Origin of the sequence: Chryseobacterium daecheongense (assembly GCA_027920525.1) — a bacterium.
Taxonomy (GTDB): domain Bacteria; phylum Bacteroidota; class Bacteroidia; order Flavobacteriales; family Weeksellaceae; genus Chryseobacterium; species Chryseobacterium proteolyticum.
The window spans coordinates 3575632-3633302 of record CP115858.1 but is presented as its reverse complement, the minus strand read 5'-3'; the positions used below and the strand labels follow the sequence as shown (position 1 = coordinate 3633302).

Sequence of the window (57671 nt, the reverse complement as noted above, 5' to 3'; positions counted from 1 at the left end):
CTGCAGATGACAGAAACTTCAATGTAGCCATTGAAATTTTAAATGTGCTGGAAATTAAAGATATCAATCTTCTGACCAATAACCCTGAAAAAGTAAAATATGTTACGGAAAGTAACATCCACCTTAATTCGAGGGTTCCTTTGCAAATACCCGCGAATGATATCAGCAGAGGTTATTTAAAAACAAAGAAAGATTATTTTGGTCATCTTCTGGATGACAATGATAATTAAAAATAAAACAAAGGGCTTCCGGAATAAATTCTGGAGCCCTTTTTAATTATAAAAAAACTGAAAAGATATATCTTAATTCTTAGTCTTTATTTTAGACTCGTCAATATTATAATATTTAATTACACTGTAGTAATCATTGTAATCGACAGGAGCTGCTGCAGTCTTGGAATTTTTCCCACCTGTATTAGCAGGTAAGATTACCACTCTAAATCTTTTGTTCGTATAGTACGTTGGATTAGCCGTTAGATTCAAGCTTGAGTTAACATTAATTCCTATATCAAATTTGCTAAAATCAAATGAATAATCAACAGCAACGTTGTTATTAGTAAAGAACGTATAAGGTAGTAATCTCCAGATTGGAGCATTGTTATTAGTAAGACCCGTTTGTAAGTAAATAAGCACAACATCAGATTGTACTAACTCATTTGTAAATGCATCTGAATACTGATATAAATTATCATTGGTTTTCGTAAAAGTTGGGGTAATGTCAAAAGCAGTCCCTATTGTATCATGATCCACAAAATTATTATCATCGTCTTTATTATCACAGCTGAATATAAATAAGCTGACAAAAGCTAATAGTAGGATTGGAAGAAATTTTTTCATTTTTATAAAAGTTTTAATATTATTTATAAAGCACATCCAAAACATATACCAAAAAACTTAAAAACATCCATTCTGATGATTTTTTTAATTGTATTTTTGTTCTTATTCAAAAGTTATGAACAAAATAGTTTGCACTTCTCTATTCATATTCTTATCTATCAGTTCAAAAATCGCTGCCCAGTATATACCAAAGGGCATTTCACAGTCTGATGTAAGTAAAGCAAACCAGTGGGTTAATCAAACATACAAATCGCTTTCCCAGGATGAAAAATTAGGACAGCTTTTCATTGTTGCTCTTTATACCAACAAAGGCGAGGATTATATCAACCAGGTAAGAAATATTGTCACCCGTGATAAGATCGGTGGATTGATTCTGATGCAGGATGATGCAGCAAGAGAAATATCTCTGGTAAATGAGTTTCAGCAAAAATCTAAAGTTCCGTTGATGATCGGAATGGATGCTGAATGGGGATTATATCAGAGAATCGCAGCGGCTCACAAATTTCCGTGGGCGATGACTTTAGGAGCCATACAGGATAAAAATCTTATTTACCAGATGTCCTCTAAAATTGCCGAAGACTGTAAGAGGATGGGAATCAATTGGGATTTTGCCCCGGTAGTTGATGTGAATACAAATCCTAATAACCCAATCATTGGAAACAGAAGCTTTGGTTCAGAGGTAGATAATGTCATCAGCTCTGCAATAGCATATTCTAATGGATTACAGGACAACAACATACTAGCAGCCATTAAGCATTTCCCTGGCCATGGGGACACCAGTACAGATTCACATCTGGATCTTCCTGTAGTTCCTCACCAACTCGAAAGGCTGAATGCTGTTGAATTGGCACCTTTTAAGGCTCTTATGACTAAAGGTATCGGTGGAGTAATGGTAGCTCACTTATATGTGCCAACGTTAGAATCGGGAAAAGGAATTCCTGCTTCGGTTTCCAAAAATATTATCACCGGACTTTTAAAAGAGAAGTTAGGGTATAAAGGCCTCATTATTACGGACGCACTCAATATGGGTGCAGTAGCCAATAAATATAAGCCCGGGGAATTAGATGCATTAGCCTTTAAAGCAGGTAATGATATTATGCTTTTCTCGCAGGGAGTGTCTGAAGGAAAAAAATTAATTCAGAAGGCTATTGACAATGGAGAAGTTCCACAATCAAGAGTTGAAGAAAGTGTAAAAAAAATATTACTGACCAAATATTATTTAGGGCTGGATAAATACAATCCCAAAAATCCTGAAAACATTAATAACGACCTGAATAATGATTCTCACAAACTTTTGGTTCAGAATCTTTATTCTAATGCACTTACCCTATTAAAAGATGAGCAAAAGCTACTTCCCATTACCGGAAAACAAGTGTATTATGTTCCTTTAGAGGAAGCTCCTTATCAGACGTTTGCCAATCAGCTAGGTTCAAATATCATTCTTAAAAAAGCTGACGAAATCAGTACAATTCCACCTAATTCTATAGTTATTGCAGGACTTCATAAGGATAATGCAACAGCATATAAACCATATAAAATTTCCGGAGAATCTAAAAAGATTCTTGCTGATTTAACTAAAAATCAAAAAGTTATTTTAAATGTATTTGGAAGTGCTTACGCTTTAAAAGATATCGATATTTCAAAAATTTCCACGGTTCTTGTTTCTTATGAAAACAATGATGATTCCATGATTGCAACAGCTAATGCGCTATTGGGAAAGACAAAGGTCCAGGGAAGACTTCCGGTACTTGTTAATGATCAACTAAAAGCAGGAATGGGGCTCGATTTGAATCCTGCAACTGCTTCTGAAACAAAAGTGAATTCAACTATATTTACAACATCAAAACAATAATATTCCAATGAAAATAGGCATACTTTGCTATCCAACATACGGCGGAAGCGGTATCGTAGCAACAGAACTGGGAATGTCTCTTGCTAATAAAGGCTATGAAGTCCATTTCATTAGCTCAGCCCTTCCAGCGAGACTCGATATTACCAATCCTAATATTTTTTTTCATAGGGTAAATGTTCAAACTTATCCCCTGTTTCAATATCAACCTTATGATATTGCACTGAGTTCGATGATTTACAGAGTTGTTAATCTGTATAAACTGGATTTATTGCATGCACACTACGCCATTCCTTATGCTTACGCAGCATTTACGGCTAAACAGATGCTACAGGAAGATAATAACGACATTCCTTTGGTAACAACACTTCACGGGACAGATATTACTTTGGTAGGACAACATCCCAGCTACAAACATGCTGTAGAGTTTTCAATTAACAAATCCGATGCAATTACCTCTGTATCTGAAAGTTTAAAAAAAGACACGCTACAGTTTTTCAATATTAAAAAACCAATCCAGGTGATCACGAATTTCATCGACAATTCTGAATTTGATGAATGTAATGAATGCCAGAGAACGCAGTTCGCTGATCCGGATGAAAAAATATTAATACACGTTTCCAATCTTCGCCCTGTAAAACGTGTGGATGAAGTTCTTCAAATTTTCAAGAATGTTCATAAGAAGGTAAAATCCAAACTGATAATTATCGGAGAAGGTCCGGATATGGAGAAGGTGAACCAGTTTTTAGAAGAAAATCCGGATTTGATTTCTAAAATCAGGCTTCTTGGAAAGGTAAATGACCTGTATAGAATTCTTCAGCTTTCTGACGTTTTCTTATTACCATCAGAACAGGAAAGTTTTGGATTGGCTGCATTGGAAGCCATGGCAGCGTATACTCCGGTGATCAGTTCCAACGCAGGAGGAATTCCTGAAGTAAATGTCCAGGGAGAAACAGGATTCTTAGCTGAAATCGGAAATGTAGAAGCTATGAGCAACTATACGATCAAGTTATTGAGCAATGATGAACTTTTAGCCAAAATGAAGATAAATGCGAAAGAACAGGCGATAAAATTCGATTTGAAAAACGTTCTTCCTATATATGAAGAAATGTACAAAACAACCATAGAAAATTTTAAAAACGAGTTGTCAAAAGTATAATAGATCTATTATATTTGTGACACACTCATGACGGAAAAATTACTTCAATATCTTTGGAACTTTAAAGTTTTCAAAAATTTTGACTTCAAGGATATTGAAGGAAATTCCGTTGAGATCATACATTTCGGGAAATGGAATACCAATGCCGGGCCTGATTTTCTTCTGGCTTCCATTAAAATCAATAACCTCATCCTGAGTGGAAACATAGAGCTTCATGTAAAGTCTTCAGACTGGATCTTCCATAATCATTCCGGGGATCCCAACTATCAAAATATTATTCTTCATGTTGTTTTTCAAAATGATATTGAGATTGAAGAATTTAATAATAAAAAAATTCCTACTCTTGAACTGAAGAATTATATTGATGAAAATATTCTGTGGAAATATGAGAAACTCATCAAAGAAAATCATTTTATTCCCTGCGAAAGTATTTTTGATCAGCGTAATATTCCTCTTCATTTCCACGAAGAAAATGTTTTAAGAAAACTAAATGAAAAATCAGAGGAACTGGAACATGCTTTACAACAGTCAAAAAACAATTTCGAAGCTATCCTCTTTCATAGTCTTGCCTATTCTTTCGGACTAAAAGTAAATGCCTATATATTCAGACAAATTGCTGAAAGTATTGATTACAGTGTCATCAATAAAATCAGGCAAAACCCAACACATCTTGAAGCCTTATTCTTTGGGATTTCGGGGTGGCTTGAGGACACGGAAGACGAACAAATGGAAATCTGGAAACGGGAATTTCAGTTCATAAAGGTAAAATACCGAATCCTGGACATGAGGTTTCCACCTAAATTTTTAAGGTTAAGACCTCCTAATTTTCCTACCATCAGACTTTCACAACTAGCCGATCTTTATCACCGGCATCAAAATTTATTTTCTAAAGTCATACATTCAAAAAATAGTAAGGACTTGTTTGATATTTTTAAGAACGTACAGGCGTCCGGCTACTGGAATACCCATTTTAAATTTGGGAAAATTTCCTCAGTTAATAAGGTTAAAACATTAAGTAATGACTTTATTGAGCTGATTATATTAAATACGATTCTGCCATTAAAATACACTTATCATAAATATCATCATGAAGAAATTACAGACGATATATTGAAATTTTATACGGAAATAGCTCCGGAAAAGAATACTATTATTAAGTCCTGGAAAAATCTGAACATGAAAATTACCAGTTCCTTAGAAACCCAAAGCCTCATTTATCATTTTAAAAATTCCTGTGAAGAAAAAAATTGCTTAAATTGCAGTATTGGATTTAAACTTTTAAAAGATTCTTAGATGCTTGATAATATCCGTCACAAAATGGAAAGAGAATGGTTTGGTGTTCTTACAAGAATGGGCGCTAAACTTGGGATTCCTGTTTCTAAACTTCGGGTATTCTTCATTTACTCAACTTTCGCCACGGCGGGTTTCTTTTTTCTTATCTATCTGGGATTAGCGTTTACGCTTTGGATTAAAGATATTTTCATCACAAGGAGACCAAGTGTTTTTGATTTATAATTATGGAATTTTTACCTATAACTTCACCGGAAGACTACAAAATAAAAGATATTTATCACTCCTACTCCACAACCTTTCCGGAGGATGAAAGAAGAGACTGGGATCAGTTTGTGAAGTTATTCAGCAATCCTCATGTGAAGGTTATTTCTGTATTGCACGAATCTAAAGCGATTGGATATCTTATTCTCTGGGAATTAAGCGATTACATTTTCGTAGAACATTTTGAGGTTTTTGCAGAGTTCAGAAGCCAGAAACTAGGTTCTCATATTACAGGATACTTATTCAAAAATTATCCAAGGATTATTCTTGAAATTGAACCAGCCCATATTGGGGAAGATGCTCAGAGACGATATTCTTTTTACCAGAAAAACGGATTCTCATTAATAGAAGAAATGTATGTACAGCCAAGTTACGGGGAAGGTAAGCAGCCCTTAGACTTATGGTTGCTGGCAAATTATTCTCCTGCAGATCTTAAAAAGATAAAAGAAGAAATTTATGATGTTGTTTATCATTAAAATATAAAAAGCCAGCACAATCTGCCGGCTTTAAATTTATCGTACATTTTGGAACTTTAAATGGTCAATAAGTTTAATACAGTTCCCATTAATTCACTTCATACTCCAGTTTTATCGTGATACTTGCCACTTTCTCTTTAGAGGTTGTGTTAAAAGCCCCACCATAAGAATAATCTTCATTTGAATTAGGTGCAGTGATCTGGATAACTCCCATGGTTGCCTTTTTTAAACTTCCAAGACCACTTCCTGAGTTTTCCGCAATTTTTTCCGCGCGTTCTCTGGCATCTTTTGTAGCGGTAGCGATCATTTCCTGCTTTACAGCAGTTAGCTTTGTATAAAAATAAGATGGCGAAGAGGATGTAAATTCTATTCCCCGATTGATAATCTCTGTAATATTTCTTGAAAGGCTTTCGATCTTAGCCACTTCCTTACTTTCTATAGAAACAGTCTGCGTTAGATTATATCCTGAAAATTCTCCCTGGACACTATTTCCATTGGCATCATTATAATTACGAAATTGTTTCTGAATGTCTACTGAGGAATAAATAATTTCATTTTGCTTTATTCCTTTTGAAATCAGATAATCATTGATCACTTTTTTATCGGCAAGCAACCCGTCGTAAGCAAGTTTTAAGTCAAAATTATTTTTTGAGAAACTTCCGGACCATGTAATAAGGTCTGATGTAAATTGCTTTGTTCCCAATCCAGTTACAGAGATTGTATTTTCAGATTTATTTCTGTTTTTAATAGCATTTCCCAGTAGTCCCAGTCCAAGAACAAAACCAATGGCTGCAATAGCCATTACTATGATATTTCTGTTCATAAAATTTTGTGAATTTGATTGATTGGTCATTTAAATTTAAATTTTCTTATGAACGGATACATCAATTTCTATTCCGTAATTTTAAGATTTCTTTAACAAATCGTTCAATCCTTTTTTAATCGTTCCAAAAATGCCGGCATAGTTTCTTCTAATCTCAGCAACACCCCCGAGAGATTCCTTGCTTTTACATAAGTTCGGGCCTGTGGTTTGATAACAAAAGAAAACTCTATAAATTCCGAGATTCTTTCCGCAGGAATCCCTGCATTAGTAAAATAATCATCATCCACTCTCTTTCTCACCCATAAAATATTGTCCTGCAGATCGTCATATCTGTATTGACGTTTTTGTCTTCTTGCTTTTCCACTAATGAGATCAAAGGCTCCCTGAACATTCAGCTGTCCTAAAAGTATCGGAAGTAGTACCTGTTTTACTTCTGCCGGTTTTTCCCTCATTTTTCCAACAGGTTGTGGAAGGCCCACTGCCTGCTGAACAATTTCCCCTTTGTCAACTTTAGCAACACTTCTTGAATCCTTAGCCAGGTCCCCGGATAATTTCTTTACCTCTACTTCCTCTATTTCTTCAGGAATTTTTATCATTGTTATGAAAAGTTGAGAATCAACACCATCTGCAAAAACTCTTTTAGAAATCCTTTCATATCCAGGTCTTACAAACCTTAATTCATCATTTTTTGAAGCTTCAATAGAAAACTCGCCCGAAGAATTACTATAGACTTTCTTATCTGTTGAAAGGTTGATGACCGTAACAGATCCAAGATTAATGTCATTATCATCTGTTATTTTCCCCGTAACGATCTGTTGCGAATAGGCAATTCCATATATAAACAAAACAATAAATAAAATTATATTTTTCATTTAATTATGATTGTTTTATTGCACTATTAATTTTTAATTACGTGGGTCTTGTCGTATTCTATGAAAGCAATTCTTAGTTCTGATTCGATCACGCTTTTATTAAAAGTTTTCCTGTATTTTTTTGCAAGATACCTTTTATCGTTAGCATATACCAGAAATTCATCTATCTGCTCTTCATTCATTCCCTTTTCTACAAGAAAATCTAAATTGATCTCCAGTTTAAGCCTGTTAATGAAATTTTGGGTTTCATAATAATCAGGTTTGGTAACTTTGGGTTGGCTTGCTTTTTTTACAAGACCTATACCCGTGAGAAACAATTTGACCATATCGACCTGTCCTACATTAAAATCATGTCCACTAAAGGTTTTAGGAATTTTGTTCTCGGGTAATGGCTCTTTCAAAGGGCTTCTCATATAGGCATCCATTTCAGATTTCAATACAAGGGTCTTCCTTGCCTGATCATAATGTTTGCTATCTTTTTCCAGATTACCTGTGGGTTTATAAGGAATTTCAACTTCCGGAATTAGAGTTTCAATCTTGAGGAGTTTAATATCTAATGGTAAATTTATATTCTCCTTATTGATCTTCTTATCAACACGGTAATAATCTTGCTTTAAAAAGCGGATCTCTTCGTTTTCCTTAGCTTCAATTATAAATTGACCGGAAGAATCACTTTGAGTTTTTGTGTTGTTGGAAATATTGTAGATAAGAACAGACGCCAGAGCATTATTATTCTCATCCGCTACTCTGCCTGAAATCTTTTGTTGCGAATAAAAATGGGCAAAAGCAAAGCACGGTACGATATACAAAGTATTTTTAATCATAAAACATTCATAGATTATCTCTGGGTTTGAGGAGCGCGATATGAGGAAATTCTAGCCAGTACAGCTCTTTGAAATCTCATCAGGTCTGCATCACTGCAAAAACCGTATTTAAGGATCTGTCTCCTCTCAAAACCTGATCTTAAGACATAATAAATGAAATGCTCGATTAAAGATTTATCTATTTTTAAATCTATAAAATACTGATCTCCGAGGCTTTCACGCAAGTAACGCATGAGATCCACATCGTCCCACTTATCTTTCACTTTCCCGATTGAAAACCCTTGTCCTTTTGGCTGGACAAACTCTCCTGCTTTTGCCGCCAGGATTCTCGGATCAGATTTTTGGGCAATGTATTTGTCAATATCTTGGGTTAACTTTTCTACTTTTCTGGGTCTGTTCAGGTTTTTAGAATCTACTTTCAGGTCGCCTGTGAGTCCCTTCTTTACTTCGACCTCTTCAATAAGAGTAGTCTGCCGGATTAACGTTATGCTTAAAGGAGCTGAAATATTGTCTTTTGTAATTCTCCTGTTCATCCTTTCGTAACCGCTTTTTATAAATCGAAGTTCATCTCCTTCCCTGCCCGAGATCATAAAATGTCCATCAGCATTAGTGGTTACACGTTCATCAGTTCTTATGTTGATTACAGTAACATCAGGCATTTCTATATGCTCTTCTGAAGTTATTTTTCCGAAAAGATAATCCTGTGCCTTTATTTTTTGAATGAAGAAAATAAGTGATAAAAGAAAAAGTAGTTTTAATTTCACGGAAAGTTTTTTTATAAAACAAATCTAAACTTATTTTTAATGTTTTCCACAAGTTTAACCACAGTTAACGCGTTTTAGCATTTTTTTTGATTTTCCATTCTGATTTTGTTAAAGCACCATTTTCAATTGTTAAAATTTCATTTAAATTTTAGCTAACTTGCATCTTCAATTCATCTCAAAAAATGCAAAATTCTTATACAGTAATCAATGCTTCCGCCGGTTCCGGAAAGACCTATGCGCTGGTTCAGAGGCTCCTGATGATCTGTCTTCGTTATCCTAATCAGCAGCATGCCATCAGAAATATTCTGGCATTAACGTTCACCAACAAAGCGGCCAATGAGATGAAGGAAAGAATTTTATCCTGGTTGGGAGCCTTTTCTGCAAGCAACTTCGCTGACAATAATGATTTAAAAAACATTCAGAAAGTTTTTGAAGAAGAAGGTTTAAAGATAACCATTGATGAATTGCACATCCGGTCTAAAAAATTACTGGATTATATTCTTCATAATTATTCTACCTTAAATATTGGTACAATCGATCGTTTTAATTCCCGCCTGGTAAGAAGTTTTTCTTACGAATTAGGGTTAGCTAAAAATTTTAATCTCGAGATTGAAGCAGAGCCTTTCCTCATTGAAGCTGTAGACAAAATGCTTGATCAGATCGGTGAGAATGATGCAATATCAAATTCTTTCATGGATTATGTGGATTACAGTCTGGAAAATAACGAGCGAATCAATCTTAACAAGAACCTTTATGACTCTGCAAAAGAGTTTGTAAAAGATATTCACTATGAACAGCTGAAAAGCAATACCAATTTTGACGATTCCAATTATGAAAATATAAAGAATACTATCCGGAAAGAGATTGTATTTAATAAGAAAAGAGCTGTTGAAATCGCTACGAAATCTATTGATCTTTTTAAATCAAGAAATATCGATGTTGAGGACTTTGCACAAGGTAAAAACGGTATTGGAGGATTTTTTACTAAAGTTCTGGATTTTTACCATCAGAAGAGACCTGGTTTTCCTTTTCCAACAACTCAGGAAGACTCTGTGGTTAATAATTACAGAAAAGGAGCCGCCTCAAAATCAAAAAGTAAAGAGCCTGAAATTCTAGAAACTCTTGATGAATTATTAGAAAACAGAATGCAGCTTATTCTTCTTTATATTGAAACACAGAAAAAGGAGAAAATATTATCTGCATTACTTCCTTTAAAAGTAAACAAGGACATTCAGGATGAATTAAAAAAAATTGAAGAGGAAAATGATCTTGTTCTCCTTTCTAAATTTAATATCCTCATCAATGAAAACCTGAAAAATGAACCTTCGGCTTTTATTTATGAAAAAGTAGGCTCCCAGTTTCAGCACTATTTTTTTGATGAATTTCAGGATACTTCGGAATTACAATGGCAAAATTTCGTCCCATTAAGAGACCATAGTGTCTCGACAGAGAATACAACATTTACATTGGTAGGTGATCCCAAACAAAGTATTTACAGATTTAGGGGTGGTGAGAGCAAGCTCATGCTGGACATTATCAACAAAAAAGAAATTTCTCCCAAACAAGCCGAACTTCTTGTATTAAAAGATAATTGGCGAAGTGCAAAAAATATTGTTCGATTCAATAATGAACTGTATCAATTTCATGCCTTAAATCTTGAAGAGGAACATAAGAATATATTTGGGACGGATGCCGAACAAAATCCTAAATCAGAAATTGATGGAAGGGTCAAAGTAAATCTTATTGAAAATCTCACCAATGAGGATTTCTACAATGACACTTCCGAAAGAATGCAGAAAGACATTCAGGATTGTCTTGACAACGGATTCAGGTTTGCAGATATTACTATTCTATGTCGTGGCAATTTTGATATTTTCAGCTATTCACAGAAGCTAGGGAACCTGAAAGTGAGGTATAAAGGAGAAGAAACCAATATTAAAACCATATCAGATAAAGGACTGACGCTAGAACTCTCAAATACCATTAAGGCTGTCATTGAGTTCTTAAAATGGGAAACCAATCCTAAAAACAAAACCAATTTAATCATGATGATGTATTATCTGAATAAATTGGGAAAAGTAAATATGCCGGATTTTACCCTGAGTATGAAAGAAATTCTGGATATTGAATCCCACGATGACATCCTCCAGTTTATCCAAAACAAATATGCTTTACGACTAAAACAAGATCACTTCCCCCGATTTAATTTATACAATTTTGTAGAGTACTATATTAATGAGTTTTCTTTTGATAATAAAGAAACCGACTTCCTGTTAAACTTTCTTGAAATGCTCTTTAACTTTACTCAAAATGCAGGAGCGAGCACTAAAGAATTTTTAAAATACTGGGATGAAGAAGCCTCCACATATACCATTCAAGCCTCAGAAAATATTGATGCTATCCAGATCATGACGATTCATAAAGCCAAAGGACTTGAGTTTCCGGTTGTTTTTATTCCTATGATGAATAAAAACCGTGATGCTGAATTTTCCAACTGGTTTGAAACCAACAGCAATGAAGCTTTGAAATCTGTTAATATCAATCAGTTTAGCAAAAGCCTGGAAGTCTATGATGAAGAAATTGAAAAATTCAATAAGAAGAATTCCTATAAAAATCTGATAGACAGGTTGTGTCTTCAGTACGTAGCCACTACACGTCCTGTAGAACAGCTGTTTTTCTATATTCAGAAACAAAATAAAACTTCAAATAATCTCGAAATCCTGGAATTTATTCAAGGTAAAAATACAGAACAGTCCGATGAATTTGATCTTTATGAGGTACATCCTGAAATGCTCAAAAAAAACTCTAAAGCCAAAACCTCATCTTTCAGGACAAAAGATATCAGGAATCTCAAAAATATCAACGAAAAAAATACATCTGTAAAAATTGCGACACCATCCAAGAACTATCAGGTTCGCAATGAGAAAGTGAGGATAGGACTTTTCGTTCACGAACTGTTATCTAAGATCAATACTAAAAAAGATATTCAGAAAGTATTGGAAAGCTACCTTCTTGAAGGGCAAATCACAGTAACTGAAAAGAATGAAATTGAGGAAACGCTTCAGGAAATCGTTACAACTCATGCTGAATTCTTTGACGAAAGATGGGAAGTAATCAACGAGAAAGATATCATGATCTCCGAAAGAGGGGAAAGCAGAATTTACCGCCCGGACAGGATTTTGAAAAATGGTGAAGATTATATCATTGTAGATTTTAAAACCGGAGAAGTCACTGAAAAAAATGACCGTCAAATTGAAACTTATAAAAGTGTACTGGAAAGTCTCGGAAGGAAAGTTATCAAGACCCAGCTCATCTATTTATAACGCAAAATCCCTTTAAAAGAAGGATTGCAGGGATCTTTAAAATTTACAAATCGTAGAATTACGACAAAATATCGTAGAACTACGACATGAAATCGTAGAACCACTACAAAAATCAAATCTTGTCTTTAAAAATTTTTGAGTCCGATTAAAGTACTATACATTTGCTACATAATCACTGAATTATATAATATTTAATAACGATTAAAATTTACCATTATGGCAGCAAATTCAAGAGGAATCTTAAAATTCAACGGAAGTGAAGGTCAGAAATTATTAAAACTTAACTACAGCGTATCAAGATCTACAGACGTTTCAGGACGTGTAGCTTCTGACCCTTCCAATGCAATCATCAAATTAACGATCGAGGCTACAGAAAAATCTGACATCTTAGAAAGCTTACTTAACGGAAAATATAAGCCTACAACAGGTGAAGTTACTTTCAACAAATCTCACGAAGAAGGAACATTAATTACTTTAACATGGGAGAACGGATATGTAATTCAACATGAAGTAGACTTTGATGCTGTGGATGACAACAGTATGCTGATCAGCTTCATCGTAAGTGCAGAAAAAATTCATTATGGTAACGGTATCTATGAAGGTATCTGGCCAGGTGCATAATCAATGCCTACAAACATTTATACATAAAAGATCATCCCTATGGATGATCTTTTTATCTCTCCGGGAGAATATTATACAATTAATCATTCTCTTTGGGCACTTAAAATGTTCAGTTAGTAAATAAAATATTTTATACTTGTTTTTTAATATAACGATTATAAAATAAACATTTACATCTATAAAAGTCGTAATTCTACTACAGTTTTTAAAATTTAACAAAATTAATCAACTTGAATTGGAAAACATTTCTAATTTAGTAAGTGAACACCAAAAACATAAGAATGAAAAATAAGACTACCAACGCAGATAAAATTGCTGAAAATCATATTGCAGGAGTACAGCGTGTGGTGAAGCTGGACGTAGTGATTGAAGGTAAAATTATTAACCATTTCAAACACTTCCGCTTACAGCAAAGTACAAGAAGACATCATAGCTTTGAGTTGACCTTAGCTCACGATTCTTTAGGGTCTTTGCAAAATCATGAGCTTGATCAGGCTCAGCAGTTTCTCGGAAAACGCTTAACGGTCGTTTTTAAATATAAGGATGCTGAAAATGAGAGTCCTGAACAAACTTTCGTTGGACTCATTACCAAAGTGGCCTTTAGTCAGGAAAAAATGAGTTTAGGCAATATTGTTCTGAAAGGATACAGCCCTACTATTTTAATGGATTCCGCTCCACATACACAAAGCTTTGGAGGTGATAAACCGGTGAATACTTCTATCATTGCCGATAGGATTTTAAAGGAGACCCTTAATTCAGGTAAATTTGACTATAAAGTTGATACCCAGAACAAAAGCTATATTAATTACAGCGTCCAGTACAAGGAAACCCATTACAATTACCTTGCGAGGCTTGCCGAAACCTACGGAGAGCAATTCTATTATGATGGCGAAACACTGTATTTCGGTAAACTTCCACCCAAAGATCAACCCATACGCCTTACTTACGGAAGTAATGTAAGTGATGTTTCCGTGGAACTGAGAGCGGTGCATACTAAACCGGAGTTTTTTGGATATAACAGCAGTAATCACACAAAATTATTAAGTACATCTGCAAGCATAAAGCATTTGGGACAGCTTGCTGCCAAAGCTTATGATCTTAATAATGACATCTATAAAACCCGTTCACTGAACCCATCTCCAATTAATGCCAATATGTCGTTAAATGTTGATGATTCCCAAAAAAGTGCTGCAGGAAGTGCTGCAGTAGAAGTCTTTACCGTATCAGGGACAACCTCTGTTCCTTTTTTACATCCTGGTTGTGTTGCAGATATAGAAATGAGAAAACCGGATAGCAACCAGACGACTTATTTCACCAAGCTTATGATCACTGAAGTCTCTCATGAAGTTAATACCAGAGGTATCTATACAGGATCATTTGAAGCAATAGCCGAGGGGACCGGATTTATTCCAAAACCGGAATTTATTACCCCAAGTGCAGAACCACAGATTGCCACAGTAGTTTCCAATACAGATCCGTTAAATCAGGGACGGATACAAGTACAATTTGACTGGCAGCTAAATGACACCACTCATTTTATAAGAATGATGAGCCCTGATGCCGGAGGGACAGATGTAATCACTCAAAACAGAGGGTTTGTAGCGATTCCGGAAGTTGGAGATCAGGTAATGGTTGGCTTTGAATATCATCATCCCGACTTTCCTTTCGCCATGGGTGGAATGTTTCATGGAGCTGTTGGTTTAGGAGGAGGCGTTAACAATCATATAAAATCGATACAAACGCGAAGTGGAAATAAGGTAATTTTTAATGACGCAGAAGGAAGTATCTACATAGAAGATCCGAGTGGGAATACCTACTTTATGGATGGAAAAGGAAGCATTATTGTGAATGCCCCAAAAGATATGACCTTTACTGCAGGAAACAATATAAGAATGTCCGCAGGAAATGATATTACTTCCATAGCGGGCAGCAATATATTTGCTACAGCAAATGTCAATATCGTATCGAATGCGGGAGTAAACATGGTTGATACAGCCGGAAGAGACCTTTTACAAACTGCTACAGGAAATATTCATGAGTCTTCTGATATGAGAACAGAGATTGCTGAAAATGAAAGAAATGTTCAGTCCAAAAAGAGCGACTCTTATGCTGAAAAGGTTACCGTTGTGAGTACTAAAGAAAATATGATCTTACAAAGTGAGAAAACCGTAAAATCTCAAAGCGGAGAGCAAGGAAATTCACATTAAAAACAGTGATATGGCCATTGTAAAAAAAGCTAATAATATCAATATACAGGTCAGTAATAACTATACTAATCTATGCAAAGTTTCCAATGAAGAATCGGAACATGTAATTATTGAGGCTACGAAGCAAAATCTTGAGCTCTCAAGTCAGAAACGTGCCATATTACAAGGTTTCGGAAAAGATGGAAAAGGTGATGAAGGATGCAAAGAAGGGGTAGTCCGAATAAGCCAGAAGCTCATTGGCAAGGCCAAAAGGGATCCTGGATTCAATTTTGACGGAACAAAGGCCGAAGACATGTATTTTGCCGATAAGCCGGCATCTTCCGCCTCCATACAAAATGATCCGGTTTTTAAATTAAATGATGCAACATTAGGAGCATATCTGGATCAGCTGATGAAGTCTTTATCTATTGGTGATATGGAAACTGTAGCCCTGGAAATGTCGGATCGGTTTAAAAAGGGCACAGGTGGAACTTATAAGAGTGATGTTCTGAATAAAAAAATTGCAGGCAATGATGCCTTTATCACTTATCATAATAAATTTCTAACGGATTTTAAAAAGGAGCTGAAAAAAAGTAATTATGATCCAGCTGCAATGGGAGTTATTTCGATGGGACTTTTAAATTTTTCGTCATTCTGGGATAAAGTATCAGGATTAGGGATTACAGTACATCAGGTATGGAGTGCCAAAGCAGAAATCCTGGATTATTCTTATAACAAATGTACCAAAGTATGGAGCGGAAAGCTGAAATATACGTTTTACGATCACTATGGTCTGGATTGGGATGATATCGTAAAACATGGTGGTGACATTATCCCGCAATACCATACCGGAGATTTTTTCAAAGCCTGGTATATTCTACAGCATTACAGAACGGCAAGACCTTTCATTACAGAAATGGAAAAAAGCGTAGATTTAAATGGCAATTCCGATAAGGACTAAATTTATCATGAAAAACTTAATCATTTTATTAACATTATTTGTGGCATGTATCCAAAACAAGTCGGAAGACTTTCAGTTAGTTGCTTTATCTCCCGTTACCTACGAGTTTAAAGCAGGAGAAAATAAAAATAGAATCGACTATTTTTATGTAGAAGGAAATTTTTCATACGACGTTGATGAATATGAAAAATTGAAAAAGAAAATTGATGACAAAACAGCAGGGACAGATATTAAGAACTATCAGTTATACTCTGTTTATATCTATAAAAAAACAGATGTTCTGAATCAACAGTATAAGGCTGGAAGAGAAGGATTAGACGGTCACAACCAGGATCTCATCGCTTATATCAGATATGATAAAGGAAACAGGGATATTTTTTATATAACCGAAAGAGGTAATGTGGTTTATGATGTTCTTTCAAACAAGGAAGAAGATTTTGAGTTTGAACAATAATACAAAAACTAAAAGCAACCATGGGCGCAGGTGTAGTATTTGATGAAAAGACCAACATTCCCAGAAAAGGGATTGAGGCAACGCAAGTCAAAAGTATTAAGCTGATTTCTGACCTGGATGATGGTTCTTTAAACGACGGAAGTAAAACGATCAAGGAAAAGTCAGGGCTTGTATACGGAAAGACCTATACATTCAAAGTAGAAACATATACCAACGATGCACCAAAGGATCCTAGTATGATTCGGTGGGCGGTTAGCTATACAGATACTGAAACAGGTAAATTCTACAAAAATGCTTTGGAAGGTCCCAATACTGGTGAAGAAATCAGTATAACATTTAATGATGCCAACGGATGTGGAAATAATCTGGAGATCAAAGCATATATCAACGATGTAGATAATGAAGGAAAATTAACCCTTTTCAAACACAACAGATTCCGGTTTTTTGACCGCAAAACATTAAAATCGGAAATCCAGCAAAGGATGAATACCGGAAAAGATATAGATCAGGGACAAAGCTCAATGTGTGCTATTGCACTGATCGGGCACTTTCTGGCTATCCAGAAACCCTCTGATTACGAAAAAATAATTTTAGACATGCACCGTACGGGTGAAGCTATAGTTCCGTCTACTCAATATAAAATTAAACTGGATAAGGATGAGCACCTTATCAAAGTGAAAGATTCCGATGCCAGCTATCCGAATAACAGCAATGGTGGAAAAATGTCTTATGCTGACTTTATATTTTTATTCACCATTAAGGACTATTTGAATAGTGTTTTTGATTACGATCCCGACGGTACAAGTGCAGGCGGTTTTGTAGAAGGAGGTACTGGACTCACACTTCCTCACGAAGTGGCAAGCATGATGAAGAACATTCTTTCTTACACTGATGTGAAAAATGAGACCAACCTTGTGACAAGTAAATGGGCAAGTGCAAAAAGTTCGGCAAATGAATTGTCCGGGCTTCTCACCAGTGACTATAGTATTGGCCTCCTTATTACTGCCGGTAATTTTCAGAATAACAGCAAAGGTACATTTACGATTCCTAACCACTGGGTAGGACTTAAGGGAGTTACATTAGATGAAAAAAATGAAAAAGTGATATTGACCCTGTTTACATGGGGGGATATCAGTAAGGTATGGACTGTATCTTTTGATCCTTTTGAAGACGGATATTTCGGGTATGTAGCCGGAAAATAACTCAATGATATAACTAACGAACGGATTATGATAAATAATTTTATAATAAAGAACTGGAAAACAATTTTCAATATTCAGGTAGTCATATTTGTGGCATTTGCTATCCTTACATTTATTTATTACTGGGATAAACCAGCACATACCTATTTCAACAGAAGCTTTGACACTTCAAACCTCCAGGCCGTGTTTTCTTTACTAATGACTTATCTTTTCGTCTTTTTTATAGCTATGGCTTTTATTTATCCTATCCTCTTTTTAATTCAGATATTGAGTTTACGAAAGGAAAAGGACAACAAAAAAACAATGAAGTTATTGATACTGTTTGTATTATATATTTTAAGTATTATTTCAGTTTTTGCGTTATATACCATTAACAATGCTCAGGCCATAAAAGCTCTTAATCACTAACATCAATAGGAATGTTTTTCTAACCACAATTATAAGAACGCAATGATACCTTCTAAAGCTGACATATTCCCTACATCCACTTATTTTTTACAGGATAAATGTACCGTGAAAATAGGAAGAGAGGAACATGAAGCCTTACTGTCTTATACATTATACGTGGAAACCAAAGAGGATGAAGATTATGATGTATCTATCAGCAGGACGAATCTTAAAGTAAATAATAAAAAAATAGATACGAAGTTCCTTGAAATATCAAACAGTTATATGGAAGCATTATTTCCTATTCACTGTAAAATAGAAAACTACAAACTTAGCATCCACAATATAAATCAGATAAAAAAACGCATACAAAAAACGGACTCAGAAATACGATCTGTTTATAATGGAGAAGGCACAGATCATATCCGGAATCATTTTTTCAATGCTACAGAAACTGAAGAAAAACTTATGCAATTTATCCGAGAGCTCCATTTCATGAAAGTTGCTGAAGCCAGTATGCAAAAATTCAACAATAAAAGGCAATATGACACTTCCTGGAAGATACTTCCGATCGGGACATCACAATGGAAGGGAGAAACTTTCTATGAAAAGGAAAAAAACACCCTATTCTTTGAACCTAAAATAGATAATGCCCAGGAAATTATGAATGACGTTATCAGATATATTCATCAACATGAATATGCCGTTGATTTTGAGAAAGAAAACGTCCCTCTCTATGCAGATTTTAAACATAATATCAGCTACACGGGTAAAACAGCAAGGATTGAATCAGCCGAAACCGATGTCTGTATAGAAGTAGAAGATAAATTCTATTACCAACACATTATAACCATACAAACAAAATAACGATATGGCAGCTTCCATCCCATATAAGGTTCAGAGCGGTGAGACGTTACAGGATATAGCCAAAAAATTGGGTATCAAAGACTGGACTAAGCTCAAACAATACCATGATCAAAATGCAGGAGCTGACCCAAAGGTTCCGAATGTTCCCTATCCGGGGTTTAATCTCCTGACTCCGTCAAAAGAGGAAATATATGAGATGAACGGAGAAACTCCTCCACCCGACCCTGCTGAAGAACAAAAAAATGCCGAACAAAAACAAGGGGAGGAAAAAAAGAAGGAAGAAGAGCAGAAAAAAGAAGAGAACGCTGCTAAAAGTGATCACGATGGAAAATACTTTGTCGTACATAATGCAAAATGTGTTTGTGATAAAGCTGAAAATCCAAAACAAACCGCTGACCTTCAAGTAACCACTCATAAAATAATTGTTCTTAATGACGATAGCAGTAAGCTGGCTGCTACGGAAGAGGACAAAACCTTCAATCCACCGGTAGCAACATTCGGAAAATGTACCCTTAAGCCCTCTGCCGGAGGCAACCTGCCTTGCGCTCTGGCTCCAGCACCCAAATGGAGCAAAACCTATGAAAGCACACAGGTAATGGGCAAAAATACTCTTACAGAAATATCCGAATTGCAATGTATGGTTGGGGGCAAAATAACCATAGACAAACATGGACAGACCGATTCTGTAAGTAACGCACATGCAGATAATACCAATCCCTTAGAGCTTGCCATGGTAAATCCTGCAGTAGCACAGCCTAAGAAAAAAGAGGAATATCCTGTAGTTACTTCTATAACGCTTACAAAAATAGAAAACAGAAAAGATTTTAAAGAAATCGATTCAAAAGGTAAAAAAGATATCATTTATCTTCGAAAAAATGAAGAAACTGATTTCAAAGCCAACCTGAAGAGCGGAAACAAGCAGCTTACCTCCTGGATGGTTTACAAGAATCATCAGGGTAAAAAAGAAGACAGGATTCTTCTCAAAGAACAAATCGGAACTGAGTTTTCACAGAGCTTTGCGGAAACAGGCAAATTCAGAGTAGAAGGATATGGGAAGCCTAAAAGTCCTGATTTTGAAAAAGGAAAATATGACAAATGTGACCCTTCATGCTCAATCGATATTGAAGTGGTAGAAAACACTCTGCTCGATATACAGTGTGCATCAGGAGATTTTTCGACAAGGATTGATCCTTCTAAAAACAGAAAATTCAGACGCGGTGTTCCTTCTGTCTTTAAAGCTAAATTTTTTATTCCTGATCTCACTGAAGAAGAAAAATCAAGACTTACATTATCTTTACTTGATGGAAGCGGAAATGTTGTTACGGATGCTGTTCAAGATGGAGATACATTGACGTTTACTCCTCAAAATACCCAGGCAAAATATACTATTATAGCCCGGTATATAAATGATACAGGAAACGTTATAGAAAAACAAATGTCCGGAGAAACTGAGGGTAATGCTGTAATCGGAATAAGCCATGGTGCCGAAGTAGTAAGACCGGGAACCGCAATGTCATTCAGTGTTTCGAAAATGAAATATAACTTCGGAAACAATCCTCTTTATGACCTTACTTCAGATGAGTCTTCAGAGATCAAGTGGAATTTAAACGGAATATTACAGGGCACAGGTAAAAGCATTACAATACCTGGCAATCTGCTTATGGTGCCTGGAAAATATGTTGTGGAAGCCTATAGCAAAGTTGCCAACGCTACGGGAAAACGAGCAAAAGACGAAGATGACGACTGGCGTTTCGAAGTAAAAAATAATGTGGTCACCGAAATAAAATATGATAAAAAACCAAAAGTTGGAGTCAATATTTTATTTGAAATAAGCAAAATGCTTATTAAAGACTACGATGCTTCAAAAGACGGACCTATTATCTGGAAGATCACAGGTCCGGTTACGGCAGGAGGCACAGGTGAAAAATTTTCATATAAGTTTTTAGTTCCCGGAAAATATACTATCAATTGCAGTATGGGAGGTAGAAATTGTGAAAAGCCTTTATCTTTGGATGTTATTCAGCCCAAAGTAATTGCGGATACTGCAAAATGGATGGATAATGACGGAAGCAGCGGGAATATTATAAAAGAGGCCGGCTATGGCCAGGATATATCTGCTTATGTAAGATATGAGGGATTACAAGGTGAGGAAGTAAAACTGGAAGTATACGATAATGACAGCACGGGAAGTAATATTATTTTTGAGAAGACAGGAACTTTAAATGAAACTGCTACAGCGGTTTACTGGCCTTTCACGTTAGATGACTCTATAAAACAGAAAATAGAAAGCAAGGGAGTAACTAAAAAAGGAGAATTGTTCTTTAAAATGAAATCCACAAACCCTTCGCTCATCATTCAGAATGCAGATAAGGCACTCGCCTCTTCTCTTATAGTTTCTGATGTTCCCAAAATCGTGGATGCTTATTTTTGTGATGCATCAGACACTGAGAAAAGATACAACTCCCCCATCACCACTCCGCTCTATTTTAAAATTTACGCCATCAATATGGTAGACAAAAATGTTGAGGTACATTTTATTACAAAATCAGACATATATTTCGGAATAGCATGGAGTCCTAGACAATGGAAAGACTGGAAAGACGTAAAAGAAAAATTTTCTAAAGAGACTTTTTTCAATACACAAACAGGCAAAATCAATAAAAAAGGTGAGCTTATATTAAAAGTTGATCCTGCGAAATTAGGAAAGCCTAAAAATTATTTTAAAATTTCCGCCATTATTAAGGTAACAGAAGGAGAAGGAAAAGAAGCCAAGGAAAGGGCAGTGTATCTTGATCATTCCGATATGGCTATCTTATATGCAACTGCCAGCCTTCCTAATATGGTAGAAAACAAAGCTGCGGTAAAAGTTGGAAGAGAATCCTTATCAACAGGAAAAAATGAAGACGGAGTATGTGAATGTGAAGCAAAAGTAAGAGCATTCATGAGAATGCTAAGGGTGGGTGAAGGTACACAGGATGAAGGAGGTTATTCAAGAATTGTAGGAGGAAGTACATTAAAAGATCATGGAAAAGATTTCAGTGACCACCCTAAAGTAATGGTCTGGATAGATCAAATAAATGACTATTCTTCAGCCGCCGGAGCCTACCAGATTACAAAAAAGAATTGGCAGGATAACGGTTTTGCAACATGGAGAACCAATCATGGTATCACAGATTTTTCACCTGAAAGCCAGGATAAATATTGTGTATACCTGATTAAAGAAAAGAAAAAAGCATTAGATTTAATTAAGAAAGACGATATCAAAGGAGCCATCAGTAAGTGTAGAACTGAGTGGGCAAGTTTACCGGGAGCAGGATATGGTCAAAGAGAAGAAGCACTTGATCATGTTTTGAAAAAATATGAGCAATTCTATCAGGAAGAATTAAAAGGGCCAACAAATCATTTACATCTTAAAAAAGGATTTCTCAAAGAATTTGGTGAAAAGTGTTGTGACGAAGTTAAAGCAGTGGCAGGAGATATTAATAAATACAAAATTGATGTAGATAAATACACTTGCCCTAAGGTTATGAAATGCGATACATCTAAAAAATACCAATATGATATCTATGACAATAACCAATTAGTGAAAACAATTACACTGGAGAAAAATGAGCATAACCTATTACCTTTTCCAGAGACAGGACCTAATTGGGGTAGATTCGGAACGAGAGACAGAGGAGGCGATAACTGGGTTGCGGAAGATGTATGTGCAGCATTATTAGGATTCTTTTATTCATTACCTAAAAATAATTTTTCTGAAACCTTGTATTTCAATGATATATCTGCAAATGATGGACGAAATATAGGACACTCCGGACATAATGAAGCAGGAAATGACATCGACATAAGATATCCGGGTAGTTCAAACGGTGGCCAAACTTTATGGAGTGATGCAAAAGAAGCCTATAAAACAGAAGAGAAATTTATTGAAGTTTTGGAAAATATACTCCTGGTGGGAACCAAATGGGGCTTTAATAAAAACTATGCTTATAAAAAAGATATCAAGCATACTACCGGTAAGGCGACTTCAGTTCACCAGGATCATTTCCATTTAGGATTAAGATAACAAATATGATGAAAACAAATTTTTCCCTTTATACACTCATAGCGTTTGTTTTATTATTTTTTAATAATTTTAAAAGCCAGGAGAAAAGAGCGCTAAATTATCAGAATGATGATTTAATACAAACTATTGGGATAGGTCTGGTACAATTAGTAAAAACGGATAAGGATATTGCTCTGTATACTGATAAATCCTTATCTCATATTAAAATAAAAAAAGCACAACCAGGAAAAGATATTATTCCTCTTCTTAATAAGGCAGATTATGGTATTCTTTTCTTCAGCTGTGTAGAAAAAAATGATAAGTTTTACAAGGTGGTAACATCCAAAAATAATTATGCCTATATAAAACCTTCAGAAAACTATTTATTTTATAGCTGGAAGGATTTTTTGGAGGATCAGATAACTAGTATTGAAACGAAAGATCCTAAAAAAAATCCTCCGCGTGAAGCAATTAATGGCAAAATACTAGATATAAAAAACTGGAAACCTGATGATGAAATCGAAGTACTGAAAATCCAGGGCACCTGGTTACAGGTTAAAAACATAACCAGAAATAACCAGATATTTTGGATCGAATGGCGCAGTAATGATCAATTAAAAATATACTTAAACCTTTTAATGTAAGAATGAAAACAACCCTATTAAGTATTATATTAACTTCCATTTTCTTTATAAATTGCAGTAAGCCTACCCCTGAAAAAGGACAAGGCTCAGAAAACCCTACAACAGAAAAAAAAGAAGTCAAAACATCTAAAAATGAAAATTTTGATTTTAAGGTTAGTGTTGCTGCTAAAGATGACGAAAACAGACCTGTTCAATTAAAAATTAACATCTTTAAAAATAATAAGGGTTTCCAGGAAATCATGTATACACCAGGGACGTGGCCTGTCGTTGAAGATTCTTTGAGTTTAAACAGAATTAATTATTTCTTATCCGGAGAAAAAATAAAAGAAGGAATCGAAAATTATCATGATTTTATCATTGCTGATTTTAACTTTGATCAGCTTGAAGATTTTGCCATTCTGTATGATTCCGGAGGCAATGGTGGACCTGTATACTCTTACTATTTCCAGGATAAAAATGATGGCACATTTAAAATGAATAAAGAATTTCCTTTAAACGAAGGAGCCTTTCCAAAAATTATAGATAGTAACAATAAAACTTTGACAACCATTGCGCCATTAGGTTGCTGTAAAATAAATACTACCATTTTTCAGCTAAAAGAAAACAAGTGGAATATTCTGTCTTCAAAAGAGCAGGATATGAAACGTTAATAAAATATATCCCTACTTGTGGTTTTTTTTCATAAATTTAGTTTCTAAAACAAATTTAAGATGAAACAATTTATAACCTTAATGAGTCTGGGCGCCCTATTGCTGGTAAGTTGCAATGCTCCCAAAAAAGAAGCAATAGCAACAGATAAAGCTTCTCAGGGAAAAAATGTAAAAATCGAGTTTACAGGTACAGACAATGTAATTCCCAAAAATGCAAAGCTTAAAGTTAATTTGTATGGGGTACCTGCTAATATGGCTGATGTACCGGCAACCTTGATCGCAGAGAAAGAATATTCACAGGAAAAAATTCCTTTTACCATTGAACTTCCTGTACCTAACAACCCCGAAAGTCTAATTAAACCGGAAGTAAAGAAAGGAGATCCGGTAAAGTATTACGTTACGATTAATTGGGATTCCGATGGAAACGGAGTTGAAGATAAAGGAGATATCGTTATTGATTATGATAAAAAATTTCCAACCATCGATATTAATCAAGACCATCAACAAATCTTTTTAAAAGTATCAAAATAGAAACATCATATTGTAAAAATAAAAAAGAGTGAACTTGGATAAGGTTCACTCTTTTATATTTAAAGCTATTAAGTCTTATGCATCTGCAGCAGGAACAAAAACTCTTTGAGCTAATTCCTGATCAAAAAGATATAATGCCGAAGGATTATCACAAACCATTTTGATTTTAGTAACCAATTGAGATGCGCTTGCCTCTTCCTCTACCTGCTCATTAATAAACCACTGTAAAAAAGAAGTTGTTGCAAAATCCCCCTCATCATTTGCATTCTTTACAATATTGAAAATACTTTTAGTTACTATTTTTTCGTGTTCAAGTGCTTTTTCAAAAATATCTGTTGCATTATCAAACTCATGAGGTGGTTTTGGAATTTCTCCGATAATGATTTCTCCTCCTACATCATTTAAATAATCAAACATCTTATCTGCATGCATTAATTCTTCCTTACTCTGAACCCTGAAATAATTGGCAATCCCGTCAAGATCCTTACTTGAAAACCAAGCAGACATTGAAAGGTAATATTGTGCGGCATATTGTTCGTGGGCTATTTGTTCGTTGATTAATTTTGCAATTTTTTCGCTTACCATAATAAAAGATTATATTCAAAATTACGGAATTAAAGCCCGATTTCAAAAAAATTAATGAAAATTAATGTAAAAAGGACGGAATTACTTCCGTCCTCAACACATTAAAAAAACACAATTATAAACTATCAATTTGCATTCGCAGTACCTGCAGGCATCGGCTTAACCATCATTTTTCTGTCTTTCATTTCTGCCTTTCTTTTTTCCATTTTAGCTTTTCTATCAGCCTGCCATTTATCATACTGCTCTGGAGTTAATATCTTTTTCATATCCGCATCCATTTGTGCTCTTTTGGCTTTCATTTCCTCCATCTTCGCTTGTCTCTCTCCTTTATTCTTTTCGAAATCAGCCATCATTTCCGCTTTTCTCTTAGCCTGAAGGTCTTTAATCTGAGCAACCTGATTCTGGTTTAGATTAAGATCTTTCTGCATCTGATTCAGGCGCTCCTGTTCTCTTTGTTGCATTTTTTGCTGCATTTCAGCCTTTCTTGCCTGCTGATCCTGAGGAGTTGTTTGTTGAGCCATTGCAAAGCTTCCCATTCCGATAAAAGCTATTGCTAAAATTAATTTTTTCATTTTTTATATCTTTAATTAATTGTTATACACCTTTTGGATACTCAAACAAAACAGAAGTTAAATGAAAATATTCATAAAAAATGTTAATTTAAAGTATAAAAATCATAAAATAAAAACATAACATTAAAAAAGGACAGATTATAAAAACCTGCCCTTCACACCACTTAAATATAATATATGAAAATTAATTATTTGCCAGTTTTTGTCTGAATCCGGAACCTCTGTTGTCGTTTCCATTATTTTGCTTTCTAAAACCGGAGTTTTCAGTTCTTTGTTGTCTGAATCCTTCTCCTCCTCCGTTCCTGAAACCATTATTGTTTTCTCTTCTCGGTCCATTGTCCCTTACGGCATCCTGATTTCGGTTTGTACGGAATCCACTGTTTCCGGATCTTTCTCTGTTTATATTATTATCACTTCTGAATCCGCTGTTATTTCTAACGTTGTTATCCTGATTCCTGAAACCTCCCTGACTTCTGAATCCATTGTTTCCCTGATTTCTGTTGTCATTATCTCTAAAGCCAGAATAGTTTCTAGTGGAAACAACTTTAAGAGTAGGATTATCCATTCGTCGGAATCTTGCCCTATCTACTCTATAAACATTGATGTTTATATTTCTGTAACGTGGCATCACCGCATATCTTGGAACATAATAGCTTCTTCTGTAGTTTTGAAAGTAAACAATAGGACTTGAGCCGTGATAGTAATTGTTTTGGAAAACAACGAAAACCCTTGGTCCTAAAATTCTTTGCATTGCATAAAATCTATCATAATACCATCTGTCCGGATTGTACCTGTAGAAGTTATTCCAGCTTGCAAAACTGGAGTAAAGATTATTCAGATATAAGATCTGATCAATCTGCCACCGGTTTAATCTGTTTTGAGCAAAGAATACATTCCAGTTTACATTGATGATACTGTTCCTGTAATCATTGTAGTAGCTTTGGTAATAAGCATTAGGATAATAGTCCTGAGGATAGTTGTAATAGTAATCGTCAGGGAAATAATTCTGATCGTCCTGGTTGCTGTAGTATCCGTTATTATTATCATACCCATCATCATCCCATCCGTTATGTGGATACTGCTGGCCGAACGACAAAGTCGCCAAACCCAGTGCAAATCCTAAAAGTATATTTTTCATCTCAATAGCGTTAATTGGTTAATATATAGTAGAATATCTCTATTCTATCTCTTTGATACGAATAAAAAAAAGAAGTTAAATCTTTTCATTCAACTTCTTTTAAAATATCATTAATTAATTGATAATCAATTGTTAAATCTTACTTCCGACCACTATCTTTTACCAAGTGACTGATTTTTTCATTAAATGCAGTTTTGTCCATTAAGCTTTCGAGGTTCAAATGCATGCGGTAACGCCAGTAATGAGGGAAAACAGCTGGATCATTAATTCTTTCATTATCCATTTCAGGGTTTACAAGCTCTTCATCAGTCGCTAAATATTCCTGAAGAGGAAAAACCGCCAGCATAGCATCATTGTACAAATGCTGCTTCATAATGATTTCCGCCAAATAAGGGTTAAGATCTTTTGGAGCCTTTCCATATTGTATCAGCTGATTATTAAAATATTTTTGAGTTAAATCCGGATCCTCCTTCCACCATTGCCGTAAAGTTGAGCTATCATGTGATGATGCCGTAACCACATTCATATAATTTGCAATTTTGGGATTATAGAATGGAATATCATCCGAAGGCATACGCTGGACTTTTAGAGCTATGATACCGAGCTCATCCATCACTACAGGCACACAAGCCGGAACCATTCCTAAATCTTCCCCACAGATCAACATTTTTGTTGCGTTAAGTATCATAGGTAATTTTTCCATGGCCTTTTCGTACCAAAGGTGGTCTTGCCTTCTGAAAAAATAGTCGTGATACAAATTATAGATCGAATTCTTCTCCCAATCAGACAAATAAAAATAAGAATCCGTATTGTATACATTGAATCTTGGATGATACACAGTTTTCCCATTTCTCTCTTCTGTCACAAACAAAACATTTGCGCAAAGAGAAAGAAGCTTTTCTTCCAAAAAAGAATTCTCCTTATTTTTTTTGAAATAGTCCGATAATTTCCTTTGTGTATCAAACTCTTTTTTAAATGAGTAAGTTCCATCGGCATTCTTATTTACAAACTCCAGAACCTTACTACTCTCGTCTGCAAAATACTTCCATAAAATATGGTCATTAATAAAAGGCTTACAATACCGCTCAAAATTAAAAGGAATGTTCAGAGCTTTAAATTCCTCAGCTACTATAGGAACAGCTGGATAAAAATATCCGAGTATACCCTGAGTGGCGGATATGGGCATTCTCCATATTCTGAAAAAGCCTAAAATATGATCTATTCTCATGGCATCGAAATACTGCTCCAAAGCTTTAAACCTGTTCTTCCACCATCGATAATCATCTTTCTTCATGGCTTCCCAGTTATAGGTTGGAAATTCCCAGTTTTGTCCCAGTTCAGTAAACTGGTCAGGTGGTGCCCCAGCCTGGAAATCCATTCCAAACAGTTCTGGTTCAGCCCAGGCTTCTACAGAATACCTGTAAATACCAATAGGCAGATCTCCTTTTACCGAAACACCCAAACTATGAATATGATCTATAGTTTCCTTCAGTTGCTTATGAAGTTGATACTGAACCCAGGCATGAAGCATCGAATCATCATAATCTTTACTTTTTGCAGAAAAAAATGGGGCAATTTTTCCGGCAATATATTTTTTGTGTGTTTTCCAGTTATTAAAGTTGGGCGTTTTATATTTATCCCTCAATACACAAAACGCACAATAAGGAATCAGCCAGCCTTCATTATCTTTTATAAACTTTTTGAAATTTCTGTCTTTATAAATCTTGGTCTTCTGCAAGCTAAAAACAGCTTTCAGAAATTTCCATTTGCCGGCAATTACTTTTTCATAATCAATCAATTCTAAAGCATTCAATTCTTTTTTTTCTGACTGATATTCTTCAACTAAATCATCAGGTAAAGCATAATCAAGATTTTCCAGTGAAATATATTGTGGGTGTAAAGCATAAACAGAAACAGCGGCATAAGGATAGGAATCCGTCCAGGAATAATTAGCTGTAGTGTCATTAATAGGAAGGATCTGAATAATACCAAGATCAGTCTTTTGTGCCCATTCGGCTAACTTTTTCATATCAGCAAATTCTCCTACACCAAACCCATCTTCACTCCTCAAAGAGAATACAGGAACTGCAACTCCTGCATCATGGTACATCTGATAAGCTTTAAATTTAAAATAATGGTTGGCAAGGACCTGTAAAACATCAGGCTGAAGATTAGGAACCGTAAATCTATTCTCACCAGTTTCTACGTCGACAACTTTCTGTAAACTTTTATCGTAAATACAATATTTATACTGTATAAATTCATTTTCAGGAATTTCCACTGTTGCTTCCCAAACTCCAAAGTCAGTTTGGGATAAATGAATTACCCTTTCATAATCCCAGCTACCTAAAGATTCAGTGTTCCCAAAAAGAACGACCTGCCAGTCCGGGTTATAAATAGGAGCTTCAATCCTGAATAAATGAGTATGCTTCTTGAGAACCGTAATTTTCTCCGGAATAAACTGATTAAGTTTATTATAAAGAATTTTATTGTTGAGATAGTTTTCAGGAAAGTTCTTATTATTCCACTCATCAAAGATTAAAAATTCTTTATAATTATGGGGAAAATTCAAATGATGGGATACAAACTCTTCCCTCAGGACATTCCCTCTTTCATTGATATGTTGATATTTATAAGAAATAGATTTTGAGAAATAATCCACCTCACATTTCCATAAACCGTTTTCTGTGTAGAACATTTTATGAACTTTAGATGCAGCTCCTTCTTCTTTGATCACCAACTGTAATCCTTCTCCAATTTGCGCGCTGTATCCTACATTAAAGTATAATTTCATCTCTATTTTTTTATAAAAATACACTATAATCTCGAAAAACAAAACTTATTCAAGATCAAATATTCATTAAAAAAACCTTTTCAGTCACTTTGAAAAGGTTTTAAAATCATAAAAATTCAGGATATTATTTAGTGACAATAATCTTCTTATTTAATAATATTTTACCTGAGTCTTCTGTAAGATTTACAATATATGCTCCGTCCACTAAATTATTCAGAAATACTTTTTGGTTTAAAGTTCCTCCTTTAGCAGATATATTTTGTTTCATCACATTTTTACCAGACATATCAAACACATTAAGTATAATATTTTCTTTGATCTTTTGATCATTCATATCTATTGTAATAAAATGCTCGTTAACCTTTGTGGGATAAATATCTACGTGGGTTAAAATATTTGAGCTTACGGACTTATCGTTTACAAAATACTTACTTGCCAGGTCATAAATATGCAGATTCAGATCTCCGGGAATTTTATCCGCGGTTAATGTCTGCATATCCACCTCATACAATGGGGCTCCCTTTGCACTTGCAATCACTACCTTTCCTTTTGAATTAACGGCAGAACCATTCACTGAATAATTTTCAGGTAGACCGGTGATCTTCCCCACAAACCTTGCCTTAAGTTCTTTTTTCAGAATCTTAAAGACATTTCCTGATGTCGAAAAAACATAGAAATTACCGTCCGCATCAGCAATCATATCTCCACCAAAACCTGTTTCAATAGTTGTAAAAGAATTCTTTCCGTTAGATATATCATCTTTAATAATTCCCAGGTCATGAACCGAATATTGATTACCTGTTCTGGTAATTTGTAAAAATTGAGTTCCTGCATTATTAATAGCATAAACATTTCCATCGTATCCTGTCGCCATTCTCGTTATATGGGAATTAATATCACACGCAGTTACTCTTGTTACGTTGTTTTCTACCAAAGTAATTTCTTTGGTTTTATTATTTAAAACATATACATTAGAAGAAAACATCGGCATGTATATCAGATTATTTCCCGACGGATCATAAGCTAAAGCAGCCATCGTTGCCGACTGGGCATGGTTATAAGAGTTTTTATCCTCAGTAACAGATCCGTTTCTCGACTGTGAAAATACTTTTGCCATAGAATCTGCTGTCAACATTGTTTCACCGGAAGTTCCATTGATAACATCCAGGGCCCGGAAATCATTAAAAATAATGCTCGGAGTATCTTTTCCGGTAAGTGCAAAGAAATCTTGCTGCCCGGAAGCTTTCACTCCTAATAACAGTAAGATGACAGGGAATAAATATTTTTTCATAATTAATAGGATTTATTATCACTAAGTTACATATTTTCTAGATTAAATAATAAAAAATACAATTATTTAAAAATTTAATAATACATCAGTAGCTTTAATTAGCATATTCATTAAATCTAATATTTATTCAAATAAAAAAATCCCACAGATTCTACTGATTTGAACAGACATTCTATTTGAAAGCTGCGTAATCCGTAAAACCTATGGGAGGTAATATGTAAAAAGATCTACTTTTAATTCAAAACATAAGTAGTTCCATCTCTGCCATCTTTTAGCTCTATTCCTTCAGCAAGTAACTTATCCCTGATCTGGTCTGAAAGCTCAAAGTTTTTAGATTTTCTGGCTTGATTTCTTAATTCAATCAAAACCTGTAAGGTCTGATCAAGCTTTTCATTATTATTTTCTTCAATAGGTTGTAGGCCCAGAACATCAAAAATAAAAGCATGTAAAGTAGATTTTAAATCAGCAAGATCCTCAGTAGAAATGGTTTCTTTCCCATCATTCAAAGCAAAAATAAATTTCACCGCTTCAAACAAATGCGCGATCAGTATTGGTGAGTTAAAATCATCTGTCAGCGCGTCATAAGCCTTCTCCTTCCACTCTTTAAGATTGAAACCTGATTCTTTACTATCATCCGGCATAACAGAATTCAGCACTTTTACGGCTTCCATCAGCCTGATAAATCCTTTCTCACTGGCAATCATAGCATCATTAGAAATGTCCAGGACACTTCTGTAATGAGCCTGAAGGAAGCAAAATCGTACGATTGACGGGTGGAAAGGCTTCTCAAAGAAATCATTTTCACCGGAAACCAGCTGCATCGGCAGGATATAGTTTCCTGTTGATTTACTCATCCGCTGGCTGTTCATAGTTAACATATTGGCATGCATCCAGTAATTAACCGGAGCTACATCATTGCAGCCTTTACCTTGTGCAATCTCACATTCATGATGTGGGAACTTAAGATCCATTCCTCCACCGTGAATATCAAATTTCTCACCGAGGTATTTAGTACTCATTGCAGTACATTCCAGGTGCCATCCCGGAAAGCCTTCTCCCCAAGGAGAATTCCATCTCATGATATGAGCAGGCGACGCTTTTTTCCAAAGTGCAAAATCCTGTGGGTTTTTCTTTTCCCCTTGCCCGTCCAGATCACGGGTATTAGCAAACAGTTCTTCTATATTACGTTTTGAAAGTTCCCCGTAATTCAATCCTCTTTTATTATACTCCAGAACATCGAAATAAACAGACCCATTACTTTCATATGCAAAACCTCTTTCAATTAACTTTTGAGTCAGCTCAATCTGCTCTACAATATGCCCGGTCGCCGTAGGCTCAATATTAGGAGGCAAAAGATTGAACATATCTAAAACTTTATGAAAATCCACAGTATATTTCTGTACGATCTCCATAGGCTCTAATTTTTCAAGACGGGTTTGCTTTACAAACCGGTCATTATCTACATTCCCATCATCAGTAAGGTGTCCCGCGTCTGTAATATTTCTAACATATCTTACTTTGTACCCTAAGTGCATTAAAGTACGGTAAATAAAATCGAAGGAAAGGAACGTTCTTACATTTCCTAAGTGTACATTGCTATAAACCGTCGGGCCACAAACATACATCCCAATGTTTCCTTCTAAAATAGGTTTGAAAATTTCTTTTTCAGCAGTTAGCGAATTATATATTTTTAATTGCATTGATTTTAAAATTAAAAGATTTAATGATTTATAATTTAGTTTAAAGTTTTAGTATTAAAAGATTGTGACCTTTTAACAACAGCATTTCTGGCAACAACAAATAATTGTGGTTACAAAAATTTTATCTGAAACTTTTTTAAATTTTATCATTATTAAATTGTTTTTAAATGGTGCTGCAAATGATCCATATAATCCTGAATCAGATACTCCAGCGTATACACTCTCTGCTCTGTCTTTGAAGTATCACAATTTTTATGCAAAACCTCATCCGGCATATTTTCAACAACATTCACGATCTGAAGATTGAGATATTTCCAAAGATTGATCACGTCAGCTATCGGAATATTTTGATAGTTCTGAGCTTTCACCCAAAAATTCTGATCGTACACTATATTTTCATTTTCCTTGTATTGGGTAACCACAAATCTCCTGATATTGGTTAGTGCACTATCACAAAGATGACCTAAAATTTCTTTTTTGGACCACTTCTCAGCAGAAAACTTGTAACTCCATTCTTCTTCAGAAATCATTCCAAATCTTTTCACCTCCGCCTCCACGGTATCTTTTAAAATCTGATAATCCATTCCGATTAATCCAAAGTCGTATGGCTTCCTACATAGTGCAGGAATTCCTGTCTGGTAATAGGATTAGTCCTGAATATCCCACTTAATTCTGCCGTAATCGTAGAACTTGCCGTATCTTTAATTCCTCTGCAGTTCACACAAAGATGTTTCGCATCAATAATACACGCTACATCTTTTGTTCCCAAAGCTTCTTTAAGGGCATTTACAATTTGCATTGTAAGTCTTTCCTGAACCTGAGGTCTCTTTGCATAATAGTCTACAATCCTGTTAATTTTTGAAAGACCAATTACCTCACCATTTGAAATATAGGCAACATGTGCCTTTCCAATGATTGGTAAAAAATGATGCTCACAGAACGAATATACTGTAATATCTTTTTCCACCAACATCTGACGGTACTTATATTTATTGGAAAAAGTAGAAATTCCCGGTTTGTTTTCCGGAAGTAGTCCACCAAAAATTTCATTCACGTACATTTTTGCAACACGTTTGGGAGAATCTTTTAAGGAGTCATCCGTCATATCCATTCCCAAAGTTTCCATAATTTCCCCAAAAAGCTGGGTAATCTTTTCTATCTTTTCCTGTGGCGATTTATCAAAAGCATCTTCCCTTATAGGCGTATGTTCTTTTCCAGTGAAAATATCATCGTCGTTATCAGTAAAATCAACCATTTTTTATAATTTGCAACAAAAATACGGATAAAATCGATTCATTGATTTCAATTGAAACCAAAAACATTATCTTTCACCCTCTATTTTTATAAAATTTATGATTATTGTTGAAGAAGTACAGGATCAAGAACAAAAAAAAGAATTTCTGCAGTTTCCAGCTGTACTTTATCAGCACGATAAAAATTACATCAGACCTTTAGACAAAGATATCGAAGAAGTTTTCGATCCCAGTAAGAATAAATTTTTCAAAACCGGTGAGTGCCAAAGATTTTTGTTTAAAAATAAAAACAATCAGACTGTTGGAAAGGTCGCTGTTTTTATCAATACTTTCTACAAGCAGGATCAGCCAACCGGAGGATTAGGTTTTTTCGACTGCATTAATGATCAGGAAACAGCTAATTTTATTTTTGATTATTGTAAAAACTGGCTGCACGAAAGAGGTATGGAGGCAATGGATGGACCTATTAATTTTGGAGAAAGAGATAAATTCTGGGGTCTCCTTTCAGATGGATTTTCACCTCCCTTATTTGGCATGAACTATAATTTTCCTTATTACAAAGATCTCTTTGAAAATTATGGATTCAGGTTATATTTTGAACAGCTCTGCTTTTCAAGACCTATTTTCGCGGACGTTTCACGGGTATTTAGGGTAATGCATGAAAAGCACCGCCGAAATCCGTCCATCTCTGCACAGCCTATGAAAAAAAATAATCTGGAAAAATTTGCAAAAGATTTCACGGAGGTTTATAATAGTGCCTGGGCAGCGCATGGAGAAGGAAAAAGACTGGAAGAAGGCAAGGTGCTGAAAATGTTCAAAACTATGAAACCTATTATCAACGAACATATTTCATGGTTCGTTTATGAAAATGAAAAGCCGATTGCCATGTGGATGAATATTCCGGACGTGAATCAATGGATCAGATACCTCAACGGAAAGTTCGGATGTATAGAAAAATTGAAGTTCCTTTGGTACAAAACATTCAAAAAAAATGAAAAAATGGTCGGATTGGTTTTCGGCGTTATTCCCGAATGGCAAAGGAAAGGAATTGATGGATATATGATCTGGGAAGGAACCCAGCATCTGAGAAAACATACAGATTTTAAAGTAACCGAGCTTCAATGGATCGGAGACTTTAATCCGAAAATGATAAAAATTGCAGAAACTCTCGATACTACTGTAACCAGAAAGTTAATTACCTATCGGTATCTTTTTGATAGGAACAAACCTTTTGAAAGGCATCCTATCCTTTAGTTCTATTTAAGAACGTTTCCAGAAATGGAAACTGATGGCTTTTTTTAATATATTAAACTCGGCTATAATCTCCTGAACATTTTTTTGGGAGATAAACAACAATCTACTTAGCATTTTTTTGCTAAAAGCCCATTCCATTCTATGAATATTTTTCAAAATTTTAAAAATCCAGATTTATTTTTTTCTTTATTTTTTTAAATAAATTACAAATACAGACCAGAATATCAAATTGTTACGTGTTTTAAATCTACATATAGTGAACATTTCATATGTTTGCAAAAACACAAATAAATTTGATCACTGCATGAAAAATAATTTCCCCTATACATTTTAACAGATAAAATGTATTTCTAATGACTTTCCATTTTTAAAGGTTTATTCCCTTTAATTTTTTATGGACTTAATCCTTTTAATGATTCTGATTCAAAAATCAGGACCATCTAACCATTATACCCAAAAGTATATTTAAATCTACAACTATCGTAATAAAAAATTCAATAATGAAAAAAAGTTTACTCATTGGCATTATTTTATTCACTCAGTTACATTTTGCACAGCAGGCCGCTAATCTTCAGGTTCAGGATACAAGAAATGTAAATCCACTTCCATCTGAATATAATCGTGAATTTAAAGCTGAATTTAAGGACAGAGCTATCATTGAAGCACCCGGCGCCGGAAAATTTTCAGGATTACTAACTATAGCTCCGTGGTCAGGAAATTCAGGAAATAAAAATCATCAGATCAATTTTAATGATGGAGGTGTATTTTATAGAAATGCTCTTCCTAATGATCCCAAATGGAGCAAATGGGGCAAATTTCTTATCGAATCAAGTGAAGGTACAGTAGCCATCGGAGGTCCAACAGACCCTAATATTGCTTTTAAAAACTATGGAAGAGCTCAATTTTACACCAATATCAACAGTGATGGTGTTCAGGTAAGAAGTACAGTACAAAATGTAAGTTCAGGAATGGACCTGATGTGGCTTGTATATGACCACTATCAATCTAATGATGTAGGATTGCTTACACTTTCTTCTCCCCATACACAAGGGGATTGGGCAAAATACGTGTTCACTGTACGAGCAAATGGTAAGGTACTTATCGGAACTTCATGGAATAATACAGCACTCTCCGCCTGTAGTGACTGTAATGAATATCGCTTATTTGTAAAAGACGGAATAAAAACAGAAAAAGTAAAGATTGAAGTTCCTTCTACCAATGGATGGGCTGATTATGTCTTCGGGAAAGATTATCACCTTCGTTCGTTGGAAGAAGTCGAAAAACATATTGAACAAAAAGGGCATTTGCCCAATATTCCTTCCGCTGAAGAAGTTGTAAAAAACGGAATCAATGTTGGTGAGATGGACGCCAAGCTACTGGAAAAAATTGAAGAGCTGACACTATATTCTATTGAACAAAACAAACAATTAAAATTTCAATCTGAAAAAATAAAGCAACTAGAAAAACAATTAAAGTCTCTTTTTTCAGGAAAAATCAAGTAAATGCAACTTATGAAAAGAAAAATATTTTCCTTCTCTGCCTTACTGATGGGATTCTTTGGTTTTTCGCAAACTGAAGTTTATTTCAAATACGATGAGGCTGGAAACCAGCGATATCGCGGTACTAATAACACGAGTAAAAAGGCTTCAGATGAAACAAAGAAAGAAAGTCAGGAAACCAGAACCATAGCTCCCTTGCAGCAAAATCCAGCCATGGATGAAAAAACATTCTGGAAACAAATCAGGCTTTATCCGGTTCCTGTGAACGATATTCTTACTATAGACTGGACCAACGAAGCAGATGGTCTTATTGAATCTGTAGCACTATATCAACACAACACCATCAACTGGAAATTCCGGAAGCAAAACATGCCTGATCTTAATAAAGAGATTAAAATCAATATGTCCGGCTACGATTGGGGAGTATATATCCTTCAGTTTACCTTAAAAGACGGAAGAATCTTCAGCAGGAATGTTACAAAAAGGTAGTTGTTTAGACAAAATTAAGTATTACTTATTATTTTATCATCTATGAAATTTTTATACTCGTTTATTATTTCATTCTGCTCACTATTGGGCTTTTCACAAACAATTCTATATCAGCAGGAAAACGCCTCACGAACAGTACGGGATCCACAGGCCATACTACTGGCACAGGGATTCAAAGCAGCTGCAGATACCTCAAATCCATTTGTGGCAAAGATTGGACCTGCAACAGAAAATCCGGGAGGAGGTCCAACAGATTCTAATGCAGGATCAACCAATCCATATGGCACAACTGCCCCGGAAGGACAAAGCTTCCATGATACGAAAGGAAATATTGAAGTAAATGGAGCCGGACAACTTCAGTTTACTTTACCCATAGCTTTACCGCCAGGAGTAAAATCTGTAGCACCACAAATAAGTCTTATTTATACGAGTGGTTCCGGAAATGGAATTGCCGGATATGGATGGAACCTTTCCGGAATTACCGCAATTTCGAGGATAGGAAAGAACATTGAAAAAGATGGAGAAGTTAAAGGCGTACAACTGGATTACTCCGATTATTATAGTTTTAATGGGCAAAGGCTCATTTTAAAGTCTGGAGAATATGGTAAAGATGGAGCAGAATATGTAACGGAGAAGTATTCTAATGTTAAAATTAAATCAATTGGTAATACCCTAGGTCTTTCGGGGCCTGATTACTTTTTAGTTTTATATGAAGATGGTTCACAGGCTAAATATCAGAAAACATTTACAAACGGGTTCCGAGGTGGTCCTGCTACAGAATATAACATCACTGAATGGGCAGATGCACAGGGAAATCTCATTGTATACAGTTATGAATCTGATCAATTAGGGGGACGAAACGGAGGTGTCTCAAGGTTATCTACAATTTCATGGGGAGGAAATAAATTATTGAATACACTTCATTTTAATGAAATAAAGTTTAACTATATAAATAGAGATCTTAAGGAATCGTCTTATGTAAATGGGGCATTTTTTATACAGGACAAATTATTAAAGGATATCACTGTAAAGATAAGTGGGAATCAATTTAAAAAATATATTATTAAATATACACGAAATGGAACATCATATCAGTTTGTAGAATCTGTGCAAGAGATAAATTCGATGAGCGAAGAAGCTAATCCTATATCATTTACTTACGAAACCGACACCACAACGAATAGCATTATGAAACAGGACTCCCGTTATGATGAAATTCTAGGTAATAATATTATATCCGGAGATTTTGATGGTGACGGAAAGGTAGACTTTATAAATAGTAATAAGTTAATGTTGAGGAGATTGGATGGAACCGGAGATATCTATACTTTTAACAGAGAGCTAATCGGATGGAAAAATGAAAATATTTTTGTAGGTAGTCATCCTAATGTAAGCAATGCTAGTGCCTTATTCAATGTTCACGCACCATTTAGCTATACTACGTGGTATGAAAATGCAATAAAAATAAATATTTGCAAATATGATAAGGGTTTAAATACTATTATTTTACAAGAATCTAAAAGATATGACCTAACAGGATATTACACAAATTCAGACCCAGAGCTTCAGGTACTACTACAAACATCGTCTGGAGATTTCAATGGTGATGGAGTCACTGATTTTATTGTATCTGCTACTTGGGCAGTATCTAAAGATATAGGAGAAGAAGGACCCAATGTTGTATGGACCTATTTTGATAATAAAAGATTTTATGTAAACCCGTTATCTGATACTATTACTCCAATTGATATGGCAGATATAAACGTCGGTGATATAAAGACTGTAAATGACTTTTTAGGAGATGGAACTCAGCAAATACTAATTCTTAAAAACAATCTATACAAGCTGTATAAACTTGATATCAAAACAAATAAGCTACTCCATTTATATGATTTCCCGAATACCGAGGACGCATCTTTACCATTATATTATGGAGACTTCAATGGTGATAGAAAAACAGATATAATAATCCCTGTAGCAGAAGATTCCTCAGATTGGAAAATGTATATTTCTACGGGAAATAGTTTTAGAAAAGAATATTATTCTAATCTTTTTCTATATAAACCAGCCTATACGGGTGCTGCAACAAAATATAGAAATACATTAAGATCATACTATACACCTGACTTAAATAAAGATGGAAAGAGTGACTTTCTCATCTTTGAATCTCAAGTATGGTTTAGGCAGCTTAACATAAACAATAAGGATTCTAGTTATGGATTTAATTACTTAAGAAATGACGGAGTAGATGCAACAGGAAAACCTATATTCAATAATATATATAGCTTATCACCTAAAGAGATTCCGGTTTCCGGAAATCTGGAAGATGAAGATATCAATTACTCTAAATATGGAGAACATTATATTCCTTTAATAGGAAATTTTAGAATCGCAGAAGTTAATACTGAATTTGCTATTATTCATAAAACAAAATTAATCACCTGGGAATTGGGTGGCAAGCTAGATAAAGTATCGAGGATAACATCAATTAATCAAGGGGCAGTAAAAACAGATATAGAATATTCAAATTTGGCTAATAATGGAAATATTTATAAATCATATTCCAATATTTCTCCAATTCAGTATCCCTATGTCAATATTGTAGAAAACATCAACTATAATGTAGTTTCGAGGCTAATTCAAGGAGAGAGAAAACAAGAATTTAGATACAGAGATTTAATTGGTCATCTACAAGGCAGAGGTATGATCGGTTTCAGGCAGACCGCAAGGTCTACCTTCTTTGCAGATGGATTTGAAAACACAAAAATATGGACAGGCTCAGAAATCAATCCTTTAAATGAAGGGTTACCCTATAAAGATTGGTCAATAAGAACAACTAATGAGAACAATATATTTCCTGCTAACATTTCTTTAAACAACACACAATTATTATCATTTAAACAATATGATTATAAGATTGATAAACTTCTTAATGGAAATATAGTTAACAGTATTGTTATTGGTGATGCTGACAAATCAAAAGTAGTACTTTCGATAAATCCATATATAACAACGACAAAAGATTTTCTAAAGAATATCAAGATAGTTCATACCGTAGAACAGTATAATGAACTATACCTTCCAAAAAAGTCTGTGACCAAAATTAATGATGGTTTTGCAATTTCTACGCTCGAACTGGAATATTATCCCTCTAATATGATTCCAGGATCAAATTATAGTATTGGTAAACCTAAAATTAAAACCAATGTAGTACAGGCTTATGGTGACACTAAATCTGGAAAAGAGGAATATACCTATGAAAATAATCTACTCAAAACCCAAATAACCTGGAATCGAAATAATTCAGAATCAATAACCGAAACTTATACTTATGATGGTTTTGGAAATATTACCAGAAAGCTGGCCAGTAATAGTGTAGATTCCCAAATCCAATCCACTGAGACAGAATATGATTCTAAAGGGCGATTTGCCATCAAGAAAAAAGACAATCTGGGACTTGAAACCAACATTATTTATAATGATTGGGGTGAAATTCTGAATCAAACTGATCCATTGGGTAATACCTTAACGAACACTTATGATGGCTGGGGAAAACTCCTTACCTCCAAAACTAATTTAAGTGGTACAACAACCTATCAGTATGAGCGAGACAATAATTCGAATATCATAGTTACAGAATACAACCCAAATGGTGGTATTTCCAAAAAATACACCAATAAGCTTATTCAGGAATATAAGGTTTCAACTAAAGCTTTTGGACAAGGACAATATATTTCTAAAGAGACACAGTATGATATTTTGGGTAGGAAGATCAAAGAAAGTGAATCTTACTTCGAAGGACAATATCCAAGTCAATGGAATGATATCCTTTATAATGACACTGTTTTTCCAGCTACAACAATAACGACTGCCTTTAATGGTAAAAAATTGGAAACTTCTATTTCCGGCCTAACCACTAACTTTAAAGAACTGAACGGATATGGAAGAACAACTACAAAGAGAGAAGATGCTTTGGGTAATACAGTGGCAACTACAGATAAAGGAGGAACGATCAACTTTTCTTACAATGCAGCAGGGGAGCAGATCAAAGCACAATATGCCGAAAATACAGTGACTACCCAATATGATGTCTGGGGAAGAAAATCAGAATTTAACGATCCTTCGAATGGCATATACAAGTACGAATATGATGGATTAGGAAAACCCAAAAAAATTGTCAGTCCAAAAGGAACTAAGGAATACACATACAACAATAATGGACAGCTTATTTCTCAAAAAGAACTTTCAATGTCAGATGGTGGAGAATCCACTAATAAAATGATTTTTTTTAGTTATGACAATAAAGGAAGAGTCATTTCAAAATCGGGAACCTCAAAAGGACAGGCTTATAGTTCCAATATTTCTTATGATGCTCAGGGAAGAATTTTATCCTCTACAGAAAACAACAATGGAAAATACTTTATCCAAAAAGGAATTACCTATGATGATAAAGCTAGAGTTATTTCCTATGAAAAGCAACTTTATTCTTCCGGAGTTTTAACTAAAGTACAGATACAAAATGAGTACAGCAATTGGAGTGGTGAACTCTTTCAGGTAAAAGATAAAAATACTGGAAAGGTATTGTGGCAACTTCAGGAAGCTAATGCCAAGGGACAGGTATTAAAAGCCAAACTTGGAAGCGCAAATATCAACAATACCTATGATGCTAATGGATTCTTGCTGCAAGTTAGTCATTCTTCAGTAGTGAAACCTGGAATTTTACAACTCTCCTACTCTTTTGATGCCATTAAAAACGAATTAAAAAACAGAACGACAGGTGGTGACTTCAATATCATCGAATCATTTGACTACGATGACAACAATAGGCTGGTAAACTGGACAAATCCGGTTACGGGAACCAAACCAACTACCAATAGAAATACTTACGATGTGAAAGGGCGTATCCTGGAAAATGACCAGGTGGGAAGCATTAAATTCCAGAACAGCCAGAAAATCTACCAACCTACGAGTATGGTGTTGAATGCTGCCGGAACCCAAAGTTATAATAATGATCTGATTCAAAGCATTGTTTATAATGAAAATAATGATCCCGTATTTATTGATGGAGAGAAAGGAGATGTAAGCTTCCAATATGGGTTGATCAGCATGAGACAACGAGCTTCTTATGGAGGAAATTTCTCTTCAAATGGAGAAGGAAAATTCACGAAGTTTTATAGTGAGGACGGAAGCTTTGAAGTGATTAAGGATAATACAACAGGTAAGGAAAAGCATATTTTGTTTATTGGAGGAACTCCTTATGAAAGTAATATTGTATATTTAAAAGATTATAGCGAGAGCAGTAGTTCTTTCAGGTTTTTACATAAAGATTATATAGGTAGTGTATTAGCCATTAGTGATGGGTTTGGGAACAAACTGGAACAAAGGCATTACGATGCGTGGGGGAATTTTAGCCACCTTCAAATTGGAAACGGAGCTATCCTCACCGGAAATGCTCTCAACCAGCAACTTTCAACTTTCAACTTAGTAATAGACCGTGGTTATACAAGTCATGAACACTTTGCAGAAGTGGGCATTATCCATATGAACGGAAGATTATATGATCCCCTTTTAAGGAGATTTTTAAATGCGGATGAAAATATACAAGACCCCACCAATACCCAAAATTATAACAAATATGGGTATGTGATGAATAATCCACTCATGTACAACGACCCTAGTGGAGAGTTTATTTGGTGGATACCTCCACTAGTAGCAGCAGTTTCCGAATTATTTAATATGTATTACACGCAAACACCCTTCAATTATGGACGGTTTTATGTAGGATTGGCTACTTCATATTTTAGTGCTGGAATTTCATCAGGAATAGGATCTATTTTCCAAGTAGGAGATGCTGTAGCAAATAAATTAGGAAGTACATGGACCATTGTAGCTAAGGCTGGTGCCCATGCCTTTGCCCAAGGCAGTCTTTCTTACGTACAGGGTGGGAATTTCTGGTCTGGGGCTTTAAGTGGAGCCTTTGCGAGTGTAGCTAATGATTTATTAGATTTGGCAACAACTAATGCAGGTGAGAATAGTATATTAAGAAGTGATGGGTTTGTCCTTTTAAACGGTGCAGTAAGTGGAGGTATTGGATCTGTACTAGGAGGGGGTAATTTCTGGATGGGAGCTGGACAAGGATTAATAGTGTCAGCATTTAATTTCTTAGCTCATAAAGAAACTAACGCTGTTGAAGATAATAATACCGATGTAGATTGCCCTACTTGTCCAAAAAATGCAAAAAATTGGCAAACATATACTGAGGATTTTACAATATTAAATAAGGAGTTCTGGACTTGGGACAATATTATTAATGGGCGAAGGTCCTATTATTATTTGGATGGTACATGGAATGAAATTGTACCTTTCGCTGGCACAGTTCCAGTCGGCCCGGCAGGTGGCTTTAATTTGCTTAAATCGTTTAGATCTGCCTTATCACTAGCAAAAGGTGGTTTAACAAATGTCGGTAGGGCAATACAAAAACATCCTAATATTTTAAGGCTTATTGGAAAAGAAGCTTCATCAGTAACAACTAATGCATCAAGAAATGCTTATGGCGCAAAGTCCTTGAAGTATATAATAAAAAATGGGACAAAGGAAATAAGATCACATAATAACTATGGGAAAGTTGTGGATTATAAACTTCCAAGTGGTTTAGGAGCAAGATTTAACGCTGTTACTAATGAATTTATTGGCTTTTTAGGAAGAGGATTATAATAATTAATACTATGACAAACTATAAACAACTTTGGAATAAAATTATTAAAGATTTAGATAATGATGATATAGTAATAGAAGTGAAGGTCTTAAATACAAGAATTCAGGATTGGAAAAATCTTTTAAAATTTTTACATGACCGATTTTCAAATATAATTTTTGACGATAATATATCTAGTGAAATTAATGCAAATAGTTTTCCTAAGTCTGATAATGATACGATTAAAAGTTTATCGTTAAGTTTCAACTATTTTAACTTAACATTATCGCTATATACCATAGAAGAAATAGAATTTTTTTCTGATTCAGTCATAAAGTTAAATGCAAATAATATTGAGCCACTTTTTTCATTTTGTGAAATGGTTTCTCATACTTTATCCAAAAATATTTATATCTATTGTGAAGCATCAGATCACCGTTCTTTATATTACAACCACTATAATAAATTATGGGAATACTAAAAATTTACATTGGAAGCTGAAAGCAAAAGTCAGATAAAAATAGATTATAACAAGAATGGCTATGTTATAATTGTTTTCATTGTCTTTTTTAGAAATAATGATGAACTAGCGACATATTTTATTGATAATCTCAAGTTTAATACGGATTAATTTTAGTACAAGGATCCTTTTACATGAAATAGAGAAGAATATTTCCTAATAAGGAATGGCTTAAGAAAAAATCAAAGGAGGTAAATGTCCTCGTCAAAATTTAAGTTATGGGAAAAAGTATTTTAAAAAGGCTTATTATAAGTAAATTTTCAGTGTTTTATGTTTTGTTTTTTTTATTTTATTTCTATTTCTATATAAAAATCCCTGCAACAGACTTATTAATAACAATATTAAAAACGGATTTAGGGGTGTTATTTTAGAGAAAATTGCGGTTAGGAATGGGATAATTTCTCATGCTAAAATAAAATTGAACAAAAAAGACACAATAATATTCTTAAATAATTTATCTGACGTTATTACTGGGGATAGTATAATAAAACCCAATAACTCTCCTTTTTATTTTTATAAAAAGAATGGAATCTGGTACAAACAAACCTTTGAAATAATTTCTAAAGATCTTCAAAAAAGCAAATGTTTTCCTGAAGAATGGAAAAAAAAATGTTGTGCTGAATGGAAAGAAGCTTGTCTGTAAGAAAATGATGAATATTAAACCAATTTCTCAAAATATTGTTGATATTCATACAATAACATATACCGGTATTTAATAGATTTATGCTTTATGGAAAATAAAAAAAACAAAACAAAAACTCTATTCCTAATTTTTTACATTATTAATTTTCAAAGCTGTATGGTTCAAAAAGAAGATAAACTTTATTTAGAATATAAAGATATTTTATACCATAATAATGTAATTGACGAAGTTAAATCTTACGATAGTAAAACTTCAATTTATGAAGTAAAACAATTCCATCTTAATGAAGGATATAAAAGTAAAAACGTAACAGTTAATCTGACAAAAAAAAATATTAAGGAAATCTATGATTTATCTTTAAAACTACAACCTAAAAATTTACACAATTGTGTTTTTAATAATAATAAACTCATATCAAGTTCAACAATCATATTTAATAAAAAAAAAGAAAACTTACTATGCAATACCAATTTGGCGGATAAAGAAAAATATGATAAGATCGAAGCGAAATTGTATGAATTTATTTTACCTACTTATAAATTAAAATATCCAAACGAATTTGTTGGAAAGTAATTAAAATAAATTGTTAGCTACAAATTACTATTGGGAACTGTAGTACATTACATAAGTGACATAATGAGGTTGAAAATATAAATACATTTAAAAATCTAAAATTAAGCCCAAATGAAATTCAGATACTTAATGAGAACATTAAGTATCTGAATTTCATTACAAGCTTGTAAATCTAGGAGAGATCAAGAGATATAAATTTTATATATCACAAAATGTACTATAAAAATTCCGTGCTTTCACGAGATTATTTCTATGATAGTAAAACAGGTATATATAAATTTATCTATAATAAAAATAATGTCTCGGTAAATTATGGTGAAAATGAAATTGTTAAAACAATTATAAAGCTTGGTACAGAAGATCTGCAAAGAATTTACAATTTATATCTCAATCTTAATCTAAAAAAAAGACTTTATGTATAAATCCAGAAGATATATTTTATAAATCATTAATAAACTATAATTTTGAGGTAAACAGTAAGACAAATAATTGTATCCAAAATAATGAAGAGGTAGAAAAATACAACAAACTCGAAGCAGAAATTAACCAAGCTTTAAGATCAACAAACGCATATAGAATGCATTCCCATGGGAATTCATAAAAAAATAACTATGACTTACTAAATATTTTGAGAAGTGTAAACCCTTATAAAGATAAAATATCTATTATATAAAAAAATCCCTGTTGACAGAACAACAGGGATTCCTTTCATTAATACTCCTTCATTAAAATAATTCCCCTGCGACTTTCTTTATGTTATCACTTTTACCCATAGAATAAAAATGTAAAACAGGCACTCCAAAATCCAGAAGTTCCCGGCACTGATTGATTGCCCACTCTACCCCAATTTGCTTTACAGCTTCATTGTTTCTGGCATTTTCAACTTCACTGATCAATTCTTCGGGCAAATCGATTTTAAATACTTGTGGTAATAATTTTAAATGCTTTTTGGTTGCAATAGGTTTGATTCCCGGAATAATAGGAACCGTAATTCCCATTTCCCTTGCTTTGTGAACAAACTCAATGTACTTTTTATTATCAAAAAACATTTGCGTGACGATGTAATCTGCACCTGCATCTACCTTTTGTTTTAGCCATTTGAGGTCATAGTTCATTGAAGGGGCTTCAATATGCTTTTCGGGATATCCTGCAACTCCAATACAGAATTTATTCAGTTCGTCACCAACCTCATCTTCATTATGAAGGTATTTTCCACGTCCGAGATCATTAATTTGATATACAAGATCCATCGCACTTTCATGTCCGCCTGGTGTTGCTTCAAAATACTGATGTCCTTTCATCGCATCTCCTCTCAGTGCCATAATATTCTCAATCCCGAGATACATACAATCTACCAAAAGGTACTCTGTTTCTTCTTTTGTAAAGCCTCCACATAATAAATGGGGAACGGTATCTACATTATATTTATGCTGAATAGCAGAACATATCCCCAGGGTTCCGGGGCGCATTCTTGTAATTCTGCGTTCCATCAGACCATTTCCTTTATCAAGATAAATATATTCTTCCCTGGAAGTTGTAACATCAATAAAAGGCGGTTTGAATTCCATCAAAGGATCTATATTCCTGTAAAGGTCCTCAATACCAATTCCCTTTTGTGGCGGAACCACTTCTAAAGAGAATAAAGTCTTTCCATTTGCTTTTTTTATATGTTCAGTAATCTTCATGCTTGTTTTAATCTGCTAAATTAGGTGACAGCCATTTTTTGGCTTCCTGAATGCTACACCCCCTTCGTGCGGCGTAGTCTTTTAATTGATCTTCTGTGATTTTCCCCAACCCGAAATATTTTGCATGAGGGCTGCCAAAATAATATCCGGAAACTGACGCTGTAGGGAACATTGCTAAACTTTCGGTAAGATAAACGCCTATATTTTCTTCTACTTTTAAAAGATCCCAAATGGTTTTCTTTTCCAGATGGTCAGGGCAAGCAGGATATCCGGGAGCAGGACGTATTCCTTTATATTTTTCGGCAATAAGTTCCTCATTGCTTAGCTCTTCCTGTTTTGCATACCCCCAATATTCTGTTCTTATTTTTTTATGTAAAAATTCGGCATATGCTTCAGCGAATCTGTCTGCCAAGGCCTTTACCATAATGGAATTGTAATCATCATTCGCCTTTTCATATTCTGCAGAAAGCTCATCTGTTCCAAAACCTGTTGTTACACAGAAAGCTCCCATATAATCTGTCTTTCCTGAACTTTGGGGAGCGATAAAATCACTTAATGCGAGATACTCTTTGCCTTTGGACTTTTGAACCTGCTGTCTTAAAGTCAAAAACCTTGTCTGTTCCTGATTATTTTCATCAAAGATGATGATATCATCCGTTTCATTAGCATTGGCTTTAAAAACTCCAAATATGGCCTTTGCAGTAAGAAGCTTCTCATCAAGAATTTTTTTCAGGATCACCTGAGCATCTTTAAATAGCTCTTTTGCCTGAGCCCCTACTACCTCATCCTCTAATATGTTCGGGTATTTCCCATGAAGATCCCAGCTCCTGAAGAAAGGTGACCAGTCAATAAACGGAACCAATTCATTCAGATCCTGATCCTGAAAGATTTGTACACCGATATTGTTGGGTGTAAAGATTTGTTCGCTTTCCCAGTCTATTTTAAAATGATTTCTTCTGGCTTCTTCAATAGAGACGTAATCTTTATCGATCTGTCTGTTCAGGAACTTTTCACGGAAATCCGAATATTCACTTTTTAAGTCATCCACATACTCCTTATTCCGGTCTCCCAATAAAGAACTTACCACATTTACCGCCCGGGAAGCGTCGTTTACATGTACAACAGCGTTTTTATACTTCAGATCTATTTTTACGGCTGTGTGCGCTTTTGATGTGGTAGCTCCTCCTATTAGTAATGGAAAATCCAGATTCTGTCTTTCCAGCTCAGCAGCAATATACACCATTTCATCAAGGCTTGGTGTAATTAAGCCGCTCAGTCCTATAACATCCACGTTTTCTTCAATTGCCGTCTGAATAATTTTCTCAGCCGGAACCATTACTCCAAGGTCTACGATTTCATAATTATTACAACCCAAAACAACACTAACAATATTTTTTCCGATATCGTGAACGTCTCCTTTTACGGTAGCCATAAGTATTTTACCATTCGCAGGTCTTGAACCATCTTTTTCCGCTTCGATGAAAGGCTGAAGATAGGCAACTGCCTTTTTCATTACCCGTGCAGATTTTACTACCTGCGGAAGAAACATCTTTCCGCTTCCGAATAAATCTCCTACAACACCCATTCCCGTCATCAGGTTGACCTCAATAACATGCAATGGTTTTTCTGCTTCTTTTCTTGCTTCTTCTACATCTTCTTCTATAAAACGATCTATTCCCTTTACCAAAGCATGGGTAATTCTGTCCTGAAGAGGTTTTGTTCTCCATTCCAGATCTTCCGTTTTCTCTTTTTTTACAGATTTATGCTTTTCAGAATAATCCAGAAGCCGTTCAGTAGCATCTTCCCTTTTATCTAGAATAACATCTTCTACAAGCTCCAGTAATTCTTTATTGATTTCATCATATACCTCAAGCATCGCAGGGTTCACAATCCCCATATTCATTCCTGCCTGAATCGCATGATAAAGAAAAACCGAGTGCATCGCTTCTCTTACCGTATCATTCCCCCGAAAGGAAAATGAAACGTTACTAACTCCACCACTTACAGAGGCATAGGGAAGGTTTTGTCTTACCCATCGCGTTGCATCGATAAAATCCAAAGCATTTCTTCTATGCTCATCCATTCCTGTTGCAACAGGGAAGATATTTAAATCGAAAATAATATCCTCAGCAGGAAAATCAATCTGATTAACTAAAATATCATATGACCGCTTTGAAATTTCTATTCTTCTGTCTAAGGTATCTGCCTGTCCTTCTTCATCAAAAGCCATCACAATAACAGCAGCACCATATCTTTTTATTGCTTTTGCCTGTCTGATGAATTCTTCTTCCCCTCCTTTTAAACTGATAGAATTCACCACACATTTTCCTTGAACAACCTGTAGTCCTGCTTCCAGGATCTCCCATTTGGAAGAATCCACCATAATGGGAATTCTCGCGATATCAGGTTCGGAAGCAATCAGATTCAGGAATTTAACCATTGATGTTTTTCCATCAATCAGTCCGTCGTCAAAATTAACATCGAGGATCTGCGCTCCCCCTTCCACCTGATGTCTTGCAATATCTAATGCTTCAGGAAATTTTTCTTCTTTGATTAATCTTAAAAACTTTTTAGAACCGGCAACATTAGTCCTTTCACCAACGTTGATGAAATTACTTTCCGGTGTTATGATAAGAGGCTCAAGGCCCGATAATCTTAAATATTTCATCAATTTTTTATTCTTCTAAAATGTAATATGCATTATTTGCATTTTGCCTCAGCAACTCCACATGTTTGCCTAAAGCGGTAAAAATTGGAAATCTTTTGTATACTAAACCATGTTCTCTAGCAAACTCTTCTATTTCTTCTGTTATCTCGTTATAGTACATATAGCTATAATTTGGAAAGAGGTGGTGAGCCACATGAAAATTGAAATTCCCCAATACATTTCTGATCATCCAATTATTATTGGTTAAATCATTGGTTACTTCCAACTGATGCCGAATCCAGCTGTATGGAAGCCCGTTTTCCTCATTTAATTTTGGAAAAGCATTATCAGGAAGCGGATGTAATGGCAATAAAACAAACAAAGCAAAAATGCTTGCTGTAATGACCTGTAAAAACCAGGCTCCTATCGCCAATCCTATCGAAACTTTAAAGAATACAACAGGAACAACAATCTGATAAAAGAAATAAAAGAGTTTATAAACAACCATCTTTACTTTCTCAACAACCGGAATGGCGCCCTGGGTTTTTAAAATAACCCTTTCCTTATCAAAGAAATCCCTGAAATCCCTGATAAACATCCAGTTGAATAAATATAAAGGATACACCAAAAAGAAAAACAGATGCTGGTATTTCTGCACTCCTTTTGCACGGATCCATGGAACAATCAGCAGTAAACCACTCTGCTCTATATCAGTATCCCATCCGTCTACATTCGGATATGCATGATGGCTTGCAATATGCCTTTTCTTCCAGATATAAGAATTGGCTCCCACAAAATCAAAAATTTGCAGTACCCAGCTATTTAATCTTTTGTTTTTGAATATATTATTGTGAGCCGCTTCATGAATTAAATTCAGATAGATCAACACCAACATAATTCCCATTAACACAAAACTCAAAATATAAAGCAAAGATTTCTCAACATTAATCAACGCAAAAACATATAGCCCAATATAAATAAGGGGCAATAAAACAGCTTTAATCTGAATGTAGATATCTCTGTTTTCCTCTATGTTTTCGACTCTCTGGTTCACCTTTTTTCTTAATTCATTAAAGATTTTTGTGTCTTCTGCACTCTTTAAGTAACTCGGCTTTTCCATATGATTAGTTTTAGTTTAACTTAAAAATAATAATACTAAACCGTTATCTTACAATTGATTCAATGAAAAAAATCTATCAAATCATGCAAATTTCCTCAATTTTCTTGGCTCATACTTATTCACTAAGTCTGCTATAGCCCTGATATGTTCAGGGGTTGTACCACAACATCCTCCAATAATATTGATCAGACCTTTTTCCACATATTCTTGTATCTGTTCTGCCATAAACTCGGGTGTCTCGTCATATTTACCGAAAGCATTCGGTAATCCCGCATTGGGATATGCTGAGACATAAAAATCCGAATTATGAGCCAATGTTTCCAGATAAGGTGTAAGCTGATTAGCTCCCAGCGCGCAATTGAATCCGACACTCAAAAGATTCAGATGTGAAACCGAAATTAAAAATGCTTCTGCCGTCTGACCACTCAAAGTTCTTCCTGAAGCATCGGTAATAGTTCCTGAAACCATTATCGGAATTTTTATTCCTCTTTCATCCTGAATTTCATCAATGGCAAATAAAGCTGCTTTCGCATTTAAGGTGTCAAAGATTGTTTCTACCAGCAAGATATCAGAACCCCCATCCAAAAGAGCTTCGGACTGCTGTTTATAAGCAATTCTCAGTTCATCAAATGTAATGGCGCGATATCCCGGATCATTTACATCAGGGCTCAGGCTTGCCGTTCTGTTCGTAGGACCAATAGATCCTGCAACAAACCTAGGTTTATCCGGGTTCTTAGCCGTGAATTCATCACATACTTTTCTGGCTATTTTTGCAGATTCATAATTCAGCTCATAAACCAGGTCTTCCATATGATAATCTGCCATTGCAATTGTAGTTCCCGAGAATGTGTTGGTTTCGATAATATCAGCTCCCGCTTCCAGATATTTTCTATGAACTTCTTCAATAGCGTGAGGCTGTGTGAGGGAAAGTAGGTCGTTATTTCCTTTAACCAGATGCGGATAATCTTTGAAACGCTCACCACGATAGTCTTCTTCTTCAAATTTGTATCGTTGAAGCATCGTTCCCATCGCCCCATCAAGAACTAAAATTCTTTCGGAGAGTGCCTTATATAATTGTTCTGAACTTTTCATTTTGTAGATTGTGGCTAAAGCCGTTAATATTTTTTTCATAAATGGATTAAAGCCCATTTCAATTGAGTTAATCCAATGCCTGTTTTAAATCAGCAATAACATCTTCCACGTTTTCCAACCCTACAGAACAACGTACGAGGCCGGCAGTGATTCCCACTTCATTCCTTTCCTCATCGGTTAATTTGGAATGTGTAGTAGAAGCAGGATGTGTAACAATTGTTCTGGTATCACCAAGATTTGCTGAAAGTGAACACATCTTTATTTTATCTAAAAACTTTCGACCTCCTTCGATTCCTCCTTTGATTTCAAAAGCGACAATATTCCCTCCTAATTTCATCTGTTTTTTTGCTACTTCATAGCTTGGATGTGAAGGTAAAAAAGGATATTTTACTAATTCCACATTCGGGTGGTTTTCTAAAAATTCAGCGACTTTCAATGCATTTTCACAATGCTTTTCAACTCTGATGGCTAAAGTTTCAAGACTTTTAGACAAAACCCATGCATTAAAAGGAGACATGGCCGGACCTGTATTTCTTGCAAAAAGATAGATTTCCCGGATAAGGTCTTCTTTTCCTACCGCAACTCCACCAAGAACCCTTCCTTGTCCGTCAATTAATTTTGTTGCCGAATGAACCACAATATCAGCTCCGTACCTGATAGGTTGTTGAAGATAAGGGGTAGCAAAACAATTATCTACAATGAAGATAAGATTATGTTTTTTTGCAATTTTCCCGAAAAACTCAAGATCCAGAATCTCAATTGCCGGATTAGTCGGAGTTTCCAGATATAAAATTTTTGTATTAGGTTTGATAAGCTTTTCAACATTTTCTGCATCTTCTGCCTTAAAATAGGTAGTCTCAATATTCCATTTTGGGAAATACTTTGTAAAAAGTGTGTGTGTAGATCCAAAAACAGACTGGCAGCTTACAATATGATCTCCGGCATCAAGCAAAGTTGCAAATGTTGAATAAATTGCTGCCATTCCGGTAGCAAAAGCATATCCCGCTTCCGCACCCTCCATTTTCACAATTTTATCGGTGAATTCAGTAACGTTTGGATTAGAGAATCTGCTGTATAAATTTTTTGATTTTTCTTCTGCAAAGCTCGCCCTCATATCCTCTGCATCCTGAAAAATAAAGCTGGATGTAAGATAGAGCGGAGTAGAATGTTCATCAAACTGAGTTCGTTCAGTCTGCGTTCTTATTGCAAACGTTTCAAAATTTTCCATATAGTTTTAATTTTAATATCATGTATCAATGCAACAGTTTACCAATGAATCGATCGAATCTGATCTGAGCCATTTTTATCGGCACACTGTTATATCGTTACATTCGTACATTGATTTATTTTGTTTCACTTACTCTTAAAATATCACCAAAAACACCTCTCGCGGTTACCTGTGCTCCCGCACCGGCTCCCATAATTACAATAGGGTTTTCACCATAGCTCTCCGTATAGATTTCAAAAATGGAATCTGATCCTTTTAATTGCCCTAATGCGGAAGTAGCCGGCACAGAAATTAATTTTACATCAAGTTCTCCTTTTTCTTTTTGAAGATCGCCATGTAGATCGCCTACATATCGTAGAACATGATCTGCCTCCTGATTTTGTTTAATTTTCTGGTATTCCTCGTCTAATTCTCCCAATCTGGAAATGAATTCATTTTTGCCAATAGAAAGAAGGTTTTCAGGAATTAGATTCTGAATATTAATATCATTGAATTCATTAATCAGATCCAACTCTCTCGCCAGAATCAAAAGCTTTCTTGCAACATCATTTCCTGAAAGGTCCTCACGAGGATCCGGTTCAGTAAATCCTTTCTCCATTGCTTCTCCTATAATGGTTGAAAATTTCTCATCTCTAACTGAAAAATTATTGAAGATATAACTTAAAGAACCTGAAAACACGCCTTTAATTCTTGTAATATTTTCCCCCGACAGGTGCAATAGTTTAATGGTATCGATCAAAGGCAAACCTGCTCCCACATTGGTCTCATAAAGGTATCGCCTGTTATTTTTATTCAACGTATATCTTAGTTTACGATATTCTTCTATTGGAAGGGTATTGAAAATCTTGTTGGAAGATACAAGATCAAATCCGTTCTCAGCTAAAGCATGATAATTCTTAACAAAATCCTTACTCGCCGTATTATCAACCACAATAAGATTCTCCAGCTGATTCTCTCTGGAGAAACTGATAAGTTCATCAACATTGGAAGGGCTTTCGGCAACTAAAACCTCATCATTCCAATTATGATCAAAGCCTTTTTTATTGAATGCTATTTTTCTTGAATTAGCAACAGCCACTACTTTAAGATCTATTTTTTTCCGTCTCTTAATTTCTTCGGAAGATTCCAATACCTGGTCAATCAGAGTTTTACCCACATTCCCATGTCCAATGATTGCAAGATGAACGGTTTTAGGTTTTTTGGATATTTCAGATTCAATGATATTTTTAGTTTTCTCATCCTGAGAAGAAGTAACTACAATATTTACTCTTTTTTCACTTGCTATCTGATTCAGAAGCAAAGGAAAAACATTATTTCTTGCGAGTTCCGCCAGTATTTTATTAAAATCTTCAGCTACAAACCCCAGAACTGAAACGTTATTAATACTGTAAATCTGAGATACTGCTCCTGATTTCCTTTCCGCTTCAAATTCCTCAATCAGACAATTAACCGCATTTTCAGAATCATTTTCGTGAACCAAAATTGATATTCCGTTTTCTATAGCCTGTTGTGAGATCACTCCTACACTAATCCTGGCTAAAGTAAGTGCTTTAAAAATTCTACCGTCTATACCGATTTCCCCTAAGAAATCTTCTCCTTCAAATTTGATGATTGATCTGTTCTTTAAAAATTTTATTTCGTTAACATTTTTCATCTGTTCATTCTTTATTGTTTAGCTTTATTACAGGTTTCTTGTAATTGTTCAGTTTCTTTCTGTAATAAAATGGTTTTAATGATATTATTTAATTGTTTGTATTCCATTAGGAAGGCATCATGCCCGTGAACTGAGGTGATCTCGTGATAAGAAACATCCTTTTTTTTACCTTTCAGTTTTTCAAAACACATCCGGATTTCGGAAGCAGGAAAGAACAAATCTGTATCAACGGAGATCAAATGCATTCGAGCCTGAATATTTTCCAGCCTTTCTTCCTCGGCATTAATGTTCATCAGCAAATGATTCATCAGTTGATAAGATTTTAAACTAAATCTTTCATTAAGAGCTTTTCCGTGATATTCAAGCCAATCTTCCGATTCAAGCTTATTTTTTGCGGTATTGTATTTATTTTGAAATCTGTCGTTTAAAGATTGTGGGGTTCTATAACATAGCATTGCATGGATTCTTGCCTTTTGTAACGGAGCGTCATTTCCGTTTAATAAAAATTTCTGAACCATACATTGCGCATGCAGCCAATCATGAGTTCTGAAATCACAGGCAATGGGAATAAATACTTCTGCAAGTTCCGGACGTTTAACCAGCATTTCCCATCCTATTCCTCCACCAAGAGAACCTCCGATAATCGCATATAGGCTTTTAATGTTAAGTAATTCTAGCCCTTTTAAAAATATGCCTGCAATATCCGAAGGAGTAAACTCTTCATATTCTTCAATTAAAAAATCATCATACCCATTTCCGGGAATATTGAAACACAAAACCGTATAGACATTGGTATCAACCACCTGGCCATCTCCTACTAATTGCTTCCACCAGCCATTTGTTCCCGATACATTGGAATTTCCCGTTAAAGCATGGTTGATTAAAATAACAGGTGCCGAAAACAGCTCTTTCCCGAAGGTCTGATAGCTCAACGGGATATTGCATTCCTTTCCGGAATTAGTTTGATATGAAAGATTAATATGTTTTAGTTCTGTTTTCAATTCTATTATACATTATTTATAATACAATTGAAAATGCCACAGGAAATGGCTGAAAAACTCAGTAAGTTATCTGTCCAAAAAACAATTTGGTAGAACGTAGCACCTTCTTCGCTTGCACAAAGGGTTGCTAAGGTTTCATCGGGTCTAATCCCTCAACCTTTCTTGATAACATTTTCAATATTTGAATGATCGAATGCTGCAAAGATATAATATTTTATTTAATTTTTTCATGAAAAAATTAATTTATTCTGAAAATCCCTGTAATCATTATAGTTACAAGGATGTATTAAGAATTATTCAGATAGAAAAAATTGGAATTATTTTTCAAAAAAATTACCTTCGTAGTGAAAAATGATGAACTATGACTGCAGAAAAACAAAGATTACAGGATATAAAATGGAAAAACTGGGGGCCTTATGTAAGCAACAGACAATGGGGTAATGTTCGTGAGGATTATAGTCCCAATGGCAATGCGTGGAATTTCACCAATCATGATAAAGCTGAAAGTTATGCCTACCGTTGGGGTGAAGAAGGGATTGCCGGAATATCAGACACCAAACAGCTTTTTTGTTTCGCTCTTTCATTTTGGAACAAAAAGGACAAAATGATCAAAGAACGTTTTTTCGGATTGAGTAATCCCCAGGGCAATCATGGTGAAGATATCAAAGAGATCTTTTACTATCTGGACAACACGCCTACCCATAGTTATATGAAGATGGTGTATAAATATCCGATCCATGAATTTCCTTATGATCACCTGCTATCTGAAAACGGAAGACGAAGCAAAAAAGAAGCTGAATTTGAAATCTTTGATACCGGAATCTTTGATAATGATGAATATTTTGATATTTTCATCGAATACTGTAAAGCAGATGCTGACGATTTTTTAGTCCGTATCACAGTTTGTAACAGGAGCCAAAACGATGCACCTATTGTTGTCGCTCCAACAGCCTGGTTCCGTAACAACTGGAAATGGGGATATAATACTTATAAGGGGCAGCTAAACGCCTCATACGACGGCTGTATTGATATTAACCATGATAGTATTTCCATCAAAAAATTCTATTCAAGAAACACCGGTGCCAAAAGTCTCTTTTGTGATAATGAAACCAATACACCTAAATTATACGGAGCTCCTTTAACAGATAACACCTATTTCAAGGATGGTATAAACGATCACATTATTCATAACTCCAATACCGTTAATCCGG

The 57671-nt window shown here is 34.8% G+C and carries 44 protein-coding genes, 1 pseudogene and 1 riboswitch (2 of these 46 only partly in view); of the genes and pseudogenes, 26 read left to right on the top strand and 19 right to left on the bottom strand.

What is annotated here, in order from left to right; genetic code table 11:
* Nucleotides 1-230 carry the final stretch of a GTP cyclohydrolase II gene (gene ribA / locus PFY10_16150; GenBank protein WBV55755.1) on the top strand. Its footprint begins 367 nt before the window's first position, so only the last 230 of its 597 coding nucleotides appear in the window; its start codon lies beyond the left edge, outside the window; the stop codon is at nucleotides 228-230.
* A 72-nt stretch (nucleotides 231-302) separates the two neighbouring features.
* On the opposite strand, the gene PFY10_16145 is transcribed toward ribA, so the two are convergent.
* Nucleotides 303-836: a hypothetical protein gene (locus PFY10_16145; protein WBV55754.1), complete on the bottom strand. Its 534-nt coding sequence runs from the start codon at nucleotides 834-836 to the stop codon at nucleotides 303-305.
* A gap of 115 nt (nucleotides 837-951) precedes the next feature.
* On the opposite strand from PFY10_16145, the gene PFY10_16140 reads away from it, so the two are divergent.
* Genes PFY10_16140 through PFY10_16120 form a run of 5 tightly spaced genes read left to right on the top strand, consistent with a single transcriptional unit; the run spans nucleotide 952 to nucleotide 5874 of the window.
* Nucleotides 952-2688 carry a glycoside hydrolase family 3 protein gene (locus tag PFY10_16140; protein ID WBV55753.1) on the top strand — a complete coding sequence of 579 codons (1737 nt, stop codon included), beginning with the start codon at nucleotides 952-954 and terminating at the stop codon, nucleotides 2686-2688.
* Between the two features lie 7 nt (nucleotides 2689-2695).
* Nucleotides 2696-3844 carry an N-acetyl-alpha-D-glucosaminyl L-malate synthase BshA gene (bshA, locus tag PFY10_16135; GenBank protein WBV55752.1) on the top strand — a complete coding sequence of 383 codons (1149 nt, stop codon included), beginning with the start codon at nucleotides 2696-2698 and terminating at the stop codon, nucleotides 3842-3844.
* 27 nt (nucleotides 3845-3871) lie between these two features.
* Nucleotides 3872-5137: a DUF2851 family protein gene (locus tag PFY10_16130; GenBank protein WBV55751.1), complete on the top strand. Its 1266-nt coding sequence runs from the start codon at nucleotides 3872-3874 to the stop codon at nucleotides 5135-5137.
* Complete coding sequence (locus PFY10_16125; protein ID WBV55750.1) at nucleotides 5138-5359, top strand: PspC family transcriptional regulator; 222 nt, start codon at nucleotides 5138-5140, stop codon at nucleotides 5357-5359. It begins immediately after the preceding gene.
* Nucleotides 5360-5361: 2 nt separating this feature from the next.
* Nucleotides 5362-5874, top strand: a complete 513-nt coding sequence (locus PFY10_16120) for a GNAT family N-acetyltransferase (protein WBV55749.1) — start codon at nucleotides 5362-5364, stop codon at nucleotides 5872-5874.
* Nucleotides 5875-5962: 88 nt separating this feature from the next.
* Here the strand turns inward: PFY10_16120 and PFY10_16115 are convergent, their stop codons facing one another.
* The 4 genes from PFY10_16115 to PFY10_16100 form a co-directional block, all read right to left on the bottom strand.
* Complete coding sequence (locus PFY10_16115) at nucleotides 5963-6697, bottom strand: SIMPL domain-containing protein (protein ID WBV55748.1); 735 nt, start codon at nucleotides 6695-6697, stop codon at nucleotides 5963-5965.
* A gap of 104 nt (nucleotides 6698-6801) precedes the next feature.
* On the bottom strand, nucleotides 6802-7569 hold the full coding sequence (locus PFY10_16110; GenBank protein WBV55747.1) for a carboxypeptidase-like regulatory domain-containing protein: 768 nt from the start codon (nucleotides 7567-7569) through the stop codon (nucleotides 6802-6804).
* Between the two features lie 26 nt (nucleotides 7570-7595).
* On the bottom strand, nucleotides 7596-8393 hold the full coding sequence (locus tag PFY10_16105; GenBank protein WBV55746.1) for a carboxypeptidase-like regulatory domain-containing protein: 798 nt from the start codon (nucleotides 8391-8393) through the stop codon (nucleotides 7596-7598).
* 14 nt (nucleotides 8394-8407) lie between these two features.
* Complete coding sequence (locus tag PFY10_16100) at nucleotides 8408-9157, bottom strand: hypothetical protein (protein ID WBV55745.1); 750 nt, start codon at nucleotides 9155-9157, stop codon at nucleotides 8408-8410.
* Nucleotides 9158-9339: 182 nt separating this feature from the next.
* On the opposite strand from PFY10_16100, the gene PFY10_16095 reads away from it, so the two are divergent.
* From PFY10_16095 to PFY10_16040, 12 genes are all read left to right on the top strand, one after another.
* Nucleotides 9340-12480 (top strand): UvrD-helicase domain-containing protein, encoded by a 3141-nt coding sequence (locus PFY10_16095; GenBank protein ID WBV55744.1) that lies wholly within the window; start codon nucleotides 9340-9342, stop codon nucleotides 12478-12480.
* 216 nt (nucleotides 12481-12696) lie between these two features.
* Entirely contained in the window at nucleotides 12697-13101 is a 405-nt protein-coding gene (gene tssD / locus PFY10_16090) for a type VI secretion system tube protein TssD (GenBank protein ID WBV55743.1), read from the top strand.
* 281 nt (nucleotides 13102-13382) lie between these two features.
* Complete coding sequence (locus PFY10_16085; GenBank protein ID WBV55742.1) at nucleotides 13383-15308, top strand: phage baseplate assembly protein V; 1926 nt, start codon at nucleotides 13383-13385, stop codon at nucleotides 15306-15308.
* Between the two features lie 10 nt (nucleotides 15309-15318).
* A complete protein-coding gene (locus PFY10_16080) occupies nucleotides 15319-16248 on the top strand; it encodes a DUF3289 family protein (protein ID WBV55741.1) in 930 nt (309 codons plus the stop codon).
* A gap of 7 nt (nucleotides 16249-16255) precedes the next feature.
* A complete protein-coding gene (locus tag PFY10_16075; GenBank protein ID WBV55740.1) occupies nucleotides 16256-16702 on the top strand; it encodes a hypothetical protein in 447 nt (148 codons plus the stop codon).
* A gap of 20 nt (nucleotides 16703-16722) precedes the next feature.
* A complete protein-coding gene (locus tag PFY10_16070; GenBank protein WBV55739.1) occupies nucleotides 16723-17904 on the top strand; it encodes a hypothetical protein in 1182 nt (393 codons plus the stop codon).
* A 27-nt stretch (nucleotides 17905-17931) separates the two neighbouring features.
* Nucleotides 17932-18312, top strand: a complete 381-nt coding sequence (locus PFY10_16065; GenBank protein ID WBV55738.1) for a hypothetical protein — start codon at nucleotides 17932-17934, stop codon at nucleotides 18310-18312.
* Between the two features lie 42 nt (nucleotides 18313-18354).
* Nucleotides 18355-19158: a hypothetical protein gene (locus PFY10_16060; protein ID WBV55737.1), complete on the top strand. Its 804-nt coding sequence runs from the start codon at nucleotides 18355-18357 to the stop codon at nucleotides 19156-19158.
* A 4-nt stretch (nucleotides 19159-19162) separates the two neighbouring features.
* Nucleotides 19163-23224 carry a PAAR-like protein gene (locus PFY10_16055; protein WBV55736.1) on the top strand — a complete coding sequence of 1354 codons (4062 nt, stop codon included), beginning with the start codon at nucleotides 19163-19165 and terminating at the stop codon, nucleotides 23222-23224.
* Between the two features lie 5 nt (nucleotides 23225-23229).
* Complete coding sequence (locus PFY10_16050) at nucleotides 23230-23847, top strand: hypothetical protein (GenBank protein ID WBV55735.1); 618 nt, start codon at nucleotides 23230-23232, stop codon at nucleotides 23845-23847.
* A 2-nt stretch (nucleotides 23848-23849) separates the two neighbouring features.
* Complete coding sequence (locus PFY10_16045) at nucleotides 23850-24497, top strand: hypothetical protein (GenBank protein WBV55734.1); 648 nt, start codon at nucleotides 23850-23852, stop codon at nucleotides 24495-24497.
* Between the two features lie 60 nt (nucleotides 24498-24557).
* Nucleotides 24558-25028 (top strand): hypothetical protein, encoded by a 471-nt coding sequence (locus PFY10_16040; GenBank protein WBV55733.1) that lies wholly within the window; start codon nucleotides 24558-24560, stop codon nucleotides 25026-25028.
* A 75-nt stretch (nucleotides 25029-25103) separates the two neighbouring features.
* Here the strand turns inward: PFY10_16040 and PFY10_16035 are convergent, their stop codons facing one another.
* The 8 genes from PFY10_16035 to folE form a co-directional block, all read right to left on the bottom strand.
* Nucleotides 25104-25613 carry a ferritin gene (locus tag PFY10_16035; protein WBV55732.1) on the bottom strand — a complete coding sequence of 170 codons (510 nt, stop codon included), beginning with the start codon at nucleotides 25611-25613 and terminating at the stop codon, nucleotides 25104-25106.
* A 125-nt stretch (nucleotides 25614-25738) separates the two neighbouring features.
* The gene (locus tag PFY10_16030) at nucleotides 25739-26185 is read right to left on the bottom strand and encodes a hypothetical protein (GenBank protein ID WBV55731.1); all 447 of its coding nucleotides are present in this window, start codon (nucleotides 26183-26185) and stop codon (nucleotides 25739-25741) included.
* 184 nt (nucleotides 26186-26369) lie between these two features.
* Nucleotides 26370-27323, bottom strand: coding sequence for a hypothetical protein (locus PFY10_16025; protein WBV55730.1), 954 nt, complete (start codon nucleotides 27321-27323; stop codon nucleotides 26370-26372).
* 139 nt (nucleotides 27324-27462) lie between these two features.
* Nucleotides 27463-30117 carry a 4-alpha-glucanotransferase gene (locus tag PFY10_16020; protein ID WBV55729.1) on the bottom strand — a complete coding sequence of 885 codons (2655 nt, stop codon included), beginning with the start codon at nucleotides 30115-30117 and terminating at the stop codon, nucleotides 27463-27465.
* Nucleotides 30118-30241: 124 nt separating this feature from the next.
* A complete protein-coding gene (locus PFY10_16015) occupies nucleotides 30242-31408 on the bottom strand; it encodes a T9SS type A sorting domain-containing protein (protein WBV55728.1) in 1167 nt (388 codons plus the stop codon).
* A gap of 233 nt (nucleotides 31409-31641) precedes the next feature.
* Nucleotides 31642-33108, bottom strand: coding sequence for a cysteine--tRNA ligase (gene cysS / locus PFY10_16010; GenBank protein WBV55727.1), 1467 nt, complete (start codon nucleotides 33106-33108; stop codon nucleotides 31642-31644).
* A 152-nt stretch (nucleotides 33109-33260) separates the two neighbouring features.
* Nucleotides 33261-33692, bottom strand: a complete 432-nt coding sequence (locus PFY10_16005; GenBank protein WBV55726.1) for a DinB family protein — start codon at nucleotides 33690-33692, stop codon at nucleotides 33261-33263.
* Between the two features lie 5 nt (nucleotides 33693-33697).
* Nucleotides 33698-34363: a GTP cyclohydrolase I FolE gene (gene folE, locus PFY10_16000; GenBank protein WBV55725.1), complete on the bottom strand. Its 666-nt coding sequence runs from the start codon at nucleotides 34361-34363 to the stop codon at nucleotides 33698-33700.
* Between the two features lie 97 nt (nucleotides 34364-34460).
* Here folE and PFY10_15995 point away from each other — a divergent pair, with 97 nt between their 5' ends.
* From PFY10_15995 to PFY10_15965, 7 genes are all read left to right on the top strand, one after another.
* A complete protein-coding gene (locus PFY10_15995; protein WBV55724.1) occupies nucleotides 34461-35615 on the top strand; it encodes a hypothetical protein in 1155 nt (384 codons plus the stop codon).
* A gap of 500 nt (nucleotides 35616-36115) precedes the next feature.
* A complete protein-coding gene (locus PFY10_15990) occupies nucleotides 36116-37117 on the top strand; it encodes a cell wall anchor protein (GenBank protein WBV55723.1) in 1002 nt (333 codons plus the stop codon).
* Between the two features lie 9 nt (nucleotides 37118-37126).
* Nucleotides 37127-37603 carry a hypothetical protein gene (locus PFY10_15985; GenBank protein WBV55722.1) on the top strand — a complete coding sequence of 159 codons (477 nt, stop codon included), beginning with the start codon at nucleotides 37127-37129 and terminating at the stop codon, nucleotides 37601-37603.
* 42 nt (nucleotides 37604-37645) lie between these two features.
* Nucleotides 37646-44317, top strand: a complete 6672-nt coding sequence (locus tag PFY10_15980) for a SpvB/TcaC N-terminal domain-containing protein (GenBank protein WBV55721.1) — start codon at nucleotides 37646-37648, stop codon at nucleotides 44315-44317.
* An 11-nt stretch (nucleotides 44318-44328) separates the two neighbouring features.
* Complete coding sequence (locus PFY10_15975; protein WBV55720.1) at nucleotides 44329-44778, top strand: hypothetical protein; 450 nt, start codon at nucleotides 44329-44331, stop codon at nucleotides 44776-44778.
* 457 nt (nucleotides 44779-45235) lie between these two features.
* A complete protein-coding gene (locus tag PFY10_15970; protein ID WBV55719.1) occupies nucleotides 45236-45460 on the top strand; it encodes a hypothetical protein in 225 nt (74 codons plus the stop codon).
* A gap of 87 nt (nucleotides 45461-45547) precedes the next feature.
* On the top strand, nucleotides 45548-46033 hold the full coding sequence (locus PFY10_15965; protein WBV55718.1) for a hypothetical protein: 486 nt from the start codon (nucleotides 45548-45550) through the stop codon (nucleotides 46031-46033).
* A 725-nt stretch (nucleotides 46034-46758) separates the two neighbouring features.
* On the opposite strand, the gene metF is transcribed toward PFY10_15965, so the two are convergent.
* The 6 genes and pseudogenes from metF to PFY10_15935 form a co-directional block, all read right to left on the bottom strand.
* A complete protein-coding gene (gene metF, locus PFY10_15960) occupies nucleotides 46759-47718 on the bottom strand; it encodes a methylenetetrahydrofolate reductase [NAD(P)H] (GenBank protein WBV55717.1) in 960 nt (319 codons plus the stop codon).
* 7 nt (nucleotides 47719-47725) lie between these two features.
* On the bottom strand, nucleotides 47726-50386 hold the full coding sequence (metH, locus tag PFY10_15955) for a methionine synthase (GenBank protein ID WBV55716.1): 2661 nt from the start codon (nucleotides 50384-50386) through the stop codon (nucleotides 47726-47728).
* A 7-nt stretch (nucleotides 50387-50393) separates the two neighbouring features.
* Nucleotides 50394-51485: a fatty acid desaturase gene (locus PFY10_15950; GenBank protein ID WBV55715.1), complete on the bottom strand. Its 1092-nt coding sequence runs from the start codon at nucleotides 51483-51485 to the stop codon at nucleotides 50394-50396.
* An 81-nt stretch (nucleotides 51486-51566) separates the two neighbouring features.
* Nucleotides 51567-52577, bottom strand: a complete 1011-nt coding sequence (locus tag PFY10_15945; GenBank protein WBV58954.1) for a homocysteine S-methyltransferase family protein — start codon at nucleotides 52575-52577, stop codon at nucleotides 51567-51569.
* A 67-nt stretch (nucleotides 52578-52644) separates the two neighbouring features.
* On the bottom strand, nucleotides 52645-53805 hold the full coding sequence (locus PFY10_15940) for an O-succinylhomoserine sulfhydrylase (GenBank protein WBV55714.1): 1161 nt from the start codon (nucleotides 53803-53805) through the stop codon (nucleotides 52645-52647).
* Between the two features lie 115 nt (nucleotides 53806-53920).
* Nucleotides 53921-56460: pseudogene (locus tag PFY10_15935) on the bottom strand (alpha/beta fold hydrolase).
* Nucleotides 56461-56523: 63 nt separating this feature from the next.
* A riboswitch (SAM riboswitch) is annotated at nucleotides 56524-56632 on the bottom strand.
* A 189-nt stretch (nucleotides 56633-56821) separates the two neighbouring features.
* Between PFY10_15935 and PFY10_15930 the strand changes: the two are divergent.
* On the top strand, nucleotides 56822-57671 hold the start of the coding sequence (locus PFY10_15930; protein ID WBV55713.1) for a glucosidase. 1757 nt of this gene lie beyond the right edge of the window; 850 of the gene's 2607 nt are visible here — the first part of the coding sequence; the start codon lies at nucleotides 56822-56824; its stop codon lies off the right edge, out of view.

Coding starts and splice junctions, on each gene's coding strand:
- metF (WBV55717.1), bottom strand. CDS start 47,718: ATGAAGATTACTGAACATATAAAAAAAGCAAATGGAAAGACTTTATTC.
- cysS (WBV55727.1), bottom strand. CDS start 33,108: ATGCAATTAAAAATATATAATTCGCTAACTGCTGAAAAAGAAATTTTC.
- PFY10_16120 (WBV55749.1), top strand. CDS start 5,362: ATGGAATTTTTACCTATAACTTCACCGGAAGACTACAAAATAAAAGAT.
- folE (WBV55725.1), bottom strand. CDS start 34,363: ATGGTTGATTTTACTGATAACGACGATGATATTTTCACTGGAAAAGAA.
- PFY10_16020 (WBV55729.1), bottom strand. CDS start 30,117: ATGAAATTATACTTTAATGTAGGATACAGCGCGCAAATTGGAGAAGGA.
- PFY10_16015 (WBV55728.1), bottom strand. CDS start 31,408: ATGAAAAAATATTTATTCCCTGTCATCTTACTGTTATTAGGAGTGAAA.
- PFY10_16055 (WBV55736.1), top strand. CDS start 19,163: ATGGCAGCTTCCATCCCATATAAGGTTCAGAGCGGTGAGACGTTACAG.
- PFY10_16060 (WBV55737.1), top strand. CDS start 18,355: ATGATACCTTCTAAAGCTGACATATTCCCTACATCCACTTATTTTTTA.
- metH (WBV55716.1), bottom strand. CDS start 50,386: ATGAAATATTTAAGATTATCGGGCCTTGAGCCTCTTATCATAACACCG.
- PFY10_16140 (WBV55753.1), top strand. CDS start 952: ATGAACAAAATAGTTTGCACTTCTCTATTCATATTCTTATCTATCAGT.
- PFY10_15965 (WBV55718.1), top strand. CDS start 45,548: ATGGAAAATAAAAAAAACAAAACAAAAACTCTATTCCTAATTTTTTAC.
- bshA (WBV55752.1), top strand. CDS start 2,696: ATGAAAATAGGCATACTTTGCTATCCAACATACGGCGGAAGCGGTATC.
- PFY10_16115 (WBV55748.1), bottom strand. CDS start 6,697: ATGAACAGAAATATCATAGTAATGGCTATTGCAGCCATTGGTTTTGTT.
- PFY10_16050 (WBV55735.1), top strand. CDS start 23,230: ATGATGAAAACAAATTTTTCCCTTTATACACTCATAGCGTTTGTTTTA.
- PFY10_16030 (WBV55731.1), bottom strand. CDS start 26,185: ATGAAAAAATTAATTTTAGCAATAGCTTTTATCGGAATGGGAAGCTTT.
- PFY10_15980 (WBV55721.1), top strand. CDS start 37,646: ATGAAATTTTTATACTCGTTTATTATTTCATTCTGCTCACTATTGGGC.
- PFY10_16145 (WBV55754.1), bottom strand. CDS start 836: ATGAAAAAATTTCTTCCAATCCTACTATTAGCTTTTGTCAGCTTATTT.
- PFY10_16075 (WBV55740.1), top strand. CDS start 16,256: ATGAAAAACTTAATCATTTTATTAACATTATTTGTGGCATGTATCCAA.
- PFY10_15945 (WBV58954.1), bottom strand. CDS start 52,577: ATGAAAAGTTCAGAACAATTATATAAGGCACTCTCCGAAAGAATTTTA.
- PFY10_15975 (WBV55720.1), top strand. CDS start 44,329: ATGACAAACTATAAACAACTTTGGAATAAAATTATTAAAGATTTAGAT.
- PFY10_16080 (WBV55741.1), top strand. CDS start 15,319: ATGGCCATTGTAAAAAAAGCTAATAATATCAATATACAGGTCAGTAAT.
- PFY10_15950 (WBV55715.1), bottom strand. CDS start 51,485: ATGGAAAAGCCGAGTTACTTAAAGAGTGCAGAAGACACAAAAATCTTT.
- PFY10_16040 (WBV55733.1), top strand. CDS start 24,558: ATGAAACAATTTATAACCTTAATGAGTCTGGGCGCCCTATTGCTGGTA.
- PFY10_16085 (WBV55742.1), top strand. CDS start 13,383: ATGAAAAATAAGACTACCAACGCAGATAAAATTGCTGAAAATCATATT.
- PFY10_16130 (WBV55751.1), top strand. CDS start 3,872: ATGACGGAAAAATTACTTCAATATCTTTGGAACTTTAAAGTTTTCAAA.
- PFY10_15990 (WBV55723.1), top strand. CDS start 36,116: ATGAAAAAAAGTTTACTCATTGGCATTATTTTATTCACTCAGTTACAT.
- PFY10_16025 (WBV55730.1), bottom strand. CDS start 27,323: ATGAAAAATATACTTTTAGGATTTGCACTGGGTTTGGCGACTTTGTCG.
- PFY10_16065 (WBV55738.1), top strand. CDS start 17,932: ATGATAAATAATTTTATAATAAAGAACTGGAAAACAATTTTCAATATT.
- PFY10_15995 (WBV55724.1), top strand. CDS start 34,461: ATGATTATTGTTGAAGAAGTACAGGATCAAGAACAAAAAAAAGAATTT.
- PFY10_16035 (WBV55732.1), bottom strand. CDS start 25,613: ATGGTAAGCGAAAAAATTGCAAAATTAATCAACGAACAAATAGCCCAC.
- PFY10_15940 (WBV55714.1), bottom strand. CDS start 53,805: ATGGAAAATTTTGAAACGTTTGCAATAAGAACGCAGACTGAACGAACT.
- PFY10_16045 (WBV55734.1), top strand. CDS start 23,850: ATGAAAACAACCCTATTAAGTATTATATTAACTTCCATTTTCTTTATA.
- PFY10_16105 (WBV55746.1), bottom strand. CDS start 8,393: ATGATTAAAAATACTTTGTATATCGTACCGTGCTTTGCTTTTGCCCAT.
- PFY10_16095 (WBV55744.1), top strand. CDS start 9,340: ATGCAAAATTCTTATACAGTAATCAATGCTTCCGCCGGTTCCGGAAAG.
- PFY10_16005 (WBV55726.1), bottom strand. CDS start 33,692: ATGGATTATCAGATTTTAAAAGATACCGTGGAGGCGGAGGTGAAAAGA.
- PFY10_15985 (WBV55722.1), top strand. CDS start 37,127: ATGAAAAGAAAAATATTTTCCTTCTCTGCCTTACTGATGGGATTCTTT.
- PFY10_16110 (WBV55747.1), bottom strand. CDS start 7,569: ATGAAAAATATAATTTTATTTATTGTTTTGTTTATATATGGAATTGCC.
- PFY10_16125 (WBV55750.1), top strand. CDS start 5,138: ATGCTTGATAATATCCGTCACAAAATGGAAAGAGAATGGTTTGGTGTT.
- tssD (WBV55743.1), top strand. CDS start 12,697: ATGGCAGCAAATTCAAGAGGAATCTTAAAATTCAACGGAAGTGAAGGT.
- PFY10_16070 (WBV55739.1), top strand. CDS start 16,723: ATGGGCGCAGGTGTAGTATTTGATGAAAAGACCAACATTCCCAGAAAA.